This window comes from Parendozoicomonas callyspongiae (assembly GCF_023502345.1).
Lineage (GTDB): Bacteria > Pseudomonadota > Gammaproteobacteria > Pseudomonadales > Endozoicomonadaceae > Sansalvadorimonas > Sansalvadorimonas callyspongiae.
The window spans coordinates 115344-173014 of sequence record NZ_JAMFLX010000006.1 but is presented as its reverse complement, the minus strand read 5'-3'; the positions used below and the strand labels follow the sequence as shown (position 1 = coordinate 173014).

General features: G+C 49.6%; 57 protein-coding genes (2 of these 57 cut by a window edge). 13 read left to right on the top strand and 44 right to left on the bottom strand.

The features are described from left to right. A protein-coding gene (locus M3P05_RS06495) for a glutaminase (RefSeq protein WP_249698640.1) crosses the window boundary here: on the bottom strand, positions 1 to 128 show its 5' end (the start). Its footprint begins 790 nt before the window's first position; only the first 128 of its 918 coding nucleotides appear in the window; it begins with the start codon at positions 126 to 128; the stop codon falls past the left edge of the window. Between the two features lie 77 nt (positions 129 to 205). Here M3P05_RS06495 and M3P05_RS06490 point away from each other — a divergent pair, with 77 nt between their 5' ends. The 3 genes from M3P05_RS06490 (at position 206) to nhaC (ending at position 2842) form a co-directional block, all read left to right on the top strand. Beyond that, complete coding sequence (locus tag M3P05_RS06490; protein ID WP_408635872.1) at positions 206 to 610, top strand: helix-turn-helix domain-containing protein; 405 nt, start codon at positions 206 to 208, stop codon at positions 608 to 610. Between the two features lie 285 nt (positions 611 to 895). After that, the gene (locus M3P05_RS06485; protein ID WP_249698638.1) at positions 896 to 1342 is read left to right on the top strand and encodes a GNAT family N-acetyltransferase; all 447 of its coding nucleotides are present in this window, start codon (positions 896 to 898) and stop codon (positions 1340 to 1342) included. Positions 1343 to 1432: 90 nt separating this feature from the next. After that, positions 1433 to 2842 (top strand): Na+/H+ antiporter NhaC, encoded by a 1410-nt coding sequence (gene nhaC / locus M3P05_RS06480; RefSeq protein WP_249698636.1) that lies wholly within the window; start codon positions 1433 to 1435, stop codon positions 2840 to 2842. Positions 2843 to 2896: 54 nt separating this feature from the next. Here the strand turns inward: nhaC and M3P05_RS06475 are convergent, their stop codons facing one another. The 8 genes from M3P05_RS06475 to M3P05_RS06440 form a co-directional block, all read right to left on the bottom strand. Continuing rightward, a complete protein-coding gene (locus M3P05_RS06475) occupies positions 2897 to 4582 on the bottom strand; it encodes a phytoene desaturase family protein (protein WP_249698635.1) in 1686 nt (561 codons plus the stop codon). Positions 4583 to 4699: 117 nt separating this feature from the next. Beyond that, positions 4700 to 5248, bottom strand: coding sequence for a 1,2-dihydroxy-3-keto-5-methylthiopentene dioxygenase (locus tag M3P05_RS06470; protein ID WP_249698633.1), 549 nt, complete (start codon positions 5246 to 5248; stop codon positions 4700 to 4702). Between the two features lie 647 nt (positions 5249 to 5895). Further along, a complete protein-coding gene (locus tag M3P05_RS06465; RefSeq protein WP_249698631.1) occupies positions 5896 to 9591 on the bottom strand; it encodes an SbcC/MukB-like Walker B domain-containing protein in 3696 nt (1231 codons plus the stop codon). Beyond that, positions 9588 to 10838 (bottom strand): exonuclease subunit SbcD, encoded by a 1251-nt coding sequence (gene sbcD, locus M3P05_RS06460; RefSeq protein WP_249698630.1) that lies wholly within the window; start codon positions 10836 to 10838, stop codon positions 9588 to 9590. Before sbcD ends, M3P05_RS06465 begins: the two co-directional genes overlap by 4 nt. Positions 10839 to 10962: 124 nt before the next feature. Beyond that, the gene (locus M3P05_RS06455) at positions 10963 to 11181 is read right to left on the bottom strand and encodes a YgaP family membrane protein (protein WP_249698628.1); all 219 of its coding nucleotides are present in this window, start codon (positions 11179 to 11181) and stop codon (positions 10963 to 10965) included. 95 nt (positions 11182 to 11276) lie between these two features. Further along, entirely contained in the window at positions 11277 to 12617 is a 1341-nt protein-coding gene (locus tag M3P05_RS06450) for a hypothetical protein (protein WP_249698627.1), read from the bottom strand. A 10-nt stretch (positions 12618 to 12627) separates the two neighbouring features. Beyond that, positions 12628 to 13425, bottom strand: a complete 798-nt coding sequence (locus M3P05_RS06445; RefSeq protein ID WP_249698626.1) for an outer membrane lipoprotein-sorting protein — start codon at positions 13423 to 13425, stop codon at positions 12628 to 12630. Next, positions 13422 to 15980, bottom strand: a complete 2559-nt coding sequence (locus tag M3P05_RS06440; RefSeq protein WP_249698625.1) for an efflux RND transporter permease subunit — start codon at positions 15978 to 15980, stop codon at positions 13422 to 13424. Before M3P05_RS06440 ends, M3P05_RS06445 begins: the two co-directional genes overlap by 4 nt. A gap of 152 nt (positions 15981 to 16132) precedes the next feature. Here M3P05_RS06440 and M3P05_RS06435 point away from each other — a divergent pair, with 152 nt between their 5' ends. Beyond that, on the top strand, positions 16133 to 16570 hold the full coding sequence (locus tag M3P05_RS06435; RefSeq protein ID WP_249698624.1) for an OsmC family protein: 438 nt from the start codon (positions 16133 to 16135) through the stop codon (positions 16568 to 16570). 59 nt (positions 16571 to 16629) lie between these two features. Then, positions 16630 to 16935 (top strand): ArsR/SmtB family transcription factor, encoded by a 306-nt coding sequence (locus tag M3P05_RS06430; RefSeq protein WP_249698623.1) that lies wholly within the window; start codon positions 16630 to 16632, stop codon positions 16933 to 16935. Between the two features lie 377 nt (positions 16936 to 17312). On the opposite strand, the gene M3P05_RS06425 is transcribed toward M3P05_RS06430, so the two are convergent. From M3P05_RS06425 to M3P05_RS06410, 4 genes are all read right to left on the bottom strand, one after another. After that, the gene (locus tag M3P05_RS06425) at positions 17313 to 19016 is read right to left on the bottom strand and encodes a sensor domain-containing diguanylate cyclase (protein WP_249698622.1); all 1704 of its coding nucleotides are present in this window, start codon (positions 19014 to 19016) and stop codon (positions 17313 to 17315) included. 176 nt (positions 19017 to 19192) lie between these two features. Then, positions 19193 to 19438, bottom strand: coding sequence for a hypothetical protein (locus tag M3P05_RS06420; RefSeq protein ID WP_249698621.1), 246 nt, complete (start codon positions 19436 to 19438; stop codon positions 19193 to 19195). Positions 19439 to 19610: 172 nt separating this feature from the next. Beyond that, on the bottom strand, positions 19611 to 20141 hold the full coding sequence (locus M3P05_RS06415) for a hypothetical protein (protein WP_249698620.1): 531 nt from the start codon (positions 20139 to 20141) through the stop codon (positions 19611 to 19613). A 133-nt stretch (positions 20142 to 20274) separates the two neighbouring features. Then, positions 20275 to 21864: a protein kinase domain-containing protein gene (locus M3P05_RS06410; RefSeq protein ID WP_249698618.1), complete on the bottom strand. Its 1590-nt coding sequence runs from the start codon at positions 21862 to 21864 to the stop codon at positions 20275 to 20277. 482 nt (positions 21865 to 22346) lie between these two features. Between M3P05_RS06410 and fdhD the strand changes: the two genes are divergently transcribed. Then, positions 22347 to 23147, top strand: a complete 801-nt coding sequence (fdhD, locus tag M3P05_RS06405) for a formate dehydrogenase accessory sulfurtransferase FdhD (protein WP_249698616.1) — start codon at positions 22347 to 22349, stop codon at positions 23145 to 23147. Here the strand turns inward: fdhD and M3P05_RS06400 are convergent, their stop codons facing one another. From M3P05_RS06400 to M3P05_RS06285, 24 genes are all read right to left on the bottom strand, one after another. Continuing rightward, entirely contained in the window at positions 23148 to 25145 is a 1998-nt protein-coding gene (locus tag M3P05_RS06400; RefSeq protein ID WP_249698614.1) for an FAD-dependent oxidoreductase, read from the bottom strand. Then, the gene (gene fdhF / locus M3P05_RS06395; RefSeq protein ID WP_249698613.1) at positions 25145 to 27862 is read right to left on the bottom strand and encodes a formate dehydrogenase subunit alpha; all 2718 of its coding nucleotides are present in this window, start codon (positions 27860 to 27862) and stop codon (positions 25145 to 25147) included. The genes M3P05_RS06400 and fdhF overlap by 1 nt, the downstream gene beginning before the upstream one ends. Positions 27863 to 28315: 453 nt before the next feature. Continuing rightward, the gene (locus M3P05_RS06390) at positions 28316 to 29302 is read right to left on the bottom strand and encodes an SLAC1 anion channel family protein (protein WP_249698611.1); all 987 of its coding nucleotides are present in this window, start codon (positions 29300 to 29302) and stop codon (positions 28316 to 28318) included. A gap of 154 nt (positions 29303 to 29456) precedes the next feature. After that, positions 29457 to 30143, bottom strand: coding sequence for an OmpW/AlkL family protein (locus tag M3P05_RS06385; RefSeq protein WP_249698609.1), 687 nt, complete (start codon positions 30141 to 30143; stop codon positions 29457 to 29459). Between the two features lie 170 nt (positions 30144 to 30313). Beyond that, a complete protein-coding gene (gene ccoM, locus M3P05_RS20940; RefSeq protein ID WP_283777700.1) occupies positions 30314 to 30439 on the bottom strand; it encodes a cytochrome c oxidase subunit CcoM in 126 nt (41 codons plus the stop codon). 150 nt (positions 30440 to 30589) lie between these two features. Next, positions 30590 to 31510, bottom strand: coding sequence for a flagellar motor protein MotB (locus M3P05_RS06380; protein ID WP_249698608.1), 921 nt, complete (start codon positions 31508 to 31510; stop codon positions 30590 to 30592). Position 31511: 1 nt separating this feature from the next. Beyond that, positions 31512 to 32369: a flagellar motor stator protein MotA gene (gene motA, locus M3P05_RS06375; RefSeq protein WP_249698607.1), complete on the bottom strand. Its 858-nt coding sequence runs from the start codon at positions 32367 to 32369 to the stop codon at positions 31512 to 31514. Positions 32370 to 32389: 20 nt separating this feature from the next. Next, complete coding sequence (locus M3P05_RS06370; protein WP_249698606.1) at positions 32390 to 33148, bottom strand: sigma-70 family RNA polymerase sigma factor; 759 nt, start codon at positions 33146 to 33148, stop codon at positions 32390 to 32392. A gap of 5 nt (positions 33149 to 33153) precedes the next feature. Beyond that, positions 33154 to 33609 (bottom strand): flagellar basal body-associated FliL family protein, encoded by a 456-nt coding sequence (locus M3P05_RS06365; protein ID WP_249698605.1) that lies wholly within the window; start codon positions 33607 to 33609, stop codon positions 33154 to 33156. A gap of 11 nt (positions 33610 to 33620) precedes the next feature. Next, positions 33621 to 34829 (bottom strand): hypothetical protein, encoded by a 1209-nt coding sequence (locus M3P05_RS06360; RefSeq protein WP_249698604.1) that lies wholly within the window; start codon positions 34827 to 34829, stop codon positions 33621 to 33623. A 35-nt stretch (positions 34830 to 34864) separates the two neighbouring features. After that, positions 34865 to 35281, bottom strand: coding sequence for a flagellar protein FliS (locus tag M3P05_RS06355; protein WP_249698603.1), 417 nt, complete (start codon positions 35279 to 35281; stop codon positions 34865 to 34867). Further along, positions 35278 to 36654, bottom strand: a complete 1377-nt coding sequence (gene fliD, locus M3P05_RS06350; RefSeq protein WP_249698602.1) for a flagellar filament capping protein FliD — start codon at positions 36652 to 36654, stop codon at positions 35278 to 35280. Before fliD ends, M3P05_RS06355 begins: the two co-directional genes overlap by 4 nt. Before the next feature lie 105 nt (positions 36655 to 36759). Continuing rightward, positions 36760 to 38259, bottom strand: a complete 1500-nt coding sequence (locus M3P05_RS20935) for a flagellin N-terminal helical domain-containing protein (RefSeq protein WP_283777699.1) — start codon at positions 38257 to 38259, stop codon at positions 36760 to 36762. A gap of 143 nt (positions 38260 to 38402) precedes the next feature. Beyond that, positions 38403 to 39326 carry a flagellar hook-associated protein FlgL gene (gene flgL / locus M3P05_RS06335; protein ID WP_249698601.1) on the bottom strand — a complete coding sequence of 308 codons (924 nt, stop codon included), beginning with the start codon at positions 39324 to 39326 and terminating at the stop codon, positions 38403 to 38405. A gap of 44 nt (positions 39327 to 39370) precedes the next feature. Further along, entirely contained in the window at positions 39371 to 41038 is a 1668-nt protein-coding gene (gene flgK / locus M3P05_RS06330) for a flagellar hook-associated protein FlgK (protein WP_249698600.1), read from the bottom strand. Continuing rightward, entirely contained in the window at positions 41035 to 41238 is a 204-nt protein-coding gene (locus tag M3P05_RS06325) for a hypothetical protein (protein WP_249698599.1), read from the bottom strand. Before M3P05_RS06325 ends, flgK begins: the two co-directional genes overlap by 4 nt. A gap of 97 nt (positions 41239 to 41335) precedes the next feature. After that, positions 41336 to 42436 (bottom strand): flagellar basal body P-ring protein FlgI, encoded by a 1101-nt coding sequence (locus M3P05_RS06320; protein WP_249698598.1) that lies wholly within the window; start codon positions 42434 to 42436, stop codon positions 41336 to 41338. 14 nt (positions 42437 to 42450) lie between these two features. After that, a complete protein-coding gene (locus M3P05_RS06315) occupies positions 42451 to 43146 on the bottom strand; it encodes a flagellar basal body L-ring protein FlgH (RefSeq protein WP_249698597.1) in 696 nt (231 codons plus the stop codon). Beyond that, positions 43139 to 43924: a flagellar basal-body rod protein FlgG gene (gene flgG / locus M3P05_RS06310; protein ID WP_249698595.1), complete on the bottom strand. Its 786-nt coding sequence runs from the start codon at positions 43922 to 43924 to the stop codon at positions 43139 to 43141. Before flgG ends, M3P05_RS06315 begins: the two co-directional genes overlap by 8 nt. Positions 43925 to 43939: 15 nt before the next feature. Next, on the bottom strand, positions 43940 to 44704 hold the full coding sequence (locus M3P05_RS06305; protein ID WP_249698594.1) for a flagellar basal body rod protein FlgF: 765 nt from the start codon (positions 44702 to 44704) through the stop codon (positions 43940 to 43942). Between the two features lie 12 nt (positions 44705 to 44716). Continuing rightward, positions 44717 to 45916: a flagellar hook protein FlgE gene (locus M3P05_RS06300; protein WP_249698593.1), complete on the bottom strand. Its 1200-nt coding sequence runs from the start codon at positions 45914 to 45916 to the stop codon at positions 44717 to 44719. A 15-nt stretch (positions 45917 to 45931) separates the two neighbouring features. Then, entirely contained in the window at positions 45932 to 46606 is a 675-nt protein-coding gene (locus M3P05_RS06295) for a flagellar hook assembly protein FlgD (protein ID WP_249698592.1), read from the bottom strand. A gap of 9 nt (positions 46607 to 46615) precedes the next feature. Beyond that, positions 46616 to 47044, bottom strand: a complete 429-nt coding sequence (locus tag M3P05_RS21095) for a flagellar basal body rod protein FlgC (protein WP_249698591.1) — start codon at positions 47042 to 47044, stop codon at positions 46616 to 46618. A 9-nt stretch (positions 47045 to 47053) separates the two neighbouring features. After that, on the bottom strand, positions 47054 to 47425 hold the full coding sequence (locus tag M3P05_RS06285; protein ID WP_249698590.1) for a hypothetical protein: 372 nt from the start codon (positions 47423 to 47425) through the stop codon (positions 47054 to 47056). A 234-nt stretch (positions 47426 to 47659) separates the two neighbouring features. On the opposite strand from M3P05_RS06285, the gene M3P05_RS06280 reads away from it, so the two are divergent. Together M3P05_RS06280 and M3P05_RS06275 are read left to right on the top strand one after the other, a co-directional pair. After that, positions 47660 to 47962, top strand: coding sequence for a hypothetical protein (locus M3P05_RS06280; RefSeq protein ID WP_249698589.1), 303 nt, complete (start codon positions 47660 to 47662; stop codon positions 47960 to 47962). After that, positions 47962 to 48354 carry a hypothetical protein gene (locus M3P05_RS06275; RefSeq protein ID WP_249698588.1) on the top strand — a complete coding sequence of 131 codons (393 nt, stop codon included), beginning with the start codon at positions 47962 to 47964 and terminating at the stop codon, positions 48352 to 48354. Before M3P05_RS06280 ends, M3P05_RS06275 begins: the two co-directional genes overlap by 1 nt. On the opposite strand, the gene M3P05_RS06270 is transcribed toward M3P05_RS06275, so the two are convergent. The 7 genes from M3P05_RS06270 to M3P05_RS06240 form a co-directional block, all read right to left on the bottom strand. Beyond that, positions 48323 to 48775: a hypothetical protein gene (locus tag M3P05_RS06270; RefSeq protein WP_249698587.1), complete on the bottom strand. Its 453-nt coding sequence runs from the start codon at positions 48773 to 48775 to the stop codon at positions 48323 to 48325. The two genes, M3P05_RS06275 and M3P05_RS06270, sit on opposite strands and share 32 nt — an antisense overlap. Beyond that, positions 48696 to 50141: a FliI/YscN family ATPase gene (locus M3P05_RS06265; RefSeq protein ID WP_249698585.1), complete on the bottom strand. Its 1446-nt coding sequence runs from the start codon at positions 50139 to 50141 to the stop codon at positions 48696 to 48698. The genes M3P05_RS06270 and M3P05_RS06265 overlap by 80 nt, the downstream gene beginning before the upstream one ends. Further along, complete coding sequence (locus tag M3P05_RS06260; protein ID WP_249698583.1) at positions 50116 to 50922, bottom strand: FliH/SctL family protein; 807 nt, start codon at positions 50920 to 50922, stop codon at positions 50116 to 50118. Before M3P05_RS06260 ends, M3P05_RS06265 begins: the two co-directional genes overlap by 26 nt. Further along, on the bottom strand, positions 50919 to 51938 hold the full coding sequence (locus M3P05_RS06255; RefSeq protein WP_249698582.1) for a flagellar motor switch protein FliG: 1020 nt from the start codon (positions 51936 to 51938) through the stop codon (positions 50919 to 50921). Before M3P05_RS06255 ends, M3P05_RS06260 begins: the two co-directional genes overlap by 4 nt. Continuing rightward, positions 51928 to 53565, bottom strand: a complete 1638-nt coding sequence (fliF, locus tag M3P05_RS06250) for a flagellar basal-body MS-ring/collar protein FliF (protein WP_249698580.1) — start codon at positions 53563 to 53565, stop codon at positions 51928 to 51930. The genes M3P05_RS06255 and fliF overlap by 11 nt, the downstream gene beginning before the upstream one ends. A 3-nt stretch (positions 53566 to 53568) precedes the next feature. Next, positions 53569 to 53910 (bottom strand): flagellar hook-basal body complex protein FliE, encoded by a 342-nt coding sequence (locus tag M3P05_RS06245; RefSeq protein WP_249698579.1) that lies wholly within the window; start codon positions 53908 to 53910, stop codon positions 53569 to 53571. Between the two features lie 79 nt (positions 53911 to 53989). Next, positions 53990 to 54931, bottom strand: coding sequence for an OmpA family protein (locus M3P05_RS06240; RefSeq protein ID WP_249698578.1), 942 nt, complete (start codon positions 54929 to 54931; stop codon positions 53990 to 53992). Between the two features lie 99 nt (positions 54932 to 55030). Here M3P05_RS06240 and M3P05_RS06235 point away from each other — a divergent pair, with 99 nt between their 5' ends. The 5 genes from M3P05_RS06235 to fliR form a co-directional block, all read left to right on the top strand. After that, the gene (locus tag M3P05_RS06235) at positions 55031 to 55882 is read left to right on the top strand and encodes a FliM/FliN family flagellar motor switch protein (protein WP_249698577.1); all 852 of its coding nucleotides are present in this window, start codon (positions 55031 to 55033) and stop codon (positions 55880 to 55882) included. Further along, positions 55872 to 56417 (top strand): FliM/FliN family flagellar motor switch protein, encoded by a 546-nt coding sequence (locus M3P05_RS21090; RefSeq protein WP_249698576.1) that lies wholly within the window; start codon positions 55872 to 55874, stop codon positions 56415 to 56417. Before M3P05_RS06235 ends, M3P05_RS21090 begins: the two co-directional genes overlap by 11 nt. Positions 56418 to 56509: 92 nt before the next feature. Then, on the top strand, positions 56510 to 57196 hold the full coding sequence (gene fliP / locus M3P05_RS06225) for a flagellar type III secretion system pore protein FliP (RefSeq protein WP_249698575.1): 687 nt from the start codon (positions 56510 to 56512) through the stop codon (positions 57194 to 57196). Positions 57197 to 57198: 2 nt separating this feature from the next. Next, on the top strand, positions 57199 to 57465 hold the full coding sequence (locus tag M3P05_RS06220; protein WP_249698574.1) for a flagellar biosynthetic protein FliQ: 267 nt from the start codon (positions 57199 to 57201) through the stop codon (positions 57463 to 57465). A 13-nt stretch (positions 57466 to 57478) separates the two neighbouring features. After that, positions 57479 to 57671: the 5' end (the start) of a flagellar biosynthetic protein FliR gene (gene fliR / locus M3P05_RS06215; RefSeq protein WP_249698573.1), read on the top strand. 593 nt of this gene lie beyond the right edge of the window; the window shows 193 of its 786 coding nt (coding positions 1-193); its start codon is at positions 57479 to 57481; its stop codon lies off the right edge, out of view.

The following is a 57671-nucleotide window of genomic DNA, read 5'->3' as shown; positions in this document are numbered from 1 at the left end:
ATGGCCATACCAAACCTGTCACGGGGGACTTCTGCCAGTGCAGGGATATAATCTGCCGGCTTTCCTTTGCCAAAGGTATGAGAGATCGCTTCGGGCAGGGCGTGCAGAATAGAGTCGATATCTTTCATTAACGAAAAGATTAGCCTTGGGTGGATGGGGCGGCAAGATTACGCCTAGAGCCGCCTGCAAATCAAGATAGCGACTCATGCTCTGGATCAACAAATATGAGTGGTTTTGCCAGGAAAAGATAAATAAGAATACGCGGGATGGGCGGGAATGCGACCGGATTAAAGCCGTTTTATTAAGTTCTGAAGGCTTGTCTACGGCCCTCATTTCTCAAGCTTTGAGAAAGAGCCAGTTTACAATCACTCGCTATCTGGATGACTACCACCGGAAAAAGGAAAAACTGAAGCCAGATAATGGCGGTAGTGAGAGCTTCTTGAGTGAAGAACAAGCTGAACACCTGATTGAGCACCTTGAACAATATACTTATGCTCACGTGCATCAGATCGCTGCTTATATTTCTGATAAGTGGAATATCAAGTACACAGTTTCAGGGTTGAATAAGTGGCTTCACCAGCAGGGTTCCAGTTATAAAAAACTCTTCTAACTCAACTCCTTAGTACAAAACAAGCATATTCACACCAAGTTCTATCATGTTTCACTATTTTTTCTGTCATGTTTGCCTTATTCAGCCTCAGGCAATATACATTCGGAATGTTTATCTACCATGCTTTAACTCGATCTCCGATAAACTGGAATTGGCGATAGAGGTCAGTAACAAACCAATCGCTGATACTGATCATGATCTTGAACACAATATGACTGCATAAGGAGGAGTCGAACTGATAGCATTACCGTCAATAGTCAGGGTCAACTTGCCAGGAGTGTATTCTTGAGAATTTCTTCCGTATCTCATGATCAAATACCTATCGAGCTGTTACTGGAAGCTGACCCTTCGGAAGCCAAGATTCAAAGTTACCTTCCCGGCTCTACCTGTTTCGCAGTTGAAGATGGCGAAAAAATAGTAGCCGTCTGCGTTCTTATTCCTCTTTCCTCAACCAGCTGGGAGCTGATTAACATTGCTGTTGATCCGTCCTGCCAGGGAAGTGGTGTTGGTTCGAAACTTCTGAAACATGCTCTTAGTGAAATGAAAAAGCTCGGGATAAAACGTGTTGAGCTTGGAACTGGATCCTTTGGTTACCAGTTGACCTTTTACCAGCGCGCCGGATTTCGGGTCTTTGCCGTTGATCGTGATTTTTTCCTGAACAACTATGATGAACCACTGTTCGAGAATGGCCTGCAACACAAAGATATGCTTAGACTTGCCATAGAGTTCTGATTTTTCAGCATTTTTCATGTACCCTGCCCTGTCTTTATAAAGACTTCGGTGTTCCCCTACGGATAAACCGAACAAGCACGGCAGTTTTACATGACAGAACCGAAAGCTACGCCTGAGCATACCGTTACTCAGGCAGCTGTTTGTTTTAGCGGTATTATTCTAACAATCGCGACCGGGCTTATGGCCTTTGGCATAAGTCTGCATATCCTCCTTCTTGCCGCCCTGATCTGGACAGGCCTGCATGCAGCCTTCATCGGGCTGTCATTTGCAGAAATCCGGCAGGCCATGACTGATGGTATTGTCAGGGGCATGGGCGCGATTTATATCTTCCTTCTTATTGGCCTTGTTATTGCCAGCTTTATTGAAAGTGGAGCTGTTGCCGTCCTGATCCACTACGGCCTGTCTATCCTGACACCGGAATACTTCCTGCCTGTTGGGCTTGTTCTTTGCAGTGTGATGTCACTGTCAACGGGAACATCCTGGGGTACAGTGGCAACAGCCGGTGTGGTTCTTCTCGGTATTGGTTCCGCCCTTGATATTCCCCTGCCGATTATTGCCGGCGTGGTCGTGTCCGGTGCCAGCTTTGGCGACAAGATGTCGCCTGTCTCAGATACGACAAACCTTGCGGCCATGAGCGCAGGAACAACTCTTAACCAGCATATCCGCACCATGATGCTGACAACCGTGCCTGCTTACCTGCTAGCCTTGGGGCTCTTTACCTGGATGGGAATGAGTTTCTCTTCCGGCCAATGGTCTGCAGAACCCGTCCGAGCCATTCAACAGGGACTGGAATCCACTTTTGTGATCTCCCCCTGGGCCATGCTTCCGGTCATCGTTATGATTATTTTGAGCCAGCGCCGTATGGCTCCCGAACTGGTGATGCTGATCAGCATTGCCCTGGCCTGTACTCTCGCGGTTTTCCTGCAGGGAGCCAATCTGGCTGATGTATTAAACAGCCTACAGCATGGCTACAAAAGCCATACAGGCATTGAGAACCTGGACAACCTGCTCTCCCGTGGCGGCATCCTCAATATGATGTGGACCCTGTCACTGTCTTTGATTGCCCTGGCACTGGGTGGACTTCTGCAGCATTTGGGATTTGTTTACACCCTGATGCTCGGCATTTTGAAAAGCATAAGGCAGACCTGGTCTCTGATGACCACCACGATTGTCACAGGCATTGTCACCAATATGTGTGTGGGTGAAGCTTATCTGTCAATCATAATGGGTGGCCAGATTTTCAAGGAGAAGTTCAAGGAGCAGAAGCTGGATAACAGCATGCTGTCACGCTGTCTGGAAGAAGGCGCTACTCTGACAACAGGTTTGATTCCCTGGACGACAGCGGGTTTGTTCTACTCCGCGACTCTGGATATTGCCGTGGTTGATTATGCTCCCTGGGCACTGTTCAACCTGCTGAATCCCATCCTGTCCATATTGCTGGCCATTACCGGCTTTACCATTCTGAAAGCCAAACCTCAGCCGGTTCCTGAAGCTGCCTGATAATGTCCTGGATACCTGAAGTTAAAAGGGCCTGATCTCTCAGGCCCTTCAACTTTAGGTTACAGCCTCAGTCTTCTTCTCACGACTTTTGGCTGACTCACTGATATCAGCGCCGAGCTCAGGATTCGGCACCTGATAGGTTTTCAAAAGGTTCAGAACCTGTTTCCCTTTCAGCCCCAGCATGGCTGACGTGGCCATCACACCGCCCATAACCGCTCCACCAACACCGGCCGTCATAACATCGGCACCGGTCATATAAAGCCCGTTAATTGGAGTGACCGGATGCAGGAAAGGTTTGCGAAAACGATTGACGTAATGCTCCACACCATAAATCTCACCCTGTTCATTCTTCTGGAACCACTGGGTGGACAACGGGCTGGACAGTTCATGGAAAACAAGGCGATCTTTCAGCTGTGGCCGGTGCTGGAACAGAATGTCTAGCATGCGATTGGCAAACTGCTCCTTGAATGCCTCGTAATCCTCTCCCCTCTGGCCCCAGGTTGTATCCTGCCACCGTTCAAACCACTCTTTATTGGCAACAGTAACGACTTCCACCGTCGACTTACCCGGATACCTGTTTTCCCAGTCCGGATCTTTGGCCGATGGGAATGAAATATAAACCAGCGGGAATGGCTGATCAGGATCATTTAAGAAGTTGGTTACATTGGCTTCATGCTGACCATCTGGATAAATCCAAAGATTCGTCGTATCAAGCCCAAGCTCCTCACTGGTGCCATCAAAACCGGCATAAAGACACAGATGGGCACTGGAATGTTCTACCTTCGTCATCCACTGATCCATACCAAAAATCTCACGCAGCGATTCCGGAATCAGACGATTTACAGTCGGTAGAACACCGGCATTACTGACAATCTGGTTTGCATACAGCTTGCTGCCATCTTTCATCTGTACTCCGGTTGCCCGGTTATTCTCAACCAGAATCCGTTCAACATCGGCATAGGTGAACACTTCCCCGCCGGAAGACTGAATCGTTGGAATAATGGAACGGGCTATGGAGGATGAACCGCCAACCGGATAGGCGCCTCCGGCCAGATAGTGCTTGGCAACCATGGCATGCATAAGAAAAGCACTTTCTTTGGGGGGAAGACCATAATCTCCCCACTGGCCGGTCAGAACAGATATCAGTTCCTGGTTTGAAGTCAGACCTTCCAAAACCTCTCTTGTTGTTTTGAAAAACTCCTTAGGAACAAGAAGCGGCCGTACCAGGTTATAGAGTCGAGACAAGGTTGGAGGCATGGCCTGCCCCGCAAAAAACCTTGGAGCCATTCGGCTCATGGTTCTGATCAGATCAACATAGCGGGTAATGGCATCCGACTCTTCAGGGAATCTCTCCTGTAACCCCTGGATAAAGTTATCCCGGCCAGCCTTAAAGTCATAAACATGATCGCCCAAAAAAATTCGATCATAGACAGGAGCCATTTCAGCCCACTGCATGCGGCCCTGGCTGATAACATCAAATACACGGCGAAGAGTAGAACGAGGATTGTGAACCTCGCCTATATAGTGAACGCCGACATCCCATTCAAACCCATTGCGCTCGTAGACATGGGTGTAGCCACCGGCTGTATAGTGCTGTTCAAGAACACAGACTTTCTTGCCCAGCAAAGAAAGCAAGGCCGCCGTCGTAAGCCCGCCTACACCGGAACCGATAACAATCACATCATAGAATTCTTCTGCGCGACCCGGCCGATAACGTCTACCGGTACGAACATTACCCATGAACTGTTTCCTTTTATCATTATTATTTGGAGAACATAGTGCATGGTAACTCCTATGCAAAAGTCTCTGCAAAGACTGAAGCACTTTTTTACATAGGAGTTTATTCTTAAGATGTTATTAGTTTACAAAACGGCTGAAATGATCAGCGATAGGTGAACCGGTATAGTGGGCAACCCAGCCATCAGGGTTATTAAACAAACGGATGGTGATAACTTCTGGGTTATTCCCCATATCAAACCAGTGTCGGGCACCGGGCGGAATTATCAGAACATCCCCGGCTTCACATAAAACGTCGTAAACCAGGTTGTTATGATGGAGAGTAAACAGTCCCCTGCCTTCTACAAAGAACCGCACCTCTTCATCCGGGTGAGTGTGCTCCCGCAGAAACTGCTTGCGTAATGCCTCCTTGTCAGGGTGATCAGGGCCAACACTGATCGCATCAAAGGCTTTATAGCCTTCTTCAGCCATCAGTTTTTCCATCTGATCCCGGTATAAATCCAGAACAACTTCTTCATCAACTCCCGGTAACAGTTTCTCCGCCCTGGTTTCCCAGCGCTCAAACCTAACCCCAATATCGTGTAAAGCATCACGAATCTGGCTGTATACAGTGTAATGCCGAAGTGGGTTCATCCCTCCGGATTCACTGTAGATTTTCAGTTCACTCATAGTGCCAGTCCTTATACTTCTATCCGGCAGTTGCCGGCGATTGGCGTACAACTGTCCCTCTCAGTTTCAGGAGTTCCTCGCACAAGAAAGCAAACCACCAACCCACCTCAACAAGCATGATGAGGATGTAGCGTAGTTCGTGTTTATCAAACAAGAGGTGTAATAGACAGGAGCAGTCTGAAACCGTCTTCTGGGAGTGTTATCGCTTCAAAACAGCTATAAGCGAAAATAGATACAACACATCACCAAAAACTACGTACAACCCTTTCTTGTGCTCGGATTCTGAACTTGGGTGCATTGTAAAGATATTTACCCAGGATGAAAATACCTAGTTACAAACCACTAGCCTTTCTATAGATTCCCCTAGCCATCCTAAGAGGGTTACTACAGATTCTATTGGAAAATGCTTTCTTTGTGATGACTAAGACGTATTCAGTCACTGAGCGTGCCATGGCATATTTCAGGGTGTGTCCATAGCTAATCATGGACTCACCCTGATTTCACTATTAGGCCGACCCTGACGATGACACTGCTAAAACGTATCGGGATCAACCTTATTACGGTTCTACTGCTCTGCCTTTTGGCCGGGTTTTCAGAAATCGACACCGGAGAGTTACTGCAACAAGGCAACCCTCCGGCTGTTGCGGTCACGCTTCCGCAGGCACCTCAGCCTGTTCTTTAAAGCGGTAGCAGGAAGCCAGACGGCTATAACCCAGCCCCTGTTCCTTGCTGACTTCTATCTGTACAGGGATTCGCTCTTTCAGAGCTTCCACGTGAGATATCACGCCCACCATCTTGCCGCTGGCATTTAGGCTGTCGAGAGCATCCAGAGCCGTTTCCAGTGTTTCAGCATCCAGAGTACCGAACCCTTCATCCAGAAACAGTGAATCAATCCGGGTCTTGTGGCTGACCAGGTCAGACAGCGCCAGTGCCAGTGCCAGACTGACCAGGAAGCTTTCACCACCGGACAATGTTTTAGTATCCCGGGCGGTATCACCCTGCCAGGTATCCAGCACCTCCAGACTCAACTCTTCATTGCCTTTGCGGTGTAACTGGTACCGGCCATGCAGCCGTTCCAGCTGACGGTTGGCCAGATAGACAAGGTGGTCCAGTGTCAGCCCCTGGGCATATTTACGGAATTTGTCTCCCTTGGCTGAACCAATCAAGCTATTAAGATGATCCCAGACTTCCAGTATCTGACTCTGGGTTTCAATTTCCTCCAGCAGCTGCTTCTGGCTGATCCGCTTATCCCGATCACTCTTGAGGGCATTAAAGATTTCACCCTTGCGCTGGGCGACAAGGTTCAAACTTTCTTCAATCTCAGTGAAAGCTTTTTGAATGTCATCCAGCGAACTGTCTGTTAAAGGTTCTTCCCTGAGCTGCGTCTGGGTTTGACGTGCTTTTTCCAGCAGGGCACGGTTACTGGCCAGTTCCTGATCCAGACGAAGCTTTAACTGCTCCAGCTCCTGACGCTGTTCTGAAGGCATTAGAGCTTTCTCGAAATCATCAAAGGAAGCGAAAGGACTTGATGATAAAGCGTTCTCCCATGCGCCTTCGGCCTGAACCTGTTTCTGCTCCAGCTCTGACAGAGTTTTGGTTAACTGTTGTATAGAACCGTTCAGTTCATTCGCTTTACCATTCAGCTCATCTTTTCGGGCAACAACTTCTTTGTAGGCCTGCTCAGCAAGGTTCACCGCTTCAAGCAGCTGTGCTCTCTCATCAGCTGTACTCCTGTCACCAAACAGCGCCTGACGTTCCTTGATAACAGTCTCGAGAGTTTCTCTCTGCTGCTCCTGACTCTTTTCAGCTGCCAGCTTCTGCTTCACCAGTTGTTCAATATCTTTCTGCACCAGCGCCATATCCTGATTCAGAACATCAAGTTTCTGCTGGTTTTCTTCTTTCTGTTTCTGCTGACTCTGCCACTGGCTCCACAGTTGTTTCTTCTGTTCCATCCACTGTTGGCTGCTGCCAGTCGCTGGCAGTTCAAACCCCAGTGGTTCAAAGGCTGAGGTCAGTGTGTTCTCATGCTTTGAAAGCTCTGTATTGGCGACATCCCGCTGTGTTTTCAGTTCCTTCTGCTTGCTATCCAGCTCTTTCTGCTGGGCAGTTGCCATCTCAAATTTATGTAAGGCCGCTTCTGACTGCGACCTGGCTTCAGAAAGCTTGTGCTGGTGCAGCTGAATATCCTTGTTTAATGCATCCAGGCGTTGAATAAGTGCCTTGAGCCTGTCCCCTTTTTCCTGACGGTTGGCGATTCTCAGGGAGGTATCTTCAGGATTATTCAGATCCAGATTGATGCCCAGATTCTGGCAGGTGTTATTCCACTCTTTCAGGCAGGCTTCCAGCTTATTGCCCACCTCTGATAATTGCTTATCTGTGGCGTCAATCAGCGTTTTCAGGCGAGTAACGTCCTCGCCCATAGCCCGACCAGCGACTTCCATCTCTTCAACTTTTAGAGTCTGGGTATCCAGGCGCTGCTGTGTTTGTGACTGGTTGACCTGCACATACTGCTCAACAGCCGGATGCTCCAGGGAACCACACAATGGACAGGGTTGATTGGGTTGCAGGTTCTGACGGTGCTCACTCAAACTGGCAATGGTCTTTTCCTGTTCCAGAATCACTTCCAGATCACGCTTTTGCTGGCGCTCTCTTTTGTACTGTTCCCGGAACGTCTGCAGCTCCTGCTGCCTTTGCTCCAGTTGAACCTTGTGATCAGCCAAAACCTTGCGAGCCTGGGAATAAGCAAGGCCATCCTGTCGGTTCTGCTCCTGCAAATGATGTAGCGTCTGAACCAGAGGCTGTTGCTGCTGGAATTTTTCCAGACGCTGTCGCCAATGATCTTCTTCCCGTTCAGCCAGTGTCAGCTGGCGTTTCTGGTTGAGTTCATTCAGCTCTTTCTCAAGCTGTGCATAAGACTGCTTGCTGGTCTGGAGGGCTGTCTGGGACTTACCGATTTCTGCCTGAAAAGTTCCCCGCTGCTTTTGCAGCTCTTCATCCTGCTGCTGAAGTTCCAGAATTCGGTTAAACAGTACTTCACGACTATCAAGCTGCAGTTTCCAGGCCGGCAGCAATTCTCCCAATGACTGATAAGCCGCATGCTCGGTAAGAAAGCTGTTGATCTGCTCAAGACTTTGCAGACTCAGTTTCTGTTGTTTCTGCAGGCTTTTATAACCAGTCTCACGTTGAGCCAGCTCATGAACCAGACCTTTACTCTCACCCTCACTAACAGATAGCTGTTCTTTCTGGTGATTGATTTTTTCATCAAGAGGAATAATCTTGCTGGTGATCAGGCTCTCAGTTTCCCGCTGCTTTAATAAAGCCTCATCCCGTTGTTTCCCTGCTTCAGCAACCTGACTATCAATGGTTTTCAAAACAGTTTCATTCTGAACCTGCTCTTTGCGATAACCGGCGAGGGTTTTCTCTCTTTGCTGGCAGGTTTTCATCAGATCCTGCCAGCTTTCATAGACTGACTTGATTTCAAGCGCCGGCATGGCATCTTTCAGTGCCTTCAGATCATCAGCCCGTTTATGCTGTTCTGCGACAGCCTGTTTATACTTTTGCTCGCTGGCGGTGATGTCCTGTTGAACAGTTGCCAGTTTTTCGAGCCAGAGCTTTTGTTCTGCCAGCGTTTTTTGCTCTGACTTACCCATGCGCTGCTGTTCTTCCAGGCCTGCCTGTTCAGCCTCCAGCTCAGCCATGCGCTCTGGAGTCAGCAAATCAACACCCTCTACCCGGGCTTTCAGAACTTTCAGATGGCTCTCTTCTTCCCGCATTCGGGCAAAAACACGACGGGAAATCTCACCGTAAATTTCCGTACCGGTCAGTTCTTCCAGCAACTCGGCACGTTCATTGGCACTGGCTTCCAGAAAAGCTGCAAAGCCTCCCTGGGCCAGAAGCATGGATTTGGTAAAACGCTCAAAGTCCAGACCGGTGATCTTGCTGATCAGCTTTAACTTGTCGTTAATCCGGTTGGTGATAATCTCACCGTCAGCCCTGGCCAGTTCTACCTGAGGAGCCTGCAGCTTGCCATCGATACTGTTACGGGCGCGGCGCTGTGACCAGAAAGCGCGATAGCAATCGCCTTTCACTTCAAACTCCACCTCAGCCAGTGACTCTGCTGTATGGCGGGTCATCAGCTCATTTTCGGAAGCAGAAACATGTAAACGCGGCGTCTGGTGATAGAGAGCAAGACAGATCGCATCAAGAAGCGTGGTTTTCCCCGCACCAGTCGGGCCGGTAATGGCAAAGAGTCCGTTATCGGTAAACTGCGGATCGGTAAAATCTATCTTCCACTCCCCTTTCAGGGAGTTAATATTTTTCAGCCGCAGGCTTAGAATTTTCATTGCACTACTCCTTCAGCAACCTGCTCTTCTTCAATTTCAGCAACTAGTTTCTCAAAAGCAGAAACCAGCTTTTCATTGCGGATATCATCAAACTCTTCCCCAGCCAGGCGACGGATAAACACGTCATTAACCTTGAGTTCGGCCAGCGTTTCACGCTCTTCTACTGCAAGCCCTGTAGCTGATGCCTGTCGCTTGCGGCGAACACGAAGCACCTCCAGGGCCAATGTGTCTGCAACATCCTGAATTCTGCTCTGCAAATCACTCAGATAATCATCTCCTTCGACAACAATCTCAACCCAGGGCGTCAGGCTGCAATCACTTTGCTCGCCAAGGAACTGCTCCAGCTTTTCGCCAAGATCATCCAGAGAACTCTTTATCGAAGCCAGTGGCCGGAACAGAGGAGCATCAACCGGAGTCACTTCCTGCAACCGGCCTTTATCAAAATCAGCCAGCAACACCTGCTTACTTGATCCGGCTTCATCAAAGCTCAGAGGAATGGGTGAACCGGAATAACGAATATGATTGTTGCCTGCCACCAGCTGACCACGGTGCAGATGACCAAGAGCAATATAGTCAGCAGGAGGAAAAGCCGAGACAGGGAATGCAGACAGCGTTCCGATATAAATCTCCCGGACGGATTCCGAAACCTTGCCTCCAACAGTCGTCAGGTGCCCGGTCGCAATCACTGGCAGTGCGTGCCAGTGCCCCAGCTCCTGTGCCTTGTTTCGGGCATGGGTGTAGATGGCCTGATAGTGTTCCGTCATAGCGGACAGCAGTGCTTTCTGTTTGTCATCACCGGATTCACCAGACTGGCTGGTCACCACATCGCGAGGACGGATAAACGGCACAGCACAGAGAACAGCACCCGGTTTACCTTTGCGGTTATTCAAAACCACCACCTGGCTTTCCGGATTATCGGAAGCAGCACCAACAACTGTGGTATTCAGGTACTCCAATAGGGAACGGGATTCATGAAGAGTTGCAACCGAGTCATGATTGCCGCCGATAACCACCAGTTGCTGACAACCGGCTGACTGTAACCCTACAATAAACTGGTTATAGAGCTTACGGGCATAACTGGGAGGTACGCCGGTATCAAAAATATCACCAGCAATGACAACAGCATCAACCGTTTCCTGCTCAATGGTTTTCAGCAGCCAGTTGATAAAAAGACGATGCTCGTCTTCCCGGGTCTTTCCCATAAAGTGCTGACCCAGATGCCAGTCCGATGTGTGCAGTATTCGCATGACTATTCCCTGCCAGGGCTGCCTGATTAAACAACCGTGTAATCATACACTGCAATAATCCCGGATCACTATTTCAGAAACGAAAAACCCCGGCAGCCCGGGGTTTCACAGATGTTTGAAATCATCAGGTTACAGAAACGGCACCTGTTTCTTTCTCAGCTTTCAGACCCAGCTTTTTAAACACCATCGCTGCCGGGCAGAATCCGCTGAAGGAGAACTGGAACAGGTTGGCACCTACAAAGACTGTAAACCACATAAAGCCGGGGTGAACAAATTGTGTCAGAGCCACTGAAAGCAGCACCATAACCCCGGCAAAACAAAATACCGCTCTTTCAACTGTCATAATGATCACTCCATTTTGATTTTGCTTTTTATCATGGAAATGCCCCTCATTTTTTTCATATTTTGGGGCGGACATTTCCAGCTCATGGCTGTTTGTTAGTAATTAAACCGAATACGAGCCCAGGCATTGCTGTTATCTTCATGCTGCCCGAAGAATGTATGTTTATCGTCACCCATAAACAGGTTGGCACCTGTGGCAAATTCCCAGTTATCATCCAACCGGTAACTGACACTGGGGCGCAGATAGGCATCCTGATCCGTTGGTGACCAGAAGGTGAACAGTGACCAGGTCAGCTTCTGCTGCATAGCCAGTTTGGTAAAGCGCAGGGTCAGCAGCTGACGGTATTCATCCTGCTCATACTGAGGTTTGGATGAATACTTCTTAAGATCATCGTAGTCTTGGGTCCACTCCAGATAGTACTGGACAGCCGCCGTCAGATTCGTTGCCACTTCCTGTTCATAGCCCGCGAGCCAGCGCAGCTGGGAATTGGGAATCTTTGGATCTTTACCGGAACGATCCTCCCGGCTGTCATACCAGGCCATCTCGGTATTGAATAATCCTTTCCCCAGAGGGCTGCGCAGGCTTGCTCCCCAGGTATCCAGCTCAGGATAAGTCGCCTTTCCCTGGTTGTTTATACCAACCGGCGTAGGCCAGTAACCGATATGACCATACAGGGCATATTCAATACCTTGATGTGTTGTGGCCAAACGGCCAGACCATGTAGCACCTGTTGGTTCATCGGGATTCAGCTTAGGATTCGGAGCGACCTGCTTCCCGGCTAAAGGTGAGAAGAAGGAGAACCTTTCCCCATTCAGCGAGTTATCCGGTTTGAACTTCGGGGTGAGAACCAGATCAACGCTGACCAAAGGCCCATACCAGCTACCCATAATGCTGTCAGATGGCGCTTTGAGATACTCATCATCACGCCCGGAGAAAAAAGCCTGCCAGTCCTTGGGGAACAGATCATTTAGGAACAGGTAGTCGCCGGTTCCCCAGGTCAGCACCTGTCGCCCGACTTTCATATCAATATTGTCGGTTGGGCTGAACTGGGCCACCAGCTTGCGGGTCTGCCACTCACCTTCATTCAGTACATCGTCGTAAATAACATCACCCAGGGCTTCAAGACTGAACAGATCATGAAAATACTGATATTCAATTCTCGCCCGCGCTTCGCTCAGCGTATTGCGCTCTTTGATAGCTGAGTCTGTCTGCAGACGTCGTCCAATGCCCGCCTCGATAAAGCCAGAGACAGTGCTGACATCATCAGAGTCCCAGCTGTCCATATCCACATCGTCGAGACGCTCTTCATCTCCCCAGTCGTCCCACTCATCATCTGCTACCTGATCATTGGCGACAGATGAAACAGAGATCAATGCAGCAAGGCTGGTCATTGCCAGGTGAAGGGGCCACTTTCGCTTAATTGAAGCTGAAGTCATAACAACATCCTTACTTCTTCAACCACTGCTGTGGTGGTTTGCGCAGGCTGCGTTCGCCGAAAATATCCTGGGGCAGACCGATATCGTATTTCACACCACGCATCTGCATCAGGGTTTTGCTGCCACGCTCAAGATTACTGATCTGAGCCTGCAGTACGGTAGGATGCCCCTGAATGGTATCGACCTTAACCACTTCCATGGTGCGGTAAATCTTGCCTCGGCTGTCGGTGTATTCGACCTTCATTGGCAACAGAGTGGCCTTGCTGATCCAGCTCTTGTAGCTGACAAACTCAACCGACTTAGGGTCAACTGGCTTGCTTTCCAGCACATAGTATTCACCGGCTGTTTCCAGCAGTTTATGGTTATCCTCAGAGGGATTGCGGCCAGACACATCCTCATAGAAGAAGTCTGAACCAACGAAAGATGTCCGTTTGTCTCCGGCGGAAATACGTTTTACCAGATCCAGTCCTGGCAGGTAGAGCCAGCGATCATCATCAGCGCCTGGATGGCGCACAACCCGGAACACGGTATTGCGCACATCACTTGGGCGACTAAAGAACACCATCAGATCCTGTTCACCACCGGGTTTCCTACTGCGACGAAGAATGGTGAACTGACGAAGCTGGTTACGCCCCTGGGCATCGATGATTTTCATCCTTGCTTCCGCGCGGCCATCCTTGCCGGCGTAGTAGGAAGCGATATTGGCCTGCTTAACAATTTCATCGGCACTGGTCAGGTCAGCGGCCTGAACCATCTGAAAACTTGAGACAGCCAGAGCTGCGGCTGCAAACAGAGATAAGACTTTCATGATGCACTCCTTAAAGCCTGACCAGAAACCTGTCCTGAGACACGACTGCTCAATATCGCTGGCAGCAACAACAGCGTCACCAGTGCCGAGGCAGCCATAATGCTGGCAAGAAAAATGCCAACGGTGATATAGGGAACAAGTGGAGCAAACAGCAGCGGGGTAAAGCCCACGGCGATGACGATGGCATTACGGGTAATGGCCCGACCTGGCTCTTCAAACATCTCAGCCAGAGCCACTTCATTCTCCTTCTCTTTACGCAGCTCGCGATAGCGCTGCAGGAAGTGAATGGCAAAGTCGACTGACAGGCCAAGAGTCAGAGCAGACAACACGGCAATCGGCATATCGTAATCCTTACCAATCCAGCCAATCAGCCCATAAATAAAGGTGATGGTAAACGTCAGCGGCAACATAGCCAGCAGACCAAACTTCACCGAACGGAACAGCAGCACCATCATCACAAAGACCACTGCAAAAGATGACAGCAGGCTATCAACCATGCCGCTGACCATGGCATCCTGCCAGATCACATTCAGGTAGGCTTTACCGGCCCAGCCATATTCCAGTCCGGCAGGCAGTGGGTTACGGGCGATATAGTTATCCACCAGCTCAACCACCTGGGTCATATGCTGGTTATCACCGCTGGTCAGCTGCAGCCAGACCAAACTGCTGGTGTAATCAGGGGTGACAAAGTGCCAGAGATCCTGTGGCCGGTGGGAAGACTGATACTGCAGCAGTGCCTGGGCCACACCGTTTGCGGTAACAGGCAGGCGGAAATCTTTGTCATTACCGCTTTGCAGTTCACGGTTTACTGTGCGCACCACATCGGGCAAGGCATTGACTTTACCCACCAGGTCACTGGACAGAAGGTAATCCTGCAGGTCTGAGATCCAGCTCAACACCTCTGGGCTCTGGAATACACGGCTCTGTTCCAGCTGTACTTCCACCAGCACAAGAAGCTCTTCCAGCCAAACAATTTCCTCGTCACCTGCCTCGAGCAGCCCTGAGCTGGAAAACAGCCGGTCATCAATAGCGGTTGCCATTTCGTAGAGGTTGGTTTCATCAGTGATTTGGAGAGGAATCAGGTCAATACCCTGCTTTCCTGCCTCACTGATAACCTTGTTGTACTGATCAACAAAGGCTTTTGAGCTGGCACTGCCGGAGGGTCGCTCCAGAACCAGCCAGGCATCATAGGTTCCAGCAAAATGATCATTAAGAACGCGGTCAGCGACACGAATTTCATGATCGGCCTTAAACCAGTTCACCGGGTTATCATTGATCTGAATCTTGGTAATACCCACAACACTGACTGCAAACAGTGTCAGGGAAACCAGCAATACGGCATATCGTCCACCGGTGGCCATACGTCCCACCTTCGGCAGCCAGCGACCAAGACGACCACCGCCTTCCAGTCGGTGAATGGCATCCTGCATGGATTCCAAAGACTCCGGCTTCATACGGGAGATGTACGCCGGGATATAAACAATGGTCAGAACAAAGGCCAGGAAGATACCGAAGCCGATAAAGGCACCAAAAATCCGCACAGGTGGAATCGGTGTCAGCATCAGTGACAGGAAACCGATTGCAGAAGTAATCGTGGTATAGAGCATCGGAGTAAACAGATGATCCAAAACCTTGATAATCACTTTCTTCGGGTCTTCACCAGGGCGGAACCGGTCAGCAAACTCGGAAAGAATATGGGTGGAGTCCACGACCGCAATCGGCATCAGGAAGATAGCGATCATGGATGACATGATATGAACGGTAAAGCCCATACCGATCAGCAAACCCATGGTAATCAATACTGTTGCCATGGCGACAACCATTGGTCCTACCACCAGCGGAATACTACGGAAGAACATCCACATCAACATGAAGATTGCCAGACCGGCCAGGGGAGCAGAGATACCCATCTGGATAAACATCTCCACACCAAACTGGTCTTCTGCAACAGGCAGGCCGGTAATATGGAAATCATCCTGGCTTTGCAGACTACTGATAATCCCGCGAATCTCTTCAGCTATGCGATAGCTTTCATCCTTGGATTCAACCGGCACATAAATAGCCGCAGCTTTGCCATCACCGGATACCAGTGTGTTAGCCAGCATAGGCAGCCTGTTAACTGCATCCCGTAACTGTTCAGATTGCTGTTGCGTTGTCGGTGCATCCTGCATCAGCCATTCAAAGCGGATCACCCCCGGACCTTCCTGGGTGATATTGTCGACGGTATCCAGCGACATCTGGTCGCTGCGAACAATTCCATCCAGTTCCAGAATACCTTTGGAAAGCTGGTGTAAAGCCTGCAGAGAGGTCGGGTTATAAATACCTTGTTCGCTGTTGTTTACTGCACCAACTACGATCATGTCGTGCATTGTGAACTGCTGCTTGACCCGGTTATGGAAAACCCGGGCGGGATCATCTTCCCGCAGCATATTTTCAGGGTCCGTATCAATGGTCAGGAACGGAATCATGGCCATACAGGCCAGTGTCACCAGTAACACTACGGCATAAACCGTGCGTGAGTGTTCGAGTGCGAATCGGGTGATGGTCTGTTTCATATCATTGTTTATTAGCTAGTTCTAATATACAATACACACTACATTAGTATTATCTAATATACAAGTTACACAGGAATGATTTTTCCTGTCAGAAAAGGCCGGTTTATTCCTATTGGGTGACTTGTGTTGTATAAAATGGTAGGAACCGTAGTATGTCAGTAAATAAAGTTGTGTCCGTGAGTGCCGAAATGGGTAAAGATTTTCGTATTCACGCCCAACTCGGAAATCATCTTGCATTCATTGATCAGCCAGAAGCTGCCGGTGGCACAGATAAAGGCCCCAACCCACTGCAGCTGTTTCTGTTCTCTCTGGCAGGTTGCATTGCCAGTATTGGTCGCATTGCGGCAAACCAGAAGAAAATTGAACTGCGAGGTATGAAGGTTAATGTCGAAGCCGGCATGAACGCCGCTGGCCTGATGGGTAAGCCAACTGAAGACCGTGTTGGCTTCCAGTCCTTTAAGGTCAATGCTGAAATTGATGCTGATATGACAACAGAAGAGAAACAGGCATTTCTTGATGAAGTCTGCGCCCGCTGCCCTGTCCACGATAATATTGGCAAGGCTACAGTTGTCGAACATATAGCCCAATAGCCAAAAAAGCTGCTATAAAGTGCAGCTCTGCTGTACTTTATACAAAAACAGGAGAATTCATGCCCGAGCTGGATGTGGATATGAAAAAAATGCGGGAGAAAGCCCGCCATGTTGCACAGCTGCTGAAAATGGTCAGCAATGAGAACCGGCTGATGATCCTGTGTCACCTTGGTAAAAGCGAGATGTCCGTTACCGAACTCAATGAATGGTTCGATCTCAGCCAGTCGGCACTCTCCCAGCATTTAGCCAAACTGCGTCAGGATGGACTGGTAAAGACCCGGCGTGAATCCCAGACTATTTACTACTCACTGGCCAGTGAGGAAGCATCCCGCCTTATTGAGTTTCTGCATGGGGAGTTTTGCTGAACAGCAGGCTTCCCCCTCTTATTCCCCCAACGCAGCCCTATCTGATCTCTTGTTGATTCAGGACTCCCGTATATTCGACTTAAGTCTGAAACCCTACCATGAGCTGATGGCAGCATTATGGTTCCCCGCCAAACTAACTGGAAACAGATATAAAAATTAAGGGAGAGACCACGACGTACTCAGCAACCAACGCAACAATACGTTCCATATAATCAACTGATTCGTACCAGAGCTCAGTCTCCAGTGAGGGGTTATTGGTTTTTCTGGAGGGGCTACAGGAGGACTGACTGGCTCTGCGGGTACTGGAAATCCAGTGTTTATTCTTGCAGGAAACAATATCAATTCTGAAAAGCGAGCTGGGTGAGTAATTCTCACCCTTAAAGTTCAGGGAAAGAGCCTTCAGCATCTTCTCCTGAACTGACAATCACTCTGTTACGCCCCTGTTCTTTCGCTTCATAGAGTGCATTATCAGCATCCTTCAACAGTAGATCGACGCTGGTATCAATGTTCTGGCGAGTTGCAACACCCAATGAAATCGTCACATTACCCAGAGACTGTCCATTAAACTGCATCCCCTGCCCGGCAATACGGGCCACCAGAGCTCTTCCCAATTCTGCAGTTTCCTCAAGAGAACTGTCCGGACAGATAATACAGATTTCCTCACCACCATAGCGGCAGACGAGATCAGTTTCCCTGGTGGCCTGTTTCAGTTCCATGGAGACCTGTTTCAGCACATAGTCACCAGCATCATGGCCAAAAGTATCGTTAAACCGCTTAAAGTGATCCAGATCGATCATCATAACTGAGAGCGGAGCACTCTGTGTCTCAGTGTTATAGATTCTCTGCTCCAGGAACTCCATCATATGGCGCCTGTTGAACAGGCCGGTTAACGGATCTCGAATAGCCTGTTGCCTTAAATCTTCACGCAGCCTCATATTGGCAAGGGCCAGACCGATCTGCTCGGCCATTGCTTCAGCCTTGGCATTATTGGCCTCGAGTTCTTCATGGTTTTCATAGCTCAGGTGGAGAACACCAAGGGTTTCTCCCTGTGCTACCAGGGGAATACAGACCTGGAAATCATCTTCCTTGTTGGCACTGTGAGCACAGTGAATTTCCAGCCCATCCTCAAAGCTGTAGTGAGTATGACCTTTAAGGAGGGACCAGCAATCGCTGGGCTCAAAACGCTCACTGCCCTTCCACTGCTCTCCCCACTGGGTCAGCAGATCCAAACGGTTTCTCGAGGATTTGATCAGGGTAATTGCTCCACCGGTACAGCCGGGCAACAGGTGGTTAGCAATGGGGTGCACCACATTTGCGGCCCCCTCAACGGTGGTACAGGCAGACATCAGGCTTCCCAGCCGCTGCATCAGGCTGAGCTCATGGGTGCGTTCCTTGACTTCACCCTCAAGGGCTGAACGCTCAACAGAAGCCTGTTTATCGATCATTTTGCTGAATAAAACAGAGATGATCACAACGATCATAACACCAAGAATGCTGATTCCCCCCACCCAAAGCCAGATCCAGAGCATCTGCTGCCCTAGAATATTCAGCGCCAGGGCGGTACGGACAACCAATAGATCAGCCTCTCCATGGGTCAGGGAACTGGCACCATGCTGGTGCCCGTCGGCATGACTTCCTTCCGAGTTGATTTCAATTTTGGTGGCATAATAGAGCTGGTCATATCCCAGAGCTTGTCTGAAGCGCCGGGCCAGACCGCTGCCACTGGACATAGCAGCCTGAATCTCTGGACGTGAGCCGTAGTTTTCCATCTGTTTCAGGTCATGAGAGGAAACTTTAGAATCCCCCACTACAACACCCTCAGGGTCAATAATGGTGACCCGCATGCCTGAGCTGCTGCCAATATCCGTAGCCAGCACATCAAAATCGATATGCTTATCACCATGCAGCTCAATATCGTCCCGCAGAACCTTTGCGGTCACGTCGGCAATTTGCTTCAGTTTGATTTTGTAACTTTTAAGAAGAGTATCTTTGAAATAAAAGGTAAGAAGTGACAGGCTGGCCGTGAGGACAATTGTCATCAAAATGGCGGGCATTGCCAGAAGGCCAGATTTTTTCAACATGAACAACATCCCTGTGACATCTGTAGAGGTCTTTTACCCAGCATCTCCTCTTGGGCACGTTCACTGATCCCTCTAAGTATTACAGAGCATTCTCTATTTATTACGACAGGATATTGGCTTCTATCCTCTTCAAACTGAAACTAACCAGCTTTGTTAATTCCGAGTGACAATCCTTATTACAGTTTTTCTCTTTCTCCCAGAATCAGCCTGTCATTCATCGCCTTGCCGGTTTTCCAGGCTTCCTGAATTAATGGATATTCATTTTCCAGCCCACGGAACTTAAGCTTCATCATCATACGTTCAATGAGTTCCTTGGTTTGCTCATACTGCTCACGGCTCAGGGTAATCTTCTCAGAGTTGCTCAAATCAGGATGGAGTACTTTTTGGAAGCACTCTTCTGTCAGAAGGGATTCACAGATCATGGGCCGCCCGATGGCTGATGAATGCTTATAACGACAAAGGAATTTTCCACAACAGAAATGACCGGCTGCAAGACCTTCGCCATGCCCTGGAAAGCAGGTTCTCCCGTTATGAAATTCAAGTCAGAGGTTGTGCAGCTCTTTTCCAGGCATGGAAATAGTATTGTTCGAGATATTACAGCCCGGACTTATGGAGCTGGGCTGTCTTATTGATATAGGGAGAATCAATTTCAATCCGGCAGACCTCTTCACGCGGGATAATTTTCCAGCCTGAAGACAGTGTACTCTTGGTTCCATAAGCCATGACTTTTAGCCATTCACTGCTGAAATCAACAATTTTCACCAGGTCAAACCCTTCTTCTTCCCTGAAAGTGTAAAGTCCTACACACTCCAAACGACGCCCAAGCTCAACCACACAGGATGAAAATGTTGCATTGTTTTTGATGGGAAGAACGCGCTGCAGGTTATTGTCAATAAGACTGGCAATGGCGCGGTGTTCTCTGTCGCCCCAATAGATCTCATTGATCTGATCGGTTTCAAAGAAAGTCCACCCCTGGTACTCCCCTTCCTCACAGTAGAGAACGAGGGCGGTAACCCGGTTGTTAGTGGTATGGATAATTCCGGTCAGCTGATCTGTGCAGGAATCAAGAACAATGGTAACCAGTTCGGAAGCTTTCTTTAAAGCTGTCAGTTCATTAAGCAGCATGCGTTTCCTCCGACCGATTAGTTTCAGTTGTTTGACCATAGAACCTGAGAAGGAATCCCGGCAGCTGCTGACTAAAGCGTTAGCTGATTTGTTACCGCTACTGACAGCTATAGATAGCAATGAGCGCTTTCAATTATTTCGATAGGCTTAAGCGCTTCATGGCTGAAGCAATCCATTGTTCTCCTTGTAACTTTGCGGCTTGAGATCTTTCCTCAGGATCGATAACCGCCCCCTTTTTTATAAAAGCCTTTGCTTCTAGCGACGGTATCGATTCAACCTGACTGAAAAATAATTCTTCATTTTTTGAACGATTTATTTCTCCGGTTGATGTATTTAAATTAGTGTCATGACCCAGATACATGGTCGTCACAACGGAACACAGAGACCAGATATCAGCCTGATCTGCCCAGTAAGGGGCATCATTATATATGCTCACATCATGAATGATCTCAGGGGCCATATAAGCAGGACTACCACACTTCCTGGTAGCTTGAACTAACCGACTACAGGCATAGCCAAAATCAACAATCTTTACTCCTCCATGATTTCCATAGGGTGCACGTACCATAATATTATCAGGTTTCAGATCTCGATGAGCGATTCCGACACTATGCAACCAAGCTAAACCAATTGTTAATGCTCCGGTAATAACTGCACACTCCTCGTCATTCTTTAAAACATCATTCCCTGGCCGGGACAAACAGCTTGACAGGCTTTCTCCATCATAAAACTCCATAATCTGGAGAAAAAGAAGCTTATTTCTTGTGGATAAATAATTATATCCGCCGTAATGTGCCATAAGAACAGGGTGTCTTATATTAAACTGAACCAGAAGTTCTCTCGCGGCATCAATCATCAGGTGCTTTCTCTGATCAGTTATTGGGACACTCTTAATGAAATACTTTCTACCACTCTGAGGGTGCGTTAAAACGTTAGAGATAGATGAACATCCCCGCTCTCTTTGTGGAAGACGTTGAGTATACTTCCGTATATCTCCTGCTAAAAATGGTGCATCCCTATAAAAAGCACCATCCATGCTCAAAACCTCTTCCGGTAAATCAGTTTGATCCCGCAACAAGAGCAAGTGCCACTCAGACAAATGATTACTTACTTCCGGTATGTGCCTTGGTAAAGGCTCAGTCACTACTCTTCCAAGACAGGGCAGACAAGTTTGCGTTTGCGGTCGGCTCACAGGCTCTTGTTCTGCCTGCATATCCGCACCGTTGCCATCCAGCACGGGAGATACCCTGTTGAGCCGTTCGACACCATGCTTTTGATAAGCTTTATAACTATGGGTTTCAGGAAAAACCATATGCCCGTTCGAGAGGTGCTGAACCCAGTAAGAATGTTGAAAATTATCTGCCTGGCCAACAGTTGCATGAACAGCCTGAACCAAAGCCCAGGCAGTATCGGATGAACCGGTCATAAACCAGAGAAGCCCTGCCTTCTCAGGCTGACCACTCACGTTTTTGTAAAAAAAAATTTCTCCCGAATTTACATTAATATTGTTTCCACCTTGCAAGTCGATCTTGGTTTTCGGTGAACTCAAAGGGGAAAGTTCCATCCGATTATGCTCTTTTCCCCAAAATTTGGGGATAATATCTGCAGACAAAATACGATGTTTAACGGGATGTACTTCAACACTTACCAGAGGCAAATTGACAACCGCCGTCTCTCTGAGGTTTTCTAAAGGGAGAGGCAAATGGGTTTCAGTTTTTACCATATATAAGCGTTGCGCATAAACAGTACCCACAAACACCCAATACAACACAAGAAATAAAAATATTCTCAACAAACCAAACTACTTACCCATCCAGCTAAAACAATCACTAACTTCCTTGTCACGATAATTATTACAAAAACATCAAAAAATGATTACGGGAATAACAGGTAACTGCTCAGAATTTGTAGGTAAATTTCTTGGTTGATCGGCCACAGCCCAGTGATACCAAGGGTGACATCTTCAAGAAAGCTGTTTTTACCTTTAAAAAATGAGCAGTTACAAATAACAGCTAATAATTATATGCCCAGAATATGGTCATATTGTAGTCATTATCTCAAGAATTACAGCTTTACCAAAGAACCTGCAATAAACAACAAAGGTCCTTTTCCATAAGCACCTGGGCTGTTGCTTTCATATGTTTTTATAATCTCTCTTTTTCATTAAAATACCGACTTTCCCAAGCCCCCACTTCAGGCCCACCTATGTTGTCTTCCTCCACATCCCTGAAAGATGTCTGGCAGTTTCGCCTCAACGAATCTGTAGAAACCAAGCAGGATACACTGGCCAGTGAAGTCCCGATTGCTTTGGTATACAACGGTATTTCACATACCGTCATGATGTGCAGTCCCCTGCATCTGGAGGATTTTGCCCTGGGCTTTTCCTTGGCGGAAGGAATTATTACAAGACCAGATGAGATCTACAGTATGGAAGTCATCCCGGCATGTCAGGGCTTTGAGGTAAGAATGGATCTTTCAAGCCGCCGTAACTATCTATTGAAAGAACATCGTCGTACTCTGGCCGGGCGAACCGGGTGTGGTATCTGTGGTACTGAGAATCTTCAGCAAGTGGTTCGGGAAGTCGCTCGCCTTCCGACTTCCCAGCGGTTTCCCCTCGCCTCTATTGAGAGGGTTCTGAAGGACATGCTGCGCAACAATCAAATTCTTGGTAGCACCACGGGAGCAACTCACGCAGCTCTCTGGCTGGACAGTAATGGGAGAATATTGGCAATTCGTGAAGATATTGGCCGCCACGTCGCTCTTGATAAACTGTTAGGGGCTCGAGCAAAAGAAGGCTGGAAAGATGGAGTGGTACTCGTCACCAGCCGAGCCAGCTTTGAGATGGTTCAGAAAGCGGCAACAGCTGGTGTGGAAATCCTGCTGGCGGTTTCCGCCGCCACAACCATGGCAGTGGAACTGGCCGAACAGTACAACCTGTCTCTGGCAGGATTCTGCCGCCCGGGACGGGCGACAGTGTACAGCGGAATTGAAAGATTTGATTGCTGATTAAACAGCAACCGTCGCTACCCGGTAACAATGCAGACACCGCTTGGCTTCCGCCATGGCTTCTGCACGGGTAAAGCTTTTCTCTACCTCATCCCAGGAACGCTTACGCTTTTCGACATCAAGAACTTCAAAGGATTCACGGGCTTTCTTCGCCACCTGATCCATGGTTTCGTTCTCATCGTAAAGCTTGAGGTGCTTCATCAAAGCTTCGAAATGGTCTTCCGTGGTGTAATCCAGCGGCTTGCCATTGATAAAGCTGTCGATACTTAACGCTCCGCGCAAGCCACCAGCAGCAGCCGTAATCAGTGAGTCCGGACCCAGTTCACAGTCACCGGCCGCAAACAACTTGGGATGTGTGCTCTGGCGGGTCACTGGATCTACCACAATAGTATTCCAATCAGTGGTTTCTACACCTTCGAACTTCACCAGGGCAGACAGGTCAACCCGCTGGCCGATAGCAGACACAACAGTATCGCATTCAAAGATAAACTCGGAACCTTCAACTGGTACTGGACGACGGCGACCGCTGGCATCCGGCTCACCCAGTTCCATCTTGCGACACTCGAGACCAGTGACCCGGCCATGCTTATCAGCAACAATACGTACCGGTGCAGTCAGGAAGTGATAGTTAGCACCTTCTTCCTCAGCCTCATGGATTTCCATGGAGTCGGCAGGCATCTCATCGCGGGTTCGGCGATAGATAATGCTGACATCATCCTTATCGTGACGCAGGGCAGTACGCACACAGTCAAAGGCCACGTTACCACCACCAACAACGGCAACACGACGACCTTCCGGATAAGGGTCATAGCCATCGTTAATCCCACGCAGATAGCGAATACCGGGGATATAGCCGAGATAACCTTCATTCTCGCCCTCAACCCGCATCGGGGTACTGTCCTGGGCACCTACTGAGATAAACACTGCATCGTAATCACGCTCAAGATCAGTCAGCAGAACATCACGACCAATTCGCACACCGTAGTTGATGGTGACACCCATATCCCGGATCAGCTGCGCTTCATAACGCAGAACATCACGAGGCAGACGGTAATCAGGAATACCCACGGCAGACATACCACCCGGTTCCTGCAGCATCTCGAACATGGTGACCTTATGGCCACGCATAGCCAGATGGTAAGCCGCGCTTAAACCTGCAGGACCAGCACCAATAATGGCGATATGTCCGGTTTTCTCGGAGATATTCATCTCGTGGGGAGGTGTACGCCCTTTCTTCAAAGCTTCATCAGCCACAAAACGCTTCAGCGCCTTAATGGCAATCGGCTCATCCATATTGGCCCGGCGACAGTTGCTTTCGCAGGGGCGGAAGCAGGTACGGCCCAGTACACCTGGCAGAGGCAGACGACTGCGGATCAGATCCAGGGATTTATCAAAAGCGCCCTGGCGGATATGATCGACATAACCGGGAATATCCAGATGAATCGGACAGGCTTCGGTGCAAGGTGCGGTGCGCTTTGAGAAGTAATCTGTCTCATCCTTTACGCCGTTATCAACGGCATCTTCAAAGGCTTCCCAGAAATTATCCAGCGCATGAAGGATGGCACCAGGGCCCTGCTTGCCAATCCCGCAACGGGAGGTTTCCATTACTGTTTCGGCAATGGTCTTCAGGTGGAACAGATCTTCCTTATACCCTTTGCCCTGGCACAGACGATCCAGCAGTTTACTCATGGCCCGCGTTCCCCCCGGGCAGGGTGAACACTTACCACAGGACGCTTCAGACAAAGCCTTCATATAGCTGTTGCACAGGCCGACAATATTGACGTTCTCATCACGCAGAACAATACCGTCCCAACCAATCAGAGCCTTCAGCGGAGAGTTCTGCTTAAAGTACTCCGGCAGGAATGGGATCTGTTCAGCCTTCTGGGATTTTTCAATGCCCTCTGCCGAGCGGCCATCAAACTTGTGGCCACCCCAGGTGCTGAAGATCACACTGTCAATGGCGCTGTCCTTGCCACCTTCTTTGGCAATGATATCCATTATGCGATCTCCTGCTCTGAAGATTGAGCCTGAATCTTGTCAACGCGTACAGCAGCGACTTTATATTCTGCCGTCATCGTCACAGGATCGAAGGCATTACCGTTAGTCAGCCAGTTAGCGTTGGACTCGCGGAAGTGGAACGACATCCACACCATACCGTGAGGCACTTCATCGGTAATATTGGCCCGAATCTTCACCTGACCACGACGGGAAGAGACATGTACCATCTCATTGTGTTCAATACCCAGGTTGCGGGCATCGCAGTGAGAAATATCAACCTTCTCTTCACTCATTAGATCGTTGATACCTTCAGAGTTACCAGTCTGGGTACGGGTATGGTAGTGATGCAGACGACGACCGGTACCTAGAATCAACGGATACTCTTCATCAGTCACTTCCGCAGGTGGACGCCAGTCAACCGCGTTGAACAGGCCCTTACCACGGGTAAAGTTACCATCCTTATGCAGGTACTCGGTGCCGGGATGGTTTTCATCCAGACAGGGCCACTGCAGACCATCGTTTTCGATACGGTGATACTTGATACCGCCCAAATTAGGGCTGAGCATGGAAATCTCGTTATCCCAGATTTCCTGGGCACTGTCAGATTCCCACTCATAACCAAAACGCTTGGCGATCTGCTTGAAGATCCACCAGTCCTGCTTGGCTTCACCGGGCGCAGACGACACCGCTCGTACACGGTTTACACGACGCTCACTGTTGGTAAAGGTACCGTCCTTCTCACCCCAGGCTGCGGCGGGAAGAATCACATCCGCGAAACGAGTGGTTTCGTTATGGAAGATATCCTGAACAACCAGGAATTCCGCAGATTCCAGCTCATGCTCGATCTTGCGAATATCCGGTTCAGTGTTAGCCACGTTCTCACCAAAGATCCACAGACCACGTACCTTACCTTCAGGCAGCCCTTCAAACATTTCAGGCATCTTGAAGCCTTCAAGGGCAGGCAGGCTGTCAACCTTCCAGAACTTGGCAAAGCGCTCACGTACCTCCGGATTCACAACCTTGACATAGCCAGGCAGAACATTTGGAGAAGCCGCCATATCACAGGCGCCCTGCACGTTGTTCTGTCCACGCAGCGGGTTTACACCAGCAGAACGCTTACCCATATTGCCCAGCAGCATCTGTAGGTTGGCAACAGAGAGAACGTTGTCAGTACCGGTTACGTGCTCGGTCAGACCAAGGGTGTAGCAAAGCATGGCAGAATCAGCTTCGGCCAGGGTATGAGCCAGCTGCACGATTTCACCAGAAGTAATACCGCACTTCTCGGCCGCCCATTCTGAGGAGTACTCACGTACCTTATCCCACAGGGCATCAAAGTTTTCGCAATGCTCAGTGACAAATTCGTGGTCGTACAGACCTTCACGAATCAGCACATGCATCAGTGCGTTCAGCAGAGCCACGTCAGTACCGGACTTCAGCTGAACATGCTGGTCGGCATAGTTGACCAGCTCATGTTTACGGGGATCAACCACAACCAGTTTTGCGCCCTTGCTGACAGCATTCTTCAGGAAGGTGGCAGCAACCGGGTGTGCCTGAGACATATTTGAACCAATAACCAGGAACATGCTGGCCTTTTCAAACTCCGCGAAGGAGTTAGTCATGGCGCCAGAACCAAATGAAGTTGCCAGACCGGCAACGGTGGGGGCGTGTCATGTTCGCGCGCAGTGGTCTATGTTGTTGGTTCGGAACACCGTCCGGAACAACTTCTGCATTTGGTAATTATCTTCATTGATACTCCGTGCGCAGCTGATACCGGCTACGGAGTCAGCGCCACTCTCTTCAATAAAGGTCTGGAACTTGCTGGCGATCAGGTCGAGGGTTTCATCCCACTCAGCCTCTTTATATTCACCATTCTTTTGTTTGATCAGCGGCTTGGTCAGACGATCCTTGTTGTAGATAAAGTCATAACCGAAGCGGCCTTTAACACAGGTGCGGCCCTTATTAGGCAAGCCCTCATCAACACCCGTGACTTTAACAATTTTGTCATCACGAACATGCAGCCAGAGCTGGCAGCCAACACCACAGTATGGACAGGTGGTACGAACTTTCTGTTCATCCCGTACCTTGCCTTTACCCAGTGCCTTCTTCTCTAACAGAGCACCGGTCGGGCAGGCCTGCACACACTCACCACAGAAGCGGCAATCAGATTCACGCAGGGTTTCATTGTCACCAGCGAAAATCTTCGGGCTGCCCTCTTCGTGACCAAAGCTGAGCACATCGTGCATCTGGATTTCGTTACAAGCCTTCACACAGCGACCGCAGTGAATGCACTTGGAGAAATCACGCAGAATCAGGGCATCCGAGTCTTCAACAGACGACTTGCGGCCAGTTTCCGGCAGGCAGCGCCCATCGGCCTTGTACTCGATAGAGAGGTCCTGCAGTTCACAGTCACCGTTACTCTCACAGAGCAGGCAGTAGTGATCACCAGAGGAGAGCAGAAGTTCCAGAATGCCTTTCCGGGCGGCGACGACTCGCTCGGAATGGGTCTGAACCTTCATGCCTTCACAGGCAGGCGTATCACAGGAAGCAATAAGGTTGTTGGCACCATCCGCTTCAACAAGACAGATACGGCAGGCTCCGGTAGGAGTGGTATCTTTCAGATGGCACAGGGTCGGTATGTCTATATCGTTGGCGCGGGCTACATCGAGCACCGTATCGCCTTTCTCAAAGCTGCACGCTTTGCCATTTATTTCAATCATCAGCAATCTTCAGGCAGTTAAATTTACACGTTCGCCATACGCAAACACCGGATCTGACCATTCATGGCATCCGGTTGCACATCTCGCTCTAGAGTTCCTACTAGGCGCGGCTGTTAATGGTCACTTTCCCAACCTGGTCGGCTATTGCCGGACAGCGCACTACAATGGGTTTTTATTTTATTTTGCATCCCAAACTGACATAGCCCTTGATGGCTATACACGCAGATCTGACGGGAATCAGACTATGCTCTCAGATTAGCTGTTGATGTTCAGCACACCTTGCTTCAGATCAATAAAAACACTGTTTTTAATACCTATACCTCCGAATAACTAACCTCTATATTCCCATTTATTTTGACCTATAGTGAAAGCACTTTTTCTACCTCGGAAAACCATACATACACTTCGTTTGCACGGAGTACTCAGAAAGTATCGAGGAAAGCGAAATCACTCTCATTCCGGCACACAAATCTGTCTTCTCTTTATGGCAATCAGAGTTCTGATAATCAGCACAATAACTGCCAATGTCAGCGTAACAAGCAAAACAAAAGTCAGAAGAACAAAAGCTGTCAATCCTGTGATAAGCGCATACTTTGCACATGCAACGGTCAACGCAGCCAGTGGAAATGAAAAAGCCCAGGAAGAAATAAAGTAAGGCAGCCGCAAAAAGCGCAGACCATTGGTAAACAACAGCAGTCCGATAAACACAGCACTGTAAATCAGCCCTCGGGCGAAACTGTCAATTCCTCCATTCAGACTGATATACGAAACAAAGCCAATTGATGGTGGTGCCAGCAAAATAAACCAGGTAGGCATCAGTTTTTCAGGCAACGGCCCATGAAAGAACAGTCGGTAGAGAATAATGGTCAGTAATGGCAGCCAGAACAGCATGCCAAGGCTAAAGAAAAACCAGGATGTTTCAACATAGCCATAAGAAACACCGGCTATCGGAACGATGATATTTCCCACCACCGGGATAAACCAGCCAGGGTTGGCGTGCCCAACTTTAAGAGTATTTCGGTGCAGCCAGGCATTGAGGACAAACAGAGTAAAACCAAGCTGCAAGGCAGCTCCGGTCCACCAGAAAATAAAGGCAAAATCCCCCATTCCCTGCCAGAGGGTGCCAAGAAGGATCATGCTGATGGAAATGGTCGGAAAAAAGTTTAACCGAATGGGATGACACATCTCATGCCAGACAGCCTGGGGATAAATTCTTGCTTTGTTGGTATAGGTGACAAGCACCATCACCATAACCACAGTTGCCAGTGTCCCCATGCTCAGCCAGATATAATCCGGAATATCTGCAAGGTGTGTAACGGCCTTCCAGGCCAGTGTCATTCCAGACAGTCCCATAACAATGGAAAAGAAAGAGATGGGAAAATGTTCCAGACGGTTATGAACCTCTTTTTCCGAGGATCTGGTTGGATTTGCAACGCTCATTATACCCTGCCTCCCATACTCATTTCTGGTTATTTCTTATTCTCAGTTCAGTCAGGCTTCGTCTTACCTCCGCATACTAATTAGTTTCTTCTAATATAAAAAGGCCATCATTACGATGGCCCTGGATAAGCTGAAAATCTTACTTTTTCTGCAATTAGAACTTGTAGTTCATGCCCACCATATAAACCCATGGGTCAAGTTCTACATCGACTTTGTACTTAGTAGCACCATCAGCGGATTTGAAGGTGGCTTCAGTATCAATGTCTATCCACCAGACTGCTGCATTCAGACCCAGATTATCGGTGAGCATATAATCAACACCGGCCTGGAATGCGATTCCCCAGGAGTCCTCAAGCTCAAGACTACGGAACTTAGTCTTATTATCACCCTTAAAAGATTCATCAAAGAAAGTTGTATAGTTCAGACCAGCACCAACATAAGGCTGAAGAACAGAGCTGGAATCCATTGGGAAATACTGAACAGACAGGGTTGGAGGCAAATGCTCAACATCAGCCAGCTTGCCCAGTGACGCCAAACCACCTTTGACTTTGATGGTGTGCTTGAACGGTGTTGCAGCCAGAAGTTCCAGGCCAACATGGTCAGTCAGCATATAGGTGAAGGTCAGCCCAAGCTGGGTATTACTGTCAACATCTACAGTGGTGGCAGGTGTTACAGCAGCGCCATCAGCCTTCAGCTTGCCACTATCAGTATTCGGAGATACGGTCGCAAAGCCAGCACGCATTACCATATCACCCGCCTGATAAGCCTGCGCTCCAGCAGACAAAGTCAAAGCAGCGGAAATGGCCAGAGTCAGCCCGGATAGTTTAATCATTTTTGTCATTGTTCTTGCTTCTTGTTGTGTGTGTATCTACTCCAGCGCCCTCAGGTACCCCACAAACCCGGCGCTGATTCCAGACACCACCCGACAAAACAATATCCCACGCAACAACAATCCCCGGAATGGGTTCCCGGTAAAAAATACGAGGATTTATCAGGTGGCGGTTGAAGCCACTAGCTGTCCTTGTTTTCTTCTTTCCGATGGCTGTCCCGGTATATAAACCAGCCGAGTCCCCCCATGAAACCCACCACCAGGATAACTGTCCCAAGTCCAGCAACAACCAGTGCTTCAAAAGGCATAACTCACTCCCCTATTATGTCAGCGAGCCTGTACTGCATTCATTATTGACAACATGCTTACATAAATAACCTTATGTATTTTACGGTTATTACCTATTGATCCAGATCAACAAATCCAGAATTGAAGGGCGTACTTTGAAGGAATATGTATCAAAAACTATCAAACGCGGCCTGGTTGGACTCGGCTGCCTCAACCACAGAATCCAATCCATTGTCGGTTATCAGCTGATCCAGACCGTGGGAAATATTCCACTGCTTTTCAATCTGCTTCTCAGACTTCAGGGTCAGCACAAGAAGATCAACCCGCCGGTTCAAAGGGTCATTAGGTTTCACACCCTTGAGGGGAGATTTCGCTCCCATCGAGCTGATACCAATAATCTGGCTATCATTAACTCCGCCATAAAGCAGAGTCTGGCGGACCGTTTCGGCTCTCCCCGAGCCCAGCAGCCAGTTTTTTTGGTTATTTCTGCTGGCATCATCCGAGCCTGAATCAGAGTGCCCGATAATCATCAAGGCTCTTCCGGATTTTTTAATCCATGGGGCCAGAGCCAGCACAAAGTCCTCATAAAACGGGGTCAGCTCAGTACTGTTGGGATTGAAAACGACACCTTCATCCGTTTGCACAATGGAAAGCAGCAGCCCCTTTGGAAGAGAGCGAATCTGCAGACACCTTCTCATCCCACCCTGACCACGAGCTTCACTGATTTTTGACAGCTCGGCACTTAATCCCAGAAGTTCATCCAGACCGGGAGACTCTTCACCGGCAGACTCAAAGCCACTTTTACCTGTCGGTGCTGCGCGGACAATGGTTGGTGACCCTTCGTGAACCGATGTAGCCCCCTGCATAGAGATCGGGTTACGGCTTGATGGTTTGTTAAAAACACCAGGGTTTGAGAAATAGTTTGCTATGGACTTCTTCTGGACTTCATTGGTTGCAGCCACCAGCCACAAAACCATAAACAGCGCCATCATCGCGATAGCAAAGTCAGCAAAGGCAACCTTCCATGAACCACTGCCATGGCCATCATCGTGACCATCTTTTCTGGGGCGAACAATGACAGTTTCAGACATCTTATCGATCTCCCCTCAGGCTTTCTTCCATCTCGAAGAACGTCGGCCTGATTTCATCCAAAAGCACCCGTCTGCCTGCATCAACCGCCATAAGCGGTGGTCTGCCGCTAACGCTGGCTACCAGGGTGGCTTTGACAAACTCAAAGGCCTGGATTTCGCACTTGGCGGTATGATCAATAGCGGTAGCAAGCGGCCCAAGAACACCATAACAGAGAAGAATACCGAAGAAGGTTCCAGTCAAAGCTGCCGCGACCTTCACCCCTATCAGCTCAACCGGTCCATCGATGGACTGCATGGTGATAATTATGCCAAGAACAGCAGCAATTATGCCAAAACCCGGGCAGGCATCGGCAATATCCTGCAACGCTTTGGAAGAGCGTTTCAGGTCATTTCCAAAGGTATGAACTTCCTGTTCCATCAGGTTTTCAAGGTCGTGAGATGACACATTGCCAAGGCTGGTAACCCGAAAATTATCCGTCACGTAATGAAGCAAACGACGGTGTCCGGCAATTTTGGGATAGGCTTCAAAAATGCCGCTGTTCTCGGGAGATTCAATATGTTCCTCCAGAGCATTGCCACCCTCCTTTCGTGATAGCTCCAATAACTGGTAGACCAGCCTTAGCAGATCCATATAGAACGCCCTGTCAAAGTCATATTTTTTGAAGAAGGCAAATTTCATATGAACCATAACCTGCTGCTGAACAGACTTTGGATTCGCCACCATAAAGGATCCAAGAGCCGCCCCGGCTATAACTACCAGCTCTGCAGGCTGCCATAACGCCAGAACCTTCCCACTCGCTGCGACAAATCCACCAATCACACTGGCAAACAGTACGAAGAAGCCAACAATTCTTAACATTGACGACGACCAGACTCCGTCTAAACCAAACCCTGTCCGCCCAGATAGGCCTTCAGCCTAAGCAGGGCCTGCTTGTGTATCTGACTAACCCGGGCCTCAGTGACATGAAACACTTCTGCAATTTCACACTGGTTCAGCCCCTGCTGGTAATAAAAACCAAGCAGCTGTCGCTCACCTGCCGGCAATCTGTCAACGGCAGATGCCAGCCGCTCTTTGAGTTCACCACGGTAGAAGCGCTGCTCCACGCTGCAAAAGCTGTCATCTACAAACTCTTCGGAGGGTTCTTCAATAAAAGCTTCCAGCTGACCACAGGCAATTCCTTCAAGCTCCTGCTGATAAGCCTGCAGAGACAGACCCAGACTTTGTGCAACCTCAAGCTCTGTTGGCTGCCGCCCCAACTGCTGCTCGACCCGCGACATATGGCGGGATATCCGGGCTGCTGAACGGCTGACCCGCCGAGGTCTCCAGTCAAGCTTTCTAATCTCATCAATCATGGCTCCCTGAATACGGGGCTGCGCAAATGCCTGAAACGGTTTCCCTGTCTCCCTGTTATACCTTCTGGAAGCTTCAACCAGACCGAAGAAACCAGCCTGAAGAAGATCGTCTATAAGATCGAGGCGCTGAATACCTTCCGCTGTTCGCCGCGCCAGCCTGCGTACCAGGCTCAGGTTTTCATCAACTCTCTGTTTCCAGTCTTCATGCTTTGCAACCGGGCTGGCGGGATACTTAGTTCCAACTTCAGGCATATCATTGTGAAATGTGGAAGACGGCTGCAGCATAATTCTCACTGAACAACAAAACCGGTAAACAGGACATCTTCAATCTGTGGGTTTTTCATTTTCATAGTGGCAACCTTCAGTGCCACATCCAAGGCTTCTTTCCTGAGTACTTCCCTTTCAGCTGGTACCAGCATGCGCTTGTAACCCTGTCGGGCAAACAGATCCAGCATGGCATTTCGAAAAACGGGAACGTAATACTCCAAAGCCTTGGCACATTTCACATTACGCGTCATCAGCGTCACATCCACCTGCATAAAGTGGGTTTCTTCATCATCATCCAGAAGGTTGACAACCATCGTCCCCAGTTTCTGGTAAAGAGGAACATCTGAGCGCAGAACCCCGCCATCCGAAGATGCGGTATTCTCCTCGACCAGAAATATGGAAAGCCCTGCAGCCACACCTGCCACCACAACCACGGCCAGAATTATTATCATCGTTTGACGGTTCAGGGCCTTGGCCATATCAGAGAACCTCAGGCAAATGTATCAATTAGGGATTCGACTGCATGCCAGTGCTTGATCTGGATCGCTGACGGTTCAACGTCTTTGGCTGTGCCATGTGCCCCTGACTGGGTATGACTGCTCTCACCCTGAAAATAAGATGTTTCAGAAGATGTCCCCCGACCACTGACCGAGACATTCACCGCAGGTGAGTCACTAAAGCTGCTGACCACCGCAGCTCTTAGTCCATCCTGGCTGCTTTTAAGAATGTCCAGACTCTCAAGGGCTCCCTGAACAGACAGGCTGATTCCATCGCTCTGCCGGGAAAGCAGCCCTTCAACCAAACCGAGCTGATCAGTCTTCATTGAAAAGCGGGCCTGTCGTTCATTACTCAGCCACAGGGAACTCTGGTTAATATCCACCTGTTCTGCAGCCGCTCCCTGAGTGTTCAAGACATCAGCGCTAACAGCTGCTTTCAGGGGAGCCACTGCACTCAAACTGGGAGAGCCAAATTTAGGAGAAGAATGAGTTACTGGCTGAATAGATGGTTCATTTGAAAATAACTCGGTAAGCGATGATTCAGTAGTCCGTTCTAACGACGACTGAAGTGCCCTGGGCTGCAACAGAGCCTCGCGATTTTGCCTATCAAGGGAAGGATGAAAATTACCAGCGGCATTTTCACTTGATTGAACAGCATCAGTTATCTGTTTCTGAATTCCGGAAGGTTCACCTGCCCCTAACTGATGAAGGTCTCCTTCCTTGCCTGAAAAACCTGCTTCGGATTCATGATTCAATCCGGACAATATGGTTCCAGTTGATGAATCGTCATACAGCCCTGCTGGCTGGTTCTTTGATACCTGAAGCAAACCCTGAGGCTCACCCAATGACCCATTTACTGTTTCTTCACTGGCAGCTGGGTACTGATTTTCCAACGCACTCGGTGCAACAGGAGGTTCGATCAGGATATCTGTAAATACATCGGCTGCACTCTGATCCAAAGGCGGGATAATGTCTCCAGCCTCTTCAGCATCAAGAGATATATCCAGCTCCAGCTGGCTGTCCAGAACCTGCTGAAAAGAGAGGCATTCCAGAGTATCGGATGCAGGGAAATCTATATCATCAGTACTGTCAGCTTGAAGAGCCAGCACGCTTTCAGGTTCACCTGAGCCATCTTTGCAGGAGGCAAGCCTCTCACTCCCCAGATGAACCAGCATATCACTTCCTGTCACAGATACAGTCATAGCCTCTGCTGCCAGTTTGTTGAATGCGTATGAACTTAACTGGATGCCACCATGGACTCACTCCAGGCTTCGATCAGCTGTTGCACCACACTTCTTACAGCTGCCAGCGCTTCCAAATCGTTTCCAAGCGTAGTACGGGACAATAGAAACAGACAGTGATCGTATAATTTATTTAACCGGGAACTCATCGCAAGAACAGGCTGAACACTCGCACCCTCACTGGATTCTGAGACAAGCCCCTGCTTCAGCGTAATAAAGATATCCATACCCTGCCCGACAAGTTCACCTTTGCGAGCCAGGTCACCAGCCTCAACAGCACCTTCACAACAGCAAAGAATCTCATCAAGACCTTTCAGCAATAACACCAGACGTTCAACCTGCTGATCCGATTCCGATGCCATAAGGTATTGTTGATGACGGTAACGATTTCTGGCTTGATTTAGACTGTTCATCTGGACCGCCCTGAGTTCACAAGCATTGACTGTAGCAGCTCAATGCTGGTTCCGACCTGCTTAAGCTGCCCCACCTTCTGATCCATGGCGACATACTTGCGCAACAACCGGTCTGTAATCTGTTCGCGTTCAAAATCAAGAGCTATTCGCCTCTTGGAAGATTGCTGAATTTCACGTTCAAAGGATCGTCCCTGTGCCTGCAGGCCACCGTTCGGTTGCTCCATTTTTCGTGTCAGCTGCACAATATCCTTGAAAACACCATCATCACCCGTCAGCAACTGCACCACTTCTTCAGTATCTGTCTGAAGTGACCGCTGAAACTTCTGGGAGTTAAAACCAATCGTTCCATCTCTCTGTCGTGCAATTCCAATATCAGCCAATGACCTGAAGTTAGAGAGAGACATATTGATCTGACCAAGAATGCGGTCAAAGCTATTCGAGAGCTGCCGAACCAGAGGGTTTCCGGGCAAGCCTTGTTTGACATCGCCTCGTTTTGCCATCAGCAGTACACCCATGAATCCATTGCAGCTTTCAACGAATTTCTCCACGCCTGCCGTCATTTGCTGAGAATCACCACTGCTCGTTACACGTGTGGAAATTTCAACATTTATTGATGGATCAGCCCGTTTTAAATCGAGAATAAGACCAGGAAAAACACCTTCGACCCTATTGCCCGGATGAGTCCGTGATGTTCCATCCACCAGATAAGCTGCTCCCTGTCCGCGCTGGATCACAGAAAACCCGTAAGCAAATGTCTGCAGATCACCATCTCCAATAACGTGCACCTGAATATCACTACCTCCCGCCCGGGTTCTCAGCATCAGATACTCATTTGATACTTCTGAAGCCACTTCTGCATAGTATTTATCAGGGCTTATAGTATTAATCTTGGAGGCAATATTCCTGAGGGTTTCCCCGCTGCGGATAGCTATAGGTGAGGAAATCTCGGAAATATCCTGCCCCTGACTGTTATCCTCGAATTTGAGGCGAATATTTCCTGATTGCCCTGCCATCAGAACCGCACTGCCCGGAGGATAGCCGTTCGAGCGAATCTGGTGATTCATGGCCAGGTGTTCAACCTGAATCTGGAATGAACTTTCCGGCGGGTTGCCATCTCTTGTTACTGCAACTCTGGAGGGGTCAGAGGAGGTGATTTCGTAACTGATACTGGCGACCGGGACGGCATGAATCATTTTCAGGAGTTTGCCTGCAGCCTCAAACAACATGCCTAAAGTCGAAAGCTGCAATTCCGCTCGCTCCTCAAGACGTTTGATGGATGCCTCCTTTGGAGCCAGCTGGCTGTCAGCTATCACCTTCACCATAGCTTCAAGATCCAGACCGGAACCAATACCGGGAATAGCCAAACCACCCATAGGCTAATGCCTTTCGTCAGTATCAGCAGGAGAATAATAATTAGCAGATATTTGGAAAAAGTGGGCAGTACCAGTCTACTGCCCTCTATTCAATTGACAGGAGACTTACCGAAGAAGGTTCAGAACATCACGGGACAGTTCATTCGCCTGAGCCAGGTTAGCGATAGAAGCCTGTTTCAGAATCTGCTGTTTGGTCATTTCAGCCATCTCAGCAGCATAATCGGTATCTTTAACACGACCACGTGATGCAGTCATGTTCTCGCGAATACTCTGGAGGTTAAAGATGGTGTGCTGGAAACGGTTTTGAATAGCACCCAGGTTACCGCGCTGGTCATCAATATCGGCAATAGCAGCATCTATGATCCCCAGCGCACGCTGAGCACCGGTATAATCACTGATATTGACGGAACTGACGGAACTGACCGTGGCAGCACTGCCCACGATTCCGTTAATGCCGCCAGATGTAGGAGCGAATGAACCCGAACCTGTTCCCAGTGAGCTGGCAACCTTGTATGTGGCAGAACCATCAAGCGCTTTAAAGGTTACCGACCCCCTGATGGTGACATCAGCGCCCACAGCATTAACAGCAATACCGGCAGTTGTCGTGCCATCAGCCGCATAGCCCCGAACTTTAACATCGTTGTTATCAAATGGGTCACTTGTGGCCTCATCACCAGAAACCTGAACCACGAAGTTATCACCTGTGGTGTTGTTTAGTGTGATCGTGTCATTGGTCGAGTCATAGGCTGCAGTTAACCCGGCTGCCGTTAATTTAGCAGTCAGAGCAGTCAGCGTTGTATCTTTATCGGTTGAGAAGGTCTGGTTATAGGTTGTGCCGTTAACCTTCAGGTTGATATTTGCACCAGATGCAATTGCCGCTGCAGTTTCAAATTTTACATCAACCTTATTGGCGGCTATTGCATTGACCCTGTCAACACTGGAAGAGACTGCATTTGCGATCGTTTTTGCTGTTGATGTGGAGGTGACATTAACATTTGTATTGGCACCGCCAACAGTAAACGTCAGTGCTTGTGCAGCAAGGCTGTCCGCACCTAACAGAGTAAAGCCGGTAAAGGTGAGGGCTCTCTCATCTATACCTAACCTGTCACTTTTTACACTGGTAATGTTAATGGCTATTGTCTCGTTGGCATTGGCACCAACCTGAAACTGCTTATTGGAAAAAGTACCATCAAGAAGCTTTTGCCCACCGAATGTTGTTGTGTCACTAATCCGGTCAAGTTCAGAAGTCAGCTGTATCACCTCTTTTTGCAGTGCTGCACGGTCAACGCTGTCATTACTATCATTAGCAGACTGAATTGCCAGATCCCTCATCCGCTGAAGAATGGCCGTGGACTCGTTCATCGCACCTTCAGCAGTCTGCGATACCGAGATACCGTCATTGGCATTTCGAACAGCCACCGTCAAACCGTTGATTTGCGATGTCATCCGGTTGGTAATCTGCAAACCGGCAGCATCATCTTTTGCACTGTTAATCCTGTAACCAGTGGACAGCCGCCTCATGGAGGTTTCCAGTGAACCGGTGGCCCGCTCCAGACCTTGCTGGGCAGTTAAGGAGGGAACATTGGTGTTTACACTGAGGGCCATTTTCGAGCTCCCCTTGGGTAGAGTGCCGATAACTCTTCTGTACTGTTTTGACTCATACAGAAGGTTTCCGGCTCTCATCTCGACCAATAAGACAATCAGTTAAGGGGAAATTTAAAAAAGATTACTTTGAAGAGACAGTGCAGCTATTTCAAATATTGAAACAGGGACAGGCTTCCAACAGAGGTCAAGCTCTTTCGCGCTGCATCCATGGCCGTCGTTGACTGGCTCAGACGCGAGACAGCGGCAGCATAATCAAGATCACCCAGGTCTCCTGCCAGTTTCTGACAGAATATTTTGTACTCACGGTGGTTATCTGCTGTCTCTCCCAGCATGTTTAACCGGGCCCCCAGATTTGTTTGATGACTATTAAGACAATCTGCCGCTTTATCCATTTTATCCAGTGCAACCGTCAGTCGGCTGGATAAATCTGAAGGGGGGGTTAGCAGATGGCCTTTCAGCTCAACCAGAACAGTGAGAAGATTGAATGTGCCGCCTGCCCCGTCGTTGATATGAAAGCAAAGCTCGTGGGCATTATCCGGCCCGGAGACACTGGCTGTCTCTGTCACCATAACCTTACGTTGACTGGCGTTGTCATTGTTCACTCTTAGCCGCCCATCAGATTCGATAACGATAGGCGCGTCATATATTTTATGGCCACCAAACAGATAGTTGCCATCCGCGTCACGGGTATTCACCACAGTCACCAAACTGTCAATGATATGAGCAACCTCCCGGCCATGGGCCTGGAGGCCGATATCATCCATAGCCGCATTATTGGATTGAAGAATCACATCGCGGGCACGGCCAACGAGGTTGATTCCCTCTTTCAGCAGAATATCTTCATGACCAAGCAGGTCATTCAACGCAGCAATATTCTGCAAATAAACATCAGTTGCTGTTATACGTCGATTGACTTCCAGGATCTGTACCGCAGAAAGAGGATCATCCGATGGCTGGTTAAGCTTCTTACCGCTGGCAACACGGTTCCAGTCGCTATTGGATCTGCTGGTCGCAGCCTGCAAGTGGGACAGCATACTGGTCTGTTCCTGAAGTGTGCTTATCCTCATAACGGCATATCTCCAGGTACTCTCAAACCTTAGGCTCTATTGATCTAAGTCAACAGGTTAAGCAGTTCATCCACCATCATGGTTCCGGCTGCCATAACCCGCACATTAGCCTGGTAATACTGTTGAAACCTGATCAGGTTGGCACCCTCTTCATCCAGATTTACACCAGATAAATTATCCCGCTCAGCCCTGGCGCTGGTTCTGAGTGTTTTCTCCGCTTTTTCCCGGCTGGCAGCTTCACTGGCATCCGTTGCAACCCGGGAAACCTGCCGGTCAACCTCAACCGCAAGACTGTAGTTCAGCCCTTTACCACCCATGTAATTCAGCAGTGTTTGAAGGTTGCTGTTATCCCCCGGGCCATTACTTCTATCAGCTGGCGTTGTTGCTGACGGGTTGAGTCCGGCAAAACCAAGCTTGCGGGGATCTTCCAGAATGGATTTGGTATCCCCTGCCTGATAACGCCAGGGCACCAGCCGGTAGGTATCGCCAGCTGCAGCTGTACCTGAGGTTATATTCAGGTTCAGTCCGTCTATTGACGCCGTTCCGGAAAGGTTCAACACCTGCGTATGTTTATCTTTCAGCCGGGTGACAGAACACTGGGTTGCAGATGTGAATTTCACCAGGTAATCGCTTGCAACATAATTTTCCGGTGTGTTTTCATCAATCGTGACGGTAAGCTGAGCACTACCGGTGTTGCTGCCCGGAAGTACCCGCTGGCCTAACAGACTACTGTCGTTGGTTGCCAGAAACAGACCCTGTCCCGGATTTCCATCAAGCCCATACCCGGCAGTAAGAATTCGGTTACAGCCACCACTTAACATGGCAGCCTGCAGCCCCAGTGAATTCTGCTCATGAAGCAGCACACTGTCCCGAAACTCGGCTATACCTCCAATCATGCCGCTCCACCTGTCCATGGATAGCAGAATCTGACCATTATTAATTCGTATTTCAGGTTTTAAAGGATCGCCACTGCCTTTGGAAAGTGCCAGTTTGGCATGTTCATTACCGGAAACGAGAGCTTCCCCACCGGCGAGAACAACATCAACAACCTGAAAATCCTGCTGACGTACCTTTACCCCTGCCAATTCTGCCAGTCTGTCAATAACACGGTTACGGTTATCCAGAAGGTCACTGGCATCACTGCCTGCCACCGTGACGGTTCGGATGCGCTCGTTCAATTCAGCGGTAAATTCCGCCAGTTGATTCACTTCAGTGACCAAACCGTTCAGTTGAACATCCATCTGCTCATGAAATGCCATCAACCGTTCCTGGATGGTCTGCAACTGTAAACCCGCCAAACGTGCATCACCGAGAACCTGCTGTCGTACGGCAAGATCTTCAGGATTCACTGCCGCCCGCTGCAAGGAACGATTAAAGCGATCGAGGGGTTCTGAATAGCCTGTATGATCACCACCCAGGATGGCATCCAGCTGGTTCAGATAACTGTTAAGAACCTGCGCCTGCTGATACTTACCGCTGGTATACCAGACCCGCGTTGTGACAAAGTCATCGGTCACCCGCCGGACTTCCGGAATTTCCACACCCGCAACCATCAGCCGCTCGGTCGAACCATGTGTCTGTCTTGGAACCAGGATGTTCTCGCGGCGGCTATACCACTCGGTCAGGGCATTGGACACATTCTGTGCGGTGTTATCGAGGCTGCTCCTTCCCGCGACAAGACCGGAAAGACCGATATTCTGCAAAGTGCTCATTCAGCCTGTTCCTTCACAGACAAACCCATCTCACTCCAGCGGGACTGCTCAACGACATTAGCCAGAACACTGTTCCAGAAAGTTTCTTCAAGGGCAGAATTTCCTGCCAGTGACAGTGAGGAATCACCAGCTAAAAGCTTGTTTGTTTTCTGGCAGCCTTTGCAAACCTCTCCCAATAAGTGGTGATGAAACTGCTGCATAACTGATTCATCTGAACAACTGGAATGACTTTGCCCGCCTTCATAGATTAGGCCTGAAGGTAGTACAGAGGATACAGGTACCATATAAGTTACCTCACTAGAGAATCTCCAGCTCAGCTTCCAGTGCTCCCGCTTTTTTCATGGCCTGCAGGATAGCCATCATTTCGCTGGATGTGGCACCAATACTGTTCAAAGCACTGGTGACTTCTTCAAGAGAGACTGCTTCCGGAAGCATGGTCAGTGCCTTTTTGGATTCACTGACACTGACATCACTGCGTGGTGTGACCTGTGTTGTCCCCCTTCTGGCAAAGGGACCGGGCTGGCTGACCTGTGGCTTCTCACTGACTGTCACCACCAGACTGCCATGACTGATAGACACCGGTTTCACCTTCACATTCTGGCCAATCACAATGGTTCCGGTTCTGGCGTTGAACACAACTCTGGCAGCTTCTTCACCGGTTTCGATATCCAAACCTTCCAGTGCTGACATAAATGCCACCCGCTGATCGGAGTTCAGGGGAACTTCCACCTCTACCTGGCGACCATCAACAGCGCTTGCCGTTCCATGACCAAACAACTCATTAATGCTTTTAACAATGGAACGTGCTTGGCGGTAACTGGTTTCATGCAGGTTTAAGGTCACAGTGGTCTTGTTCTGCAGAGCAGGAAGAACGCCTCTTTCCACAATACCTCCCCCCGGAATTCGACCGACAGTAGATACATTCACACTGACCCGGGAGCCGCTGGCACCTTCCGCAGAGACTCCACCGACAAACAGTGTTCCCTGGGCCACCGCATAAACACGACCATCGACACCTTTCAGTGGAGTTGCCAACAGGCTGCCTCCACGCAGGCTTTTGGCATCCCCCATGGACAGAACAGTGACATCAATTTTCTGCCCGGGACGGGCATAGGTTGGCAGCGATGCAGAAACCGTGACAGCAGCCGTATTCTTCAGGCGGGGTTCGACATTTTCCGGCATCTGAACTCCGAACTGCCGCAGCATGTTGACGATAGACTGGGCGGTAAACCGGGTCTGGCGGGTCTGATCACCTGTTCCCTGTAGGCCGACAACCAGCCCATAACCAATCAGCTGGTTATCACGAACCCCCTCAACATCAACCAGATCAAGCAACCGGCTTGCATAGCAGGCAGAAGTAAAGAGTAAAACCAGAACTGAGCAGCAAATCCGGAACATCTCTTTCACCTGGCTCAGAAGGGAAACAGGCGGCTGTTCAAAATCCGGTTCAGCCAGCCCTGGGTATTGGCATCAGCCAGATCACCTTTACCGGTATAGCTGATTTTGGCTTCCGCCAGCCGCTTGGATGACACCCGGTTGTCTGGAGAGATATCTTCCGGACGTACCAGTCCGCTTATATAGAGAACCTCATCGCCCTGGGTTAGTCGTATGGTTTTACTGCCCTTGACGTAGAGCGTGCCGTTTTCCAGCACCGCCTGCACCATGACCGTGACTGACCCCACCAGCATATTGCTCTGCCCGGTACTGCCCTTGCCGGTAAAGCCGCGGTCAATATCAGCTGTGTTTGCCAATGACCGGCCACTTCCCAGAATATGGGCACCGGTTTTACCGAAAATGGTGGGATCAGGGATGGCAATACTGCTTTTCTTGTTAACAGCGGTATCGGCTTTCTTGCTGGAACGGGTGAGTTCATCGAGGGTGATAGTAAGAATATCGCCAACCCGGTATGCCTTGCGATCCACAAATAATCTGACAGCTGTCGCCTCCTGGTAGAGGCTTCCGACAGTTAAAGCTTCAGGCTCAACAACAGGGACAGGGATATCGTCTATCCCTTCATCCCGATAAGACAGGGGTTCGGTGGTCTGGCAGGCAGAGATCAGGGCCAGGCTTATCAAGAGAATGAGAACCCGGCCCGCAAGATCAGACATTACGTATCAGGTACTCCATCATACGATCAGAGGTTTCAATAGCGCGGGCATTCATCTCATAAGAGCGCTGGATCATGATCAGGTTGACCAGCTCTTCGACAGCTTCCACATTCGAAGTTTCCAGGGTGAACTGCCGGATAATACCCAGCCCGTTTTCTCCGGCAACACCTTCTACCGGGTTACCACTCGCCTCTGTTTCCAGATACAGGTGGTTTCCCTTGGGCTTCAATCCAGTAGGGTTTACAAAATTCACCAGCGAAAACTGGCCGACATTCTGGGGCTGTGTTTCTCCCTGAAGAGTGACACTGACAGTACCATCTTCAGCAATCGTGACAGTTAAACCCTCTGCCGGAATCGTAATGGCTGGCTCCAGAGGCAGACCATCTGACATAACGATAACCCCTTCAGAGTTCAGCTGAAACTGACCATTACGGGTATAGGCCAGCGATCCATCCGGCATCTGCACCTGAAAGAAACCCTGGCCTACGATAGACATATCAAGAGCCTGACTTGTGGTCTGGATATTGCCGTTGATAAACACCTTCTGCATGCCATCAACGCGAGCACCAGTGCCCACCTGCAGACCTGTTGGCAGGGTGTTCTGCTGATCTGCCTGTGCACCGGCCTGCCGGAACTCACGGTAAAACTGATCAACGACGATGGCCCGGTCTTTCTTGAAGGCATAGGTGCTGACGTTAGCCAGGTTATTAGCCGTCGCCATCAGTTGGCGATCCTGAACAGAAAGCCCGGTCTGGTTTATCCAGAGCGCAGGATGCATGAAGACTGCTCCCGGTTAGGTCACATTCAACTGAATCAGCTTGTCACCGCTGGAACTCATATCACCGAACGCGGTCATCATTTTCACGTTCATCTCAAATTCCCGCCCCAGAGCCATAAAGCTCATAAGTTCAGCAACACCGTCAACATTGGACGCTTCCAGAACACCAGAAAGCAGCTCAACATTGGCATCGACGGCAAGAGGTGCGTCACCGGCATACCGAAACATGCTTCCGGTCTGACGCTGTAAATCGCTTTCATCCGGGTTCACCAGCATGATCCGGTCTGCTTCAACGATCTCGGAACCCTGCCCACCCCGGGGTACCAAGCTGATACTGCCATCACGACCGATGGTGATACTGGAAAACTCGGGAAGATCTATAGCGCCACCACCCTGTCCCATAACCGGGTAACCGCTGGATGTCATCAAAGTTCCGTTGGCACCTATATCCAGCTGGCCATTGCGGGTCAGCATCTCAGTACCGTTAACCTCAACCACCAACCAACCTTTACCAGACACAGCAACATCAAGATCTCTGGATGTATTGCGCAGCGGCCCGGATGAAAAGTTGGTCTGACTGCGTCCGGGCTCAGGAAGATGCCGTGTATTGAAACGAGGCTTCACCATCGCCTCGTTCTGTGACTGCTTAAGTTGCTTGGTATAGGGAATCTCGGCCTTGAAACCTGGAGAAGAAGTCCCGGCAAGATTGGATGCGTGAACCGACTGGAATCTGATAATGGCATCAGAAGTGCCGGCCGGCATTTGAATACCATAATCCATGCCTTTACTCCCTTATCCCAGCTGGGACAGCAGTGTCTGGCTCATGGCGTCCTCAGCCTTGATGGTTCTGGCATTAAGCTGGTAGTTTCGCTGTTCCATAACCAGATTCAGCAGCTCCTGGGTTATATCCACATTGGACTGTTCCAGAACACCGCCCCGAACCAGACCAGTCCCACCTTTACCCGAAATATTGAAAACCGGCTCACCGGAGCTGGTTGACTCTGCCCAGCAGTTATTTCCCTGAACGGTCAAACCCACCTCACTGGGAAAGGTTGCCACCATAACCTGGCCCAGCCTTTTGCGTTCACCATTACTGTACAGTGCTTCAAGAAAGCCATCGTCGCCCATGGACACCTGGTTAAGGGTGCCCGACTCATAGCCATTTCTTTCAATATTACTGACGGAGAAGTCAGAGGCGTATTGGGTGATAGCGGACAGATCCAGATTAATATTCATGGTGGCAGCACCATTACCCGGATTAGTGGCCAGCTGTACATTGGCATCACCCGATGTATCCAGCTTACCCTGGCTGTTAAACCTGAGATTCATATCTGACGGCATGGCCGTATAGGTGGAGGCATCATCCAGCCGATAAGCAGCCGTCCAGAGGTTGTCTGTTGCCGTCTTCCGAAAACCGACACCAAGAAAGTGCTGAGTTCCAAGGCTGTCAAAAACACTGAATGAAGTCGTCCAGTTGTAATTGCTGGCAGAAGCAGGTTCCTTTTCGTTGGCATCAAGATTGACATTGGCTGTCAGAGTTGTAGTTGGCTTGCCACCAACACTCTGTGCTCCAGATTTGAGATCCCCACGGCTGGCCAGCGATATCTGGCCGTTCACACCAGTCTGAAAACCCTGCAGGCGATAGCCATCTTGATTCACCACAAAACCATCTTTATCCAAGCGGAAATAACCGGAACGGGAAAAGAGCTGTCGGCCATCGTCGTTCAGCGTGAAAAAACCCTTGCCTTCAATAGCCATATCAAAGCTGTTGCCGGTCAGCTTAAGAGAACCCTGAGAGAACATCTGCTCCATGGCACTGACCCTGACACCGGACATTTCAACATGACTGCCACCGGTCGCCTGAGCATAGCTGTCACTGAGTATATTGCGAAACTCCTTGAACCCTACCGTCTCTGCATTGGCGATGTTATGCCCGGACGTCTCCAGTCCGCTTTTCGCCATCTGCAGACCACTCAAACCGATATAAGCCATGGGAAGCCCCTACAATCAACGAACTGTTCTTACCTGGGACAGGGGGACAGGAACACTGTCCCGAAGAACCAGGCGTGGTTCCTGCCCACCTTCCGGTAACATGACACTTTCTACCCTGGCCTGAAGCCGGGACAGCGTGGGTTCACCACTGACATCCTCACTGAGCAGCCGGTAACTGCCTTTGGAAAGTGACTGTCCAAACAGAGATGCCAAAGATGAGGTTTGAACCTCACCCGGACGGCCTCTCTTTATGTTCTCAGCAACAGGACGTCCAAGTTCATCCAACAATGTCAGCTTCACTGCCCCCTGCTGCGGAATCCGGAAATCCACAGATAAGCCTGAAGCTGGGCCGGTCAGGGCAAAAATATCGGAATCAAGACCAACAGTTTTGCCTATCAGGTCACTGGCAAAAGCGGCATTTGTCGTACTCTGCCCCTGGTTGAGACTGGACAGCTGGGAACGAATACTCTCCAGATGCTCCACACTGGAGATAGCTGCCAGCTGGTTGACCATATCCGTGCTTTCCATCGGATTCATAGGGTCCTGATTTTTCAGCTGTGCCACCAGCAGTTTCATAAAGGTCTGCCGCGATGACAACTCACTGGCTACACGACCTTTATCAGGAGCAGTGCCAGTCACCGACATTTCAGCCGGATTTGCGGTCGAGGGTGAAACAGATCCCGCCAACATCGTCTGTACCTATAGGTTTATCAGGTCAATCAACCGATCCTGCATCTGCCGCCCGGTTGAAAAGAGTGATACTGCGGTATCAAAACTACGTGCTGCCGACATCATGTTCGCCATCTGCTCGGCTCTATCAATGGCAGGATAAAAAACCCGGCCATCTTTATCGGCCATGGGGTGATCGGGCTGGTAACGCACATTGACAGGCTTGTCACTTCTGATAATCTCATTCACCATCACCCCGAACAGGGCACTACTGCCAGATGCAGAAAACAGTGTTCCCACGCGCGCAGGCCCAAGAACAACATCCTGGGTCTGGTACACTTGGTTTTCACTGCTGGCAGCAACATCAGCGTTAACCAGATTGCCTGCCACCGTATTGATCCTGACATCCTGCACAAACATGGACTGGCTTGAGAGCGCGTATAACCCCTGAAAGCTCACCAGAGACTCCTAGCGACCATTAATCGCTGCAGATAATGCGGTAAGGTGGTAACGAATAAACGACATATTGGTAGAGTAATCTGACAGGGTGTGCGCTATCGTCGCCTGCTCCAGAGGGACATCAACACTGTTACCATTAAGCATGGTCTGCAGTTCTGAGCGCCTGGTCACAACTGCACCTTTCGGGGAAGGGGTCAGATGACGCTCATCAGTTCGCGTCATGGCAAGCACCTGCTCACGAAGAGTGATATCAAAGTCAGAGGCCTGGTAATTCGGCGTCTCGGAGTTCACCAGATTACTGCCGTAAACGGTCACCTTCTCAGCCTGAAGTGAAAGCAGTTCAGGGTGGTATCCAAGAGCCTCTGCAAAAGAGATCGCCATTGTTTTTGTTCTGCCTTTACAGCCTGCAGAAAATCACTTTAGGAAAGTAGTTCAGCTTTTCTTCTTTCACACTCATTTCTTGCAAAATTATTTACGACTGAAGCCTTGTATTCAGTAACAACATGACTTCATATTTCATAAATCAGCACTTAACTTCTACATTGTCTGGTCGAGAGTTGAGTCAACAGCCATGTCAGATGGTTATAAACATGGTTTGAGGAGGATAATTGGCGTATGGCGATATATTCGCTGCCCTCCGCCATAGTTCAGCGGATTTCTGCAAGTACACCAACTAACAGTGTCACCCGGGACACTGAGACGGCCCAGATTCCCAAAACAGAAAACACGACTGCGCAGGCTGCGACCGAAAAAACAGAGCTGACTGTTCAGCTGCAAAAACTGCGCACCATGACAGATATTGATCCGGCACGCGTTGAACAGGCCCGGAACAGCCTGGATCTGCCAGATGCAGCCTCATCAAAGGTTATAGCTTCCGAGTTACTCACGAATGTTATCGATTCAGGACATCACTCCTGATGACAGATTCAGAGTTTCAACGCCTGACCGTCGGGCTGAATACTCTCAGGGATCTCCTTATCAAACAGGAACAGGCCCTAATCTGCAGAGACCCGGAACAACTGACAGAACTGTCGGAAAAATGTCTGGAGATAAACGATGAGATTACCCGACATCTGACATCTGTGGATATCGCAGCCTGGCAGCAGACAGAGCAGTGGAAGGAGACAGTCAACCTGCTGCAAACATGCCGTGAACAGTATCAGCGAAACCAGCAGCATCTTGATGATATGAGTGTTTACTGCCAGCGCTTATCCAGGATACTGCTTCCAAACCCAGAAAAGAGATATTCACAGACAGGCCTTGGCAGTAAGAAAAAAATCAGCCTTTCCGGTTCCCTCGGGCGCGCATAACCCATTCTTCATTGATTTCACGTAACTTCCGTCGCAATCTGGCATTGCGTGTTGCAACCAGCACAGATTCCAGATGGGAAACCTTCCTCCGGCTGACCAGCAGATCACTGGCCATTTCCTGACATTCCTGCTGAAGAACATCGGCCTGTTGTTCACGGTGAACAAGCCCGGCATAGAGCAAGGATTTAAACTGGGCGGTATTGTGCAGGGATATGCCGGAAAGGGATGCCCCCGGAGACAGACGCAGGGCCGTATCCATCATTAAGTCTGATAAAAGATCCGCCACCGTCAGCTCTCTTTCCAGAGCAGTCCGCCGCTCTCTGAGTTTTGAGCCCTGCTGTTCAAGCAGACGTTTCTGCAGTTTGAGATGCAGTTTGAGGCGCTGCTGAAGGTTTCGGTTGAGCTTTGGAATTCGTGTCATTCAACAGTTCCTGCAAACTGTTCTGGCTATCCTGCAGTGAGAATCTCTCCGACATATCCTGTTTGAGAAAACTGCGCATCCTGTCTTCAAAAGCCAGAGCCTTATCAATTTCCAGATCATTACCCTTCTGATAGGCACCCAGCATAGTCAACTCTCTACCGGTACGGGCACGCTCGTAAAGGTAACGAAACCGGCTTGCCAGCCAGAAGGATTCCTTATCCACACAGGCCGGCATGGTCCGACTGACAGAACGGGAAACATCCACAGCAGGATACAGCCCACTGATCGCCTGTTCATGGCTGAGTACAATATGTCCGTCCAGGATTGCCCGTGCCGACTCTGCCACAGGGTCTTCGCTGTCCTCTCCTTCTACCAGAACCGTGTAAAAAGCGGATACAGAACCGGAGTTATCCCGTCCGTTACCAGCCCGCTCAACAAGCCGGGACAACATACTGAAAGCGGAAGGCGGATAACCTCTCGCCGATGGCGGTTCCCCAACTGCCAGGGCAATTTCCCGCTGGGCCTGGGCATAGCGGGTCAGGGAATCCATAAGTAACAGGACATGAAGCCCCTGGTCGCGGAAATATTCAGCAAAACGGTGAGCGAGAAGTGCAGCTCTCAGCCGCATCACCGGGGCATGGTCAGCAGGTGCCGCCACAACCACAGCTTTACCCAGATTCTGTTCGCCCAGTATGGTTTCCACAAACTCCCGCACCTCGCGGCCACGCTCTCCTATCATGGCCACGATTATGACGTCAGCTGTTGTATTTCGGGTCATCATGCCCAGCAGGGTACTTTTCCCAACGCCACTGGGAGAGAACAGACCCAGTCGCTGGCCACACCCTACGGTGAAAAGACCGTTGATAGATCGAATACCAACATCCAGAGGCTGCCGAACCGGACACCTCTCCAGTGGATTGATTGACGGAGCATGCAAACGAATATGATTGTCACACTGCAGCGGACCTTTGCCATCCAAGGGACTGGCAACACCGTTGACCACCCGACCCAGAAGACCGGGACCAACAGGAACAGAGGTATCTCTTCCAAGGGGAATAACCGTATCTCCCGGCCCAAGTCCGTCGGTATATTCAATAGGCATCAGAAACAGATGCTGCTGATCAAAGCCTACAACTTCCGCTTCAACTTTTGAGCCTCCCCGCCCTTTCACAAGACAGCGCTGCCCGGTATCCAGCTGACACCCCTTTGCTTCCATGGTCATACCTGCCAGCCGAACCAGTTCTCCGGTAATGCGAACCGGTGACAGCTCCTGGCGAATAATCTTGTTGGCTCCTCTCAGCTTTCCCAGTAACTCCTGCCACTGCCCAGAGAGGTGCTGATCAAGAGTCTGCTGGTTGCGTAACATCTTTTAAACTTCTCTTAACAGAAGCATCGACAGGAACCTCAACAGGAGCGATATACGCTTTGGGGATCTTTTTTCTTTTTGTAGGTTGCAGGACTTCTGTTTCTATCTCATCCAGACAGCTGTCCAGACGGGTTTCAACACGGGCATCCGCATCGCCGGAGCCTGCCTTAATCAGACAGCCACCTTCGGTTATGCTGCTGTCAGTCACAATCTGCCACTGCTCCGGAAACTGGTCCGATAAGCGTTCAACCGCAAGCTTGTCTCTTGGGTGCACAATAATTCTCAGATCATCCACCCGCGGCATTAAGGACAAGGTATCCTGCACCAGTTTTTCCAGAGATTTTGCCGATGTTCTCAGCTCATCCATAACCACTTTCTGGCAGGTATCCCGAATCAAAGTGACCAGATAACGCCCCAGAGTCTCCCAGTTTTCACCTTCCATACTGGACAGGTGTCGCCATAACTGGTTAAGCACAGCCAGTAAATGTTCGGCTTCACTCTTGCCCGTCTGTAACCCTTCAGAAAACCCCATCTGATAGCCTTTGTTCTGGCCATCGCGAAAACCTTCTTTCTGTCCCTTTTCTTCCCCCTGCTCCAGTCCCTCTTCATGACCCATTTTGAGACCTTTCTTGTAACCCCTGCGGTAGGCTTTCCAGAAAATTGTTCTCAGGTGGATATGAATAATTCCGGAAGGGACAGGAGTCAGGTCAACAACCTGTCCCGCATCATCATAGAACCGGGGGAAACGATACTGCTTAAGCAACAGGTAACGCCGGCTCATTCAATCATCTCATCATCTTTAGACTTGATGGTAATTTCCCCCGCCTGCAGCATCACCAACATATGGTCACGAATATCCTTGCGCGCCTGGTTGACAGTACTGAGTGGAACCCGTCCCAGGGACTCATAATCTTCCCGCAGATACTCTGCTGCCCGTTTTGCCATCAGGGAGAAGATCAGCTCCTGCAGCTCTTCGGACATTCCCTTCATGGAGAGTGCCAGCTGGCGTTGGTCGATCTTGGTCACCACCTTCCGGATAGAGTCTGTTGTCAGCCTGGAAATATGCTCAAAGGTAAACATCTTGGACTCAACACTGGCGGCCAGGTCGGCATCACTTCGTTGCAGGTAGCCAATCAGGGAATCCACCCGGCTCTTTTCCATCTGGGTCAGAACATCTGCGGCAAGATGCTGCCCCTGCAGGGAGATAACAGTTTCCTGATGGGTTTCCTTGAGAAAGTCTTCCAGAAAACCGGCAATCCTGTTCAGTGCCAGTTTCGGCAGGAAATCCATACACGCCATGCGTTTAATAATTTCAGCCTGGGACTCGTCCGGCATAACCTGCAATACATCAGCGGCCTGTATCGGGTTAAGACAGGAAAGAACCGCAACCTGCATCTGCAACTGTTCTTTTCGAATAACGGCTGCCAAAGCATCAGGTCTGACACTTTGCAGACCTGTCAGGCGATCATCAGCTTCATGACGGTCTTCCAGAGAATTCAGCAGGGAGTCGGCATGCAATTTACCCAGTGCATTCTGCATAATGCCTTCAATCTGGCTGCGGGCATCAGTACTGATAAAAGTAGTGTTTTTATAATCTTTTTCGAAGCGCTCTACAGCCCGCATAAAGTCATGAACTGACAGCTGGGGAAAGTTATTGATCTCCTTGCTGATAGCTCGAATTTCGTTTGGTGCCAGCCTTCGGACAACACTCCCTGCCAGCTTCTCACCAAGCATGAAAATTATGGCTGCCGCCTTCCTCTGACCGCTCATCTGGGGAGCTGTCTCTTCATCGCTCATCGTCACCACTCATCCACTTCTTCAGCACCATAGCCACTCGATCAGGATTGTCACGGGCATACTGCACCAACTGGCGCTTACGGGCCTCAAGCTGCACATCGCTGACAGCTTCAGGTACAACTTCTTCAGGTATGGTTGTGCGCTCTTCTGCCAGCATTGCTTTATCTCTGACGGCACGATCCTCTGCCTGAAGCAGGGCGCGTTTTCTTTTTCGGAGCGACATAAGAAGGGTGATAATAAAAAGCAGAAGCAAGGCCATGATAGCTGCTACGATCTGGAAAATCGGTTTCAGCATCTCATCCCTGACATCAGCCATCATCGAGAACTCTACTGCCGGTGCAGGCTGGTAAAAGAGCATGCTGCTGACTGTTACCTGATCAGCCCGCTCTTCTTTATAACCGACAGCCCGTTCAACCAGAGACTTTACCCGGATGATTTCATCATCCCCCCAGGAAACGGGTTCACCACTGTTACCAGAGCGATAGTTCAGCAGAACGGCTACAGAGATGCGCAGTAAGCGTCCTGGAGACCGAACAATCCGGTTTACAGAACGGTTCACTTCATAGTTTCTGACCTGTGGTCCTTCAGTAGAAGTGGCAATACTGGCAGAGCCCGTTGCCGTTGCCACATCAGATGTCTGGTTAACGGGAGCACCACTAACAGACTCACTGCGCAGAATTCCACCGTCCGGCCCATAGTCTTCCCAGGCGCTTTCCTGATTGCTGAAATCCAGCTCAATCGCCACATCAACCCGGTAATTACCAGGTCCGGTGATCGCTTCCACAAGCTTCCCTACCTGGTTTTCCAGGTGCTGCTCTACCTGGCTGCGAACAGCCAGCTGCTGGCTTGTGGTTGACACCGCAGGGCTGAGATCACTGACCTCTGCACTGAGCAGCTTGCCTGACTGATCAACAACAGCCACAGCTGTACTTTCCATGCCTGCCACACTGCCGGCCACCAGCTCCATGATGCCCTTTATCTGCGCCCTTGAAAGAGACTGCCCCTGGTAGATATCAAGAGAAACAGAAGCTCTTGCTCCCGGTGTATCACGCAGGAAAGTACTCTGTTCAGGTACAGCAAGATGAACCCTGGCAAAGCGCACCGCATCAATTCCCTGGATAGAGAGCGACAGTTCATCTTCCAGGTTTTTCAGTTGCCGGGTTCGCTCCATAAAGTGGCTGGTACCCAGAGTTGAGCCTTTCTCGGGCTGAGCACTCTGCCCCCTGACTGGCACAACAATCCCGGATGTCGCCAGTGCCATCCTTGCAGCAGCAATATCACCGGCATGAACCAGTACCTGACCACTGTCAGGATGCAACCGGTAGGAAATATTCTCTCTTTGCAGGCATTCCATGACTGCTGCGGTATCGAATGATTCATTGCGCCCGTAGAGTGCCTGATAGTCGCGATCGCGCCACCAGAGCCAGGTGCTGAAGACAAGAGCAAAGAAAAGAAGTCCGAGACCCCATAACAGGAACTGCCCTTTCCTTTGATACGCCCCGGGTCTCCCTGTTCTGGTTTGGTTATCAGGTGTATCACTACGTCTGGCGGTACGCGCAACGCTGCCCGTTATGCGTCGCCACCAGCCAGCTAACCTGCTCTGCCAGACTGATAATGGTGATGCCATGAATCAGATCTGTTGGTTAAAGAGTTCGTGATAACCTTCCACTACCCGGTTTCGTGCCTGCAGCAGGAACTGGAAAGAGAGGCTGGCATTCTGAATGGCCATAACAGTTCCAATCAGGTCATCTGACTTATGCAGTGAGACAGCCGTCATCTGCTGTGCCGCCAGATTCTGGCTTGTATTCACTGTCTCCAGCGACTGTCTGAAAATTTCCAGATACCCCTGGGAAACATTCCCCTGTAAAGCACTGCTGACCGCATCATCAGGCAAACCCTGCTGACCATAAATATCGGGAATACTGTCGATGGTTGGGACATTCATGTTCACCAGCAGATTGATTTCAGTCATAGCGGATCAACATCACCTCTTTGTTAACTGCCAACTGCATAAGTCGCTACAAATCCTGACCCTGGTTCTGTTGACACTATCAGGGGTCAGCCAGAGCTGACTGGACAAAATCCCTCTGAACATCCCTTTTTAGAGTTATCACCACCCGACGATTCAGCTGTCTACCCTTGCGGGTTCCATTATCTGCCACAGGATAACGCTGCCCGTGATGGCGCAGATGAAGAACCTGTGTTGGCTTCACACTCTTTGACAATAAATAGTCATAAACGACTTCAGCCCTTTGTTTTGATAATTTCAGATTATCAAGACGATAACCTGAGCTATCAGCATGGGCATCTATGGACAGACCAATAACTGTGCCATCCCATTGCAGGTAGTTGGCAATGTCTGCCAGTTTGAGCTGCTGTCTTTCACTTAAAAAAACTTTACCCGGCTCGAAATAAAGCACTGTTTTCTCAAGTTGCTCAAAATTATAGGGGAGAAGTCCAATCAGACAATCTGTCAGCTCGGAAATCTGGAAATTAATCCCGGTTGTGGGCACCTCCAGAGAAATCAACGGCTCCGGACGACTACCATAGACTTCCAGAAACAACCAGAAAGAGTGGGTCAGCTTGGACATCCACTCGAGAGGAGAAATATCCAGATCAAACTTCAGGCCTGTACCGGTGTCCTTCATGGTTACGCCCAGCTCTTCCCCTGGATCCCGGCGGTTCCAGGGAGCGGGCCGAAGAATAAAACGGGCAACACCACGCAGGTTACGCATCTGCATGGTTTGCAGCATGATACTGGACGTTTGACCGGCACCAGCCACCAACGACACTTCCCCCAGCCCCTGCACGTTTCGGGTCAGAACACAGCGAAGGGCTTCAACCTGTTCAAAGTCCCAGCTCTGCTCATCGAGGGGAACATGGTAGTTGGCCGCCAGAGATGCCGCACTGGTTAGCAAAAGACCTGCCAGTAAAAGAAAAGGGATTGCCAGAAAATCAGACAGCACCTTCACTCTCACTTTCATGAAAAGCATCGATATTTCTCGCACACAGACCGTTTACAGCAATCAGGCGGTAGAGCGATTGTAGTTCAACTATATTTCTCCACAGCTGTAACTCCGCATGTGGGTGAGATGAGTAATTACGAGAAACCAAAACATGACTCATTCTCGCTGATCCGATCCGCTGTCAGTATGCAGCGGGCATTACAGGTTCAGCATGAAATATCTGAAAAGTTCAAAGAACAGGTTATCGCCCCCTTCGTGGAGATGCTGGACTGTTCAGTGAAAGTCTTTGAACTGGAATCGATCGATTTTTACCAGAGTACTCTCAGTACTCTCAGCTCGGACAAAATCATTTTTCGCTTTTCTATTCAGGAAGGAATCTACGGTTTCATTTTTATGGGAAAAAATGATCCCGGAAATATGGTTGACCTCTATTACGGTGGTAATGGCGGTATTGACTATGATCACTCAGCCATGAGCAAGGCAGAGCAGAAGTTAATCAAGGATATTGCCACAATTCTGGCCGGTATCTGGAAAGCAAGCTGGAGCCACTGGATTGATATTCTTGAAAAGTCTCCTTCAATGATTCTTCACCTGCCAAAACTATCCGAGCCCTTAATTGTCAGCCGATTTGTTTATCAACTTGGCAGCTATGACAGTGAGCTCCTGATAGCCATGCCCGCGTTTTATATCAGTGCCGCTGTCAGCGGCATGCTCCATTCTTCATCTGCGACCAAAAAGCACCTGTTCCAGAATATTCAGCAGGTTCGTGTTCCCGTTCATGCGGAACTGGCACGTCAGTGGATTTCCGTGCGCCAGCTTAACGGGATGGCACCTGGTGATATTTTTCCCATCAACTGGCCAGACATCGCCTACCTTCGTTCCCAGCAAAGTCTGCTACATAAAGCACGGCCTGCTATTAAGGCCGACATGCTGGTACTTGAAATCACTGATAACACAGGAGCTGTAAGTGGCAACTGACTCTCCGGACAATTACGATGAGTTTGTTAATCAGGAAACAGAAGACGTTGATGCTTCTGATGCCCAGACACTTGATACGGGGAATTTTGAGGCAGATATCCACAATGATGAACCGGAAGCGGATCAAGAAGGCCCTGATGATTCTGTAGGCTATGCAAGCTCTGATGGCTCTGAAGAGAACTCTCTGGTAGAAAGCGAACAGCTCATCGGCCCACAGCAACCCAAAAACCAGGGTAGCCACAAAAAAGAAGATGTCTTTGATCCGACAACCACACCAGACTTTTCAATCATTGGTGATATTCCGGTTCTTCTTACTCTGGAAGTCGGCGGCAGGGAGATGTCTATCTCGGAAATATCAGCTCTGAAAGTCGGTTCGATTGTCACCCTGACTCATAAGGAAACCGATCCTCTTGATGTGAAGGTCAATGGTGTTCTGGTCGCAAAAGGCGAAGTTGTTCTTGCAGGTGACTATTATGGCGTTCGCATCCTTAGTCTGACCCAGCCTTCTCCTTACGAGGCTGCTTTGAAGCCATGATATCAGGCGGTTGTCAGATATCTTCTGCAGTCTATAAATCCAAACACATTTTGACTGTCGGGTTAAGTGTCGTTCTCCTGTTATTTTCTTCTTTGAGCTTCGGCCTTCAGGGTCAAATCCCTTTTCTGACAGTTTCCTCCGGGGGGGCGACCCAAGACTACAGTATCAGCCTGCAGATACTACTGTTACTGACAGCCCTGACCTTCCTGCCCACAGCCCTGATGGCCATGACCAGTTTTACCCGCATTCTGATCGTTCTGGCGATATTGCGACAGGCCCTGGGGCTTCAGCAAACACCTCCAACACGGCTGCTGATCGGGTTGGCGCTGATTCTTACGCTTTTCATCATGCGCCCGATTTTCGAGGAGATTCGTACCAAGGCTGTCGAACCTTACCTGAATGAACAGATCGCTTTTCAAGATGCTGCCAGAGAGACCATCGCTCCTCTGCACAGGTTTATGCTGAGCCAGACCAGAAAAACAGACCTTGAGCAGTTCTTTGTTCTGAGTGGCGAACCTCAGCCTCAGAGTCAGGCTGATATCCCAATCACCACACTGATGCCAGCCTTTCTGACCAGCGAACTGAAAACAGCCTTCCAGATTGGCTTTATGATATTTCTGCCTTTTCTGGTTATTGATTTAATTATCGCCAGTATTCTGATGGCCCTGGGTATGATGATGCTGTCGCCCCTTATTATTTCATTGCCATTCAAACTGATGCTGTTTGTTCTGGTGGATGGCTGGGGGATGACTGTTGGCAGTCTGGCGCGGAGCTTTTAGTTATGAATCCGGATCTGGCTGCTGACATTTTAAGGGATGCCCTGTTTCTGGCTACCAAGATCGTAGCCCTGCTTCTTCTCCCCGGTCTGATAACCGGTTTGATAATCAGCATCTTTCAGGCTGCGACCCAGATCACCGAACAAACCCTCAGCTTTCTTCCCCGCCTGCTGGTAACACTTGTGACCATTGCCCTGGCCAGTCACTGGCTTATCCAGGAGCTGAGTGATCTCTTTGTTCGGCTTTATCAAGCTGTGCCGGACATAGTCTGATGGACATAGCCTGATGCTGAATATTCCCGGACAGGCACTGGAATACTGGATTACATCGTTCGTCTGGGCCTTTGCACGTATCTCCGGATTTATGCTGATGTTTCCGGTGACGGGATCATTTCTCCCAACGTCCATACGCCTTTTAATGACAGCTGTTTTCTCCGGGGCTGTTTTGATGGCACAGCCATGGAATCCTCCGCCAGGTT

What these genes read in the sequence shown, in the direction of transcription:
- M3P05_RS06280 (WP_249698589.1), top strand. Translation starts at nt 47,660, where the DNA reads ATGGCGATATATTCGCTGCCCTCCGCCATAGTTCAGCGGATTTCTGCA.
- sbcD (WP_249698630.1), bottom strand. Translation starts at nt 10,838, where the DNA reads ATGCGAATACTGCACACATCGGACTGGCATCTGGGTCAGCACTTTATG.
- M3P05_RS06400 (WP_249698614.1), bottom strand. Translation starts at nt 25,145, where the DNA reads ATGGATATCATTGCCAAAGAAGGTGGCAAGGACAGCGCCATTGACAGT.
- M3P05_RS06490 (WP_408635872.1), top strand. Translation starts at nt 206, where the DNA reads ATGCTCTGGATCAACAAATATGAGTGGTTTTGCCAGGAAAAGATAAAT.
- motA (WP_249698607.1), bottom strand. Translation starts at nt 32,369, where the DNA reads ATGTTAAGAATTGTTGGCTTCTTCGTACTGTTTGCCAGTGTGATTGGT.
- M3P05_RS06320 (WP_249698598.1), bottom strand. Translation starts at nt 42,436, where the DNA reads ATGTTCCGGATTTGCTGCTCAGTTCTGGTTTTACTCTTTACTTCTGCC.
- M3P05_RS06445 (WP_249698626.1), bottom strand. Translation starts at nt 13,425, where the DNA reads ATGAAAGTCTTATCTCTGTTTGCAGCCGCAGCTCTGGCTGTCTCAAGT.
- M3P05_RS06325 (WP_249698599.1), bottom strand. Translation starts at nt 41,238, where the DNA reads ATGCAGCAGTTTCATCACCACTTATTGGGAGAGGTTTGCAAAGGCTGC.
- M3P05_RS06370 (WP_249698606.1), bottom strand. Translation starts at nt 33,148, where the DNA reads ATGCTGCAGCCGTCTTCCACATTTCACAATGATATGCCTGAAGTTGGA.
- M3P05_RS06390 (WP_249698611.1), bottom strand. Translation starts at nt 29,302, where the DNA reads ATGAGCGTTGCAAATCCAACCAGATCCTCGGAAAAAGAGGTTCATAAC.
- fdhD (WP_249698616.1), top strand. Translation starts at nt 22,347, where the DNA reads ATGTTGTCTTCCTCCACATCCCTGAAAGATGTCTGGCAGTTTCGCCTC.
- M3P05_RS06420 (WP_249698621.1), bottom strand. Translation starts at nt 19,438, where the DNA reads ATGATCTGTGAATCCCTTCTGACAGAAGAGTGCTTCCAAAAAGTACTC.
- M3P05_RS06220 (WP_249698574.1), top strand. Translation starts at nt 57,199, where the DNA reads ATGAATCCGGATCTGGCTGCTGACATTTTAAGGGATGCCCTGTTTCTG.
- M3P05_RS06450 (WP_249698627.1), bottom strand. Translation starts at nt 12,617, where the DNA reads ATGACTTCAGCTTCAATTAAGCGAAAGTGGCCCCTTCACCTGGCAATG.
- M3P05_RS06355 (WP_249698603.1), bottom strand. Translation starts at nt 35,281, where the DNA reads ATGAACAGTCTAAATCAAGCCAGAAATCGTTACCGTCATCAACAATAC.
- M3P05_RS06435 (WP_249698624.1), top strand. Translation starts at nt 16,133, where the DNA reads ATGTCAGTAAATAAAGTTGTGTCCGTGAGTGCCGAAATGGGTAAAGAT.
- nhaC (WP_249698636.1), top strand. Translation starts at nt 1,433, where the DNA reads ATGACAGAACCGAAAGCTACGCCTGAGCATACCGTTACTCAGGCAGCT.
- flgG (WP_249698595.1), bottom strand. Translation starts at nt 43,924, where the DNA reads ATGCATCCTGCGCTCTGGATAAACCAGACCGGGCTTTCTGTTCAGGAT.
- M3P05_RS06265 (WP_249698585.1), bottom strand. Translation starts at nt 50,141, where the DNA reads ATGTTACGCAACCAGCAGACTCTTGATCAGCACCTCTCTGGGCAGTGG.
- M3P05_RS06430 (WP_249698623.1), top strand. Translation starts at nt 16,630, where the DNA reads ATGCCCGAGCTGGATGTGGATATGAAAAAAATGCGGGAGAAAGCCCGC.
- fliF (WP_249698580.1), bottom strand. Translation starts at nt 53,565, where the DNA reads ATGGCATCACCATTATCAGTCTGGCAGAGCAGGTTAGCTGGCTGGTGG.
- flgL (WP_249698601.1), bottom strand. Translation starts at nt 39,326, where the DNA reads ATGAGGATAAGCACACTTCAGGAACAGACCAGTATGCTGTCCCACTTG.
- M3P05_RS20935 (WP_283777699.1), bottom strand. Translation starts at nt 38,259, where the DNA reads ATGGCCCTCAGTGTAAACACCAATGTTCCCTCCTTAACTGCCCAGCAA.
- M3P05_RS06315 (WP_249698597.1), bottom strand. Translation starts at nt 43,146, where the DNA reads ATGTCTGATCTTGCGGGCCGGGTTCTCATTCTCTTGATAAGCCTGGCC.
- M3P05_RS06440 (WP_249698625.1), bottom strand. Translation starts at nt 15,980, where the DNA reads ATGAAACAGACCATCACCCGATTCGCACTCGAACACTCACGCACGGTT.
- M3P05_RS06240 (WP_249698578.1), bottom strand. Translation starts at nt 54,931, where the DNA reads ATGCTTTTCATGAAAGTGAGAGTGAAGGTGCTGTCTGATTTTCTGGCA.
- M3P05_RS06475 (WP_249698635.1), bottom strand. Translation starts at nt 4,582, where the DNA reads ATGGGTAATGTTCGTACCGGTAGACGTTATCGGCCGGGTCGCGCAGAA.
- M3P05_RS06275 (WP_249698588.1), top strand. Translation starts at nt 47,962, where the DNA reads ATGACAGATTCAGAGTTTCAACGCCTGACCGTCGGGCTGAATACTCTC.
- M3P05_RS06410 (WP_249698618.1), bottom strand. Translation starts at nt 21,864, where the DNA reads ATGGTAAAAACTGAAACCCATTTGCCTCTCCCTTTAGAAAACCTCAGA.
- M3P05_RS06365 (WP_249698605.1), bottom strand. Translation starts at nt 33,609, where the DNA reads ATGGCCAAGGCCCTGAACCGTCAAACGATGATAATAATTCTGGCCGTG.
- flgK (WP_249698600.1), bottom strand. Translation starts at nt 41,038, where the DNA reads ATGAGCACTTTGCAGAATATCGGTCTTTCCGGTCTTGTCGCGGGAAGG.
- M3P05_RS06305 (WP_249698594.1), bottom strand. Translation starts at nt 44,704, where the DNA reads ATGGATTATGGTATTCAAATGCCGGCCGGCACTTCTGATGCCATTATC.
- M3P05_RS06295 (WP_249698592.1), bottom strand. Translation starts at nt 46,606, where the DNA reads ATGTTGGCGGGATCTGTTTCACCCTCGACCGCAAATCCGGCTGAAATG.
- M3P05_RS06285 (WP_249698590.1), bottom strand. Translation starts at nt 47,425, where the DNA reads ATGGCGATCTCTTTTGCAGAGGCTCTTGGATACCACCCTGAACTGCTT.
- M3P05_RS06255 (WP_249698582.1), bottom strand. Translation starts at nt 51,938, where the DNA reads ATGAGCGATGAAGAGACAGCTCCCCAGATGAGCGGTCAGAGGAAGGCG.
- M3P05_RS06380 (WP_249698608.1), bottom strand. Translation starts at nt 31,510, where the DNA reads ATGTCTGAAACTGTCATTGTTCGCCCCAGAAAAGATGGTCACGATGAT.
- M3P05_RS06360 (WP_249698604.1), bottom strand. Translation starts at nt 34,829, where the DNA reads ATGACTGTATCTGTGACAGGAAGTGATATGCTGGTTCATCTGGGGAGT.
- M3P05_RS06455 (WP_249698628.1), bottom strand. Translation starts at nt 11,181, where the DNA reads ATGACAGTTGAAAGAGCGGTATTTTGTTTTGCCGGGGTTATGGTGCTG.
- M3P05_RS06300 (WP_249698593.1), bottom strand. Translation starts at nt 45,916, where the DNA reads ATGGCTTATATCGGTTTGAGTGGTCTGCAGATGGCGAAAAGCGGACTG.
- M3P05_RS06415 (WP_249698620.1), bottom strand. Translation starts at nt 20,141, where the DNA reads ATGCTGCTTAATGAACTGACAGCTTTAAAGAAAGCTTCCGAACTGGTT.
- ccoM (WP_283777700.1), bottom strand. Translation starts at nt 30,439, where the DNA reads ATGCCTTTTGAAGCACTGGTTGTTGCTGGACTTGGGACAGTTATCCTG.
- M3P05_RS06245 (WP_249698579.1), bottom strand. Translation starts at nt 53,910, where the DNA reads ATGACTGAAATCAATCTGCTGGTGAACATGAATGTCCCAACCATCGAC.
- fliD (WP_249698602.1), bottom strand. Translation starts at nt 36,654, where the DNA reads ATGGGTGGTTTGGCTATTCCCGGTATTGGTTCCGGTCTGGATCTTGAA.
- M3P05_RS06470 (WP_249698633.1), bottom strand. Translation starts at nt 5,248, where the DNA reads ATGAGTGAACTGAAAATCTACAGTGAATCCGGAGGGATGAACCCACTT.
- M3P05_RS06270 (WP_249698587.1), bottom strand. Translation starts at nt 48,775, where the DNA reads ATGACACGAATTCCAAAGCTCAACCGAAACCTTCAGCAGCGCCTCAAA.
- M3P05_RS06260 (WP_249698583.1), bottom strand. Translation starts at nt 50,922, where the DNA reads ATGAGCCGGCGTTACCTGTTGCTTAAGCAGTATCGTTTCCCCCGGTTC.
- M3P05_RS06385 (WP_249698609.1), bottom strand. Translation starts at nt 30,143, where the DNA reads ATGACAAAAATGATTAAACTATCCGGGCTGACTCTGGCCATTTCCGCT.
- M3P05_RS06235 (WP_249698577.1), top strand. Translation starts at nt 55,031, where the DNA reads ATGAGTAATTACGAGAAACCAAAACATGACTCATTCTCGCTGATCCGA.
- M3P05_RS06425 (WP_249698622.1), bottom strand. Translation starts at nt 19,016, where the DNA reads ATGTTGAAAAAATCTGGCCTTCTGGCAATGCCCGCCATTTTGATGACA.
- M3P05_RS06465 (WP_249698631.1), bottom strand. Translation starts at nt 9,591, where the DNA reads ATGAAAATTCTAAGCCTGCGGCTGAAAAATATTAACTCCCTGAAAGGG.